Annotated in this window: 70 protein-coding genes and 1 tRNA gene (1 of these 71 cut by a window edge); 25 read left to right on the top strand and 46 right to left on the bottom strand. The window is 65.3% G+C overall.

All coding sequences use genetic code 11. The features are described 5' to 3' along the window. From AC5P6A_RS20420 to AC5P6A_RS20260, 33 genes are all read right to left on the bottom strand, one after another. Positions 1 to 2626, bottom strand: partial view of a tape measure protein gene (locus AC5P6A_RS20420; RefSeq protein WP_495222399.1) — the 5' portion only. The gene continues 1964 nt to the left of window position 1, outside the view; 2626 of the gene's 4590 nt are visible here — the first part of the coding sequence; its start codon is at positions 2624 to 2626; its stop codon lies off the left edge, out of view. A gap of 58 nt (positions 2627 to 2684) precedes the next feature. Then, positions 2685 to 3014, bottom strand: coding sequence for a hypothetical protein (locus tag AC5P6A_RS20415; protein WP_495222398.1), 330 nt, complete (start codon positions 3012 to 3014; stop codon positions 2685 to 2687). A gap of 33 nt (positions 3015 to 3047) precedes the next feature. Then, positions 3048 to 3809, bottom strand: coding sequence for a hypothetical protein (locus tag AC5P6A_RS20410; RefSeq protein ID WP_495222397.1), 762 nt, complete (start codon positions 3807 to 3809; stop codon positions 3048 to 3050). A 223-nt stretch (positions 3810 to 4032) separates the two neighbouring features. Beyond that, on the bottom strand, positions 4033 to 6000 hold the full coding sequence (locus tag AC5P6A_RS20405) for a hypothetical protein (RefSeq protein ID WP_495222396.1): 1968 nt from the start codon (positions 5998 to 6000) through the stop codon (positions 4033 to 4035). Positions 6001 to 6002: 2 nt separating this feature from the next. Next, positions 6003 to 6218 carry a hypothetical protein gene (locus AC5P6A_RS20400; RefSeq protein WP_012511474.1) on the bottom strand — a complete coding sequence of 72 codons (216 nt, stop codon included), beginning with the start codon at positions 6216 to 6218 and terminating at the stop codon, positions 6003 to 6005. Positions 6219 to 6295: 77 nt separating this feature from the next. Next, positions 6296 to 6670: a hypothetical protein gene (locus AC5P6A_RS20395; RefSeq protein ID WP_235647043.1), complete on the bottom strand. Its 375-nt coding sequence runs from the start codon at positions 6668 to 6670 to the stop codon at positions 6296 to 6298. Positions 6671 to 6791: 121 nt separating this feature from the next. Then, complete coding sequence (locus AC5P6A_RS20390; RefSeq protein ID WP_392421846.1) at positions 6792 to 7265, bottom strand: phage tail tube protein; 474 nt, start codon at positions 7263 to 7265, stop codon at positions 6792 to 6794. 78 nt (positions 7266 to 7343) lie between these two features. Then, entirely contained in the window at positions 7344 to 7706 is a 363-nt protein-coding gene (gp17, locus tag AC5P6A_RS20385) for a tail completion protein gp17 (protein ID WP_235647041.1), read from the bottom strand. Beyond that, positions 7703 to 8206 (bottom strand): HK97-gp10 family putative phage morphogenesis protein, encoded by a 504-nt coding sequence (locus AC5P6A_RS20380; protein WP_495222395.1) that lies wholly within the window; start codon positions 8204 to 8206, stop codon positions 7703 to 7705. The genes gp17 and AC5P6A_RS20380 overlap by 4 nt, the downstream gene beginning before the upstream one ends. Beyond that, a complete protein-coding gene (locus AC5P6A_RS20375; protein WP_235647040.1) occupies positions 8199 to 8534 on the bottom strand; it encodes a phage head closure protein in 336 nt (111 codons plus the stop codon). Before AC5P6A_RS20375 ends, AC5P6A_RS20380 begins: the two co-directional genes overlap by 8 nt. After that, positions 8531 to 9010: a head-tail connector protein gene (locus tag AC5P6A_RS20370; protein ID WP_235647039.1), complete on the bottom strand. Its 480-nt coding sequence runs from the start codon at positions 9008 to 9010 to the stop codon at positions 8531 to 8533. Before AC5P6A_RS20370 ends, AC5P6A_RS20375 begins: the two co-directional genes overlap by 4 nt. Position 9011: 1 nt before the next feature. Continuing rightward, positions 9012 to 9482, bottom strand: a complete 471-nt coding sequence (locus AC5P6A_RS20365) for a hypothetical protein (RefSeq protein ID WP_235647038.1) — start codon at positions 9480 to 9482, stop codon at positions 9012 to 9014. A gap of 61 nt (positions 9483 to 9543) precedes the next feature. Beyond that, positions 9544 to 10794, bottom strand: coding sequence for a phage major capsid protein (locus tag AC5P6A_RS20360; RefSeq protein WP_235647037.1), 1251 nt, complete (start codon positions 10792 to 10794; stop codon positions 9544 to 9546). Positions 10795 to 10805: 11 nt separating this feature from the next. Beyond that, a complete protein-coding gene (locus tag AC5P6A_RS20355) occupies positions 10806 to 11648 on the bottom strand; it encodes a head maturation protease, ClpP-related (protein WP_032129826.1) in 843 nt (280 codons plus the stop codon). Then, complete coding sequence (locus AC5P6A_RS20350; RefSeq protein ID WP_235647036.1) at positions 11626 to 12900, bottom strand: phage portal protein; 1275 nt, start codon at positions 12898 to 12900, stop codon at positions 11626 to 11628. The genes AC5P6A_RS20355 and AC5P6A_RS20350 overlap by 23 nt, the downstream gene beginning before the upstream one ends. Before the next feature lie 8 nt (positions 12901 to 12908). Next, positions 12909 to 14606, bottom strand: a complete 1698-nt coding sequence (locus AC5P6A_RS20345; protein WP_251103566.1) for a terminase large subunit — start codon at positions 14604 to 14606, stop codon at positions 12909 to 12911. Position 14607: 1 nt separating this feature from the next. Beyond that, positions 14608 to 15021, bottom strand: a complete 414-nt coding sequence (locus AC5P6A_RS20340) for a hypothetical protein (RefSeq protein WP_235647034.1) — start codon at positions 15019 to 15021, stop codon at positions 14608 to 14610. Positions 15022 to 15132: 111 nt separating this feature from the next. Continuing rightward, the gene (locus AC5P6A_RS20335; protein WP_409349623.1) at positions 15133 to 15462 is read right to left on the bottom strand and encodes an HNH endonuclease; all 330 of its coding nucleotides are present in this window, start codon (positions 15460 to 15462) and stop codon (positions 15133 to 15135) included. Then, positions 15462 to 15752 (bottom strand): hypothetical protein, encoded by a 291-nt coding sequence (locus tag AC5P6A_RS20330; protein WP_495222393.1) that lies wholly within the window; start codon positions 15750 to 15752, stop codon positions 15462 to 15464. The genes AC5P6A_RS20335 and AC5P6A_RS20330 overlap by 1 nt, the downstream gene beginning before the upstream one ends. After that, entirely contained in the window at positions 15733 to 15915 is a 183-nt protein-coding gene (locus AC5P6A_RS20325; protein WP_253133203.1) for a hypothetical protein, read from the bottom strand. Before AC5P6A_RS20325 ends, AC5P6A_RS20330 begins: the two co-directional genes overlap by 20 nt. Next, the gene (locus AC5P6A_RS20320) at positions 15915 to 16259 is read right to left on the bottom strand and encodes a DUF1064 domain-containing protein (protein WP_188250153.1); all 345 of its coding nucleotides are present in this window, start codon (positions 16257 to 16259) and stop codon (positions 15915 to 15917) included. Before AC5P6A_RS20320 ends, AC5P6A_RS20325 begins: the two co-directional genes overlap by 1 nt. Then, entirely contained in the window at positions 16256 to 16732 is a 477-nt protein-coding gene (locus tag AC5P6A_RS20315) for a lysis system i-spanin subunit Rz (protein ID WP_495222391.1), read from the bottom strand. The genes AC5P6A_RS20320 and AC5P6A_RS20315 overlap by 4 nt, the downstream gene beginning before the upstream one ends. Further along, entirely contained in the window at positions 16729 to 17193 is a 465-nt protein-coding gene (locus AC5P6A_RS20310) for a lysozyme (protein WP_251103536.1), read from the bottom strand. Before AC5P6A_RS20310 ends, AC5P6A_RS20315 begins: the two co-directional genes overlap by 4 nt. Further along, the gene (locus AC5P6A_RS20305) at positions 17190 to 17387 is read right to left on the bottom strand and encodes a hypothetical protein (RefSeq protein WP_049454476.1); all 198 of its coding nucleotides are present in this window, start codon (positions 17385 to 17387) and stop codon (positions 17190 to 17192) included. The genes AC5P6A_RS20310 and AC5P6A_RS20305 overlap by 4 nt, the downstream gene beginning before the upstream one ends. A gap of 156 nt (positions 17388 to 17543) precedes the next feature. Beyond that, a complete protein-coding gene (locus AC5P6A_RS20300; RefSeq protein ID WP_495222390.1) occupies positions 17544 to 18149 on the bottom strand; it encodes a hypothetical protein in 606 nt (201 codons plus the stop codon). A gap of 266 nt (positions 18150 to 18415) precedes the next feature. After that, on the bottom strand, positions 18416 to 19114 hold the full coding sequence (locus AC5P6A_RS20295; RefSeq protein ID WP_251103538.1) for a hypothetical protein: 699 nt from the start codon (positions 19112 to 19114) through the stop codon (positions 18416 to 18418). Positions 19115 to 19190: 76 nt separating this feature from the next. Continuing rightward, positions 19191 to 19394 (bottom strand): hypothetical protein, encoded by a 204-nt coding sequence (locus AC5P6A_RS20290; RefSeq protein WP_495222389.1) that lies wholly within the window; start codon positions 19392 to 19394, stop codon positions 19191 to 19193. Further along, a complete protein-coding gene (locus tag AC5P6A_RS20285) occupies positions 19391 to 19759 on the bottom strand; it encodes a Ref family recombination enhancement nuclease (protein ID WP_180877217.1) in 369 nt (122 codons plus the stop codon). Before AC5P6A_RS20285 ends, AC5P6A_RS20290 begins: the two co-directional genes overlap by 4 nt. Continuing rightward, the gene (locus tag AC5P6A_RS20280) at positions 19759 to 19953 is read right to left on the bottom strand and encodes a hypothetical protein (RefSeq protein ID WP_180877218.1); all 195 of its coding nucleotides are present in this window, start codon (positions 19951 to 19953) and stop codon (positions 19759 to 19761) included. The genes AC5P6A_RS20285 and AC5P6A_RS20280 overlap by 1 nt, the downstream gene beginning before the upstream one ends. After that, positions 19950 to 20621, bottom strand: coding sequence for a hypothetical protein (locus AC5P6A_RS20275; protein WP_495222388.1), 672 nt, complete (start codon positions 20619 to 20621; stop codon positions 19950 to 19952). Before AC5P6A_RS20275 ends, AC5P6A_RS20280 begins: the two co-directional genes overlap by 4 nt. Next, positions 20611 to 21504 (bottom strand): helix-turn-helix domain-containing protein, encoded by an 894-nt coding sequence (locus AC5P6A_RS20270; protein WP_495222387.1) that lies wholly within the window; start codon positions 21502 to 21504, stop codon positions 20611 to 20613. Before AC5P6A_RS20270 ends, AC5P6A_RS20275 begins: the two co-directional genes overlap by 11 nt. A 1-nt stretch (position 21505) precedes the next feature. Further along, positions 21506 to 21817, bottom strand: a complete 312-nt coding sequence (locus AC5P6A_RS20265) for a winged helix-turn-helix domain-containing protein (protein ID WP_495222386.1) — start codon at positions 21815 to 21817, stop codon at positions 21506 to 21508. Further along, on the bottom strand, positions 21814 to 22344 hold the full coding sequence (locus tag AC5P6A_RS20260) for a phage regulatory CII family protein (RefSeq protein ID WP_235647022.1): 531 nt from the start codon (positions 22342 to 22344) through the stop codon (positions 21814 to 21816). The genes AC5P6A_RS20265 and AC5P6A_RS20260 overlap by 4 nt, the downstream gene beginning before the upstream one ends. 67 nt (positions 22345 to 22411) lie before the next feature. Between AC5P6A_RS20260 and AC5P6A_RS20255 the strand changes: the two genes are divergently transcribed. Both AC5P6A_RS20255 and AC5P6A_RS20250 read left to right on the top strand, forming a co-directional pair. Then, on the top strand, positions 22412 to 22774 hold the full coding sequence (locus AC5P6A_RS20255; RefSeq protein ID WP_495222385.1) for a hypothetical protein: 363 nt from the start codon (positions 22412 to 22414) through the stop codon (positions 22772 to 22774). A 193-nt stretch (positions 22775 to 22967) separates the two neighbouring features. Next, on the top strand, positions 22968 to 23666 hold the full coding sequence (locus AC5P6A_RS20250; protein WP_495222384.1) for a S24 family peptidase: 699 nt from the start codon (positions 22968 to 22970) through the stop codon (positions 23664 to 23666). Between the two features lie 81 nt (positions 23667 to 23747). Here the strand turns inward: AC5P6A_RS20250 and AC5P6A_RS20245 are convergent, their stop codons facing one another. Then, positions 23748 to 23909, bottom strand: a complete 162-nt coding sequence (locus tag AC5P6A_RS20245) for a hypothetical protein (RefSeq protein WP_495222383.1) — start codon at positions 23907 to 23909, stop codon at positions 23748 to 23750. Positions 23910 to 23976: 67 nt separating this feature from the next. Next, positions 23977 to 24384, bottom strand: a complete 408-nt coding sequence (locus AC5P6A_RS20240; RefSeq protein WP_495222382.1) for a hypothetical protein — start codon at positions 24382 to 24384, stop codon at positions 23977 to 23979. 502 nt (positions 24385 to 24886) lie between these two features. Between AC5P6A_RS20240 and AC5P6A_RS20235 the strand changes: the two genes are divergently transcribed. The 9 genes from AC5P6A_RS20235 (at position 24887) to AC5P6A_RS20195 (ending at position 27809) form a co-directional block, all read left to right on the top strand. After that, the gene (locus AC5P6A_RS20235; protein ID WP_180849097.1) at positions 24887 to 25081 is read left to right on the top strand and encodes a hypothetical protein; all 195 of its coding nucleotides are present in this window, start codon (positions 24887 to 24889) and stop codon (positions 25079 to 25081) included. Next, positions 25078 to 25293 (top strand): hypothetical protein, encoded by a 216-nt coding sequence (locus tag AC5P6A_RS20230; RefSeq protein ID WP_495222381.1) that lies wholly within the window; start codon positions 25078 to 25080, stop codon positions 25291 to 25293. The genes AC5P6A_RS20235 and AC5P6A_RS20230 overlap by 4 nt, the downstream gene beginning before the upstream one ends. Beyond that, entirely contained in the window at positions 25290 to 25529 is a 240-nt protein-coding gene (locus AC5P6A_RS20225; protein ID WP_495222380.1) for a hypothetical protein, read from the top strand. The genes AC5P6A_RS20230 and AC5P6A_RS20225 overlap by 4 nt, the downstream gene beginning before the upstream one ends. Beyond that, positions 25526 to 25861: a hypothetical protein gene (locus tag AC5P6A_RS20220; RefSeq protein ID WP_478434567.1), complete on the top strand. Its 336-nt coding sequence runs from the start codon at positions 25526 to 25528 to the stop codon at positions 25859 to 25861. Before AC5P6A_RS20225 ends, AC5P6A_RS20220 begins: the two co-directional genes overlap by 4 nt. Before the next feature lie 68 nt (positions 25862 to 25929). After that, a complete protein-coding gene (locus AC5P6A_RS20215) occupies positions 25930 to 26187 on the top strand; it encodes a hypothetical protein (protein WP_495222379.1) in 258 nt (85 codons plus the stop codon). Continuing rightward, positions 26187 to 26429 carry a hypothetical protein gene (locus AC5P6A_RS20210; RefSeq protein WP_495222378.1) on the top strand — a complete coding sequence of 81 codons (243 nt, stop codon included), beginning with the start codon at positions 26187 to 26189 and terminating at the stop codon, positions 26427 to 26429. The genes AC5P6A_RS20215 and AC5P6A_RS20210 overlap by 1 nt, the downstream gene beginning before the upstream one ends. 87 nt (positions 26430 to 26516) lie before the next feature. Next, complete coding sequence (locus AC5P6A_RS20205) at positions 26517 to 26726, top strand: hypothetical protein (RefSeq protein WP_005418780.1); 210 nt, start codon at positions 26517 to 26519, stop codon at positions 26724 to 26726. After that, complete coding sequence (locus AC5P6A_RS20200; protein WP_495222377.1) at positions 26723 to 27586, top strand: hypothetical protein; 864 nt, start codon at positions 26723 to 26725, stop codon at positions 27584 to 27586. Before AC5P6A_RS20205 ends, AC5P6A_RS20200 begins: the two co-directional genes overlap by 4 nt. Further along, positions 27579 to 27809 carry a hypothetical protein gene (locus tag AC5P6A_RS20195; protein ID WP_495222376.1) on the top strand — a complete coding sequence of 77 codons (231 nt, stop codon included), beginning with the start codon at positions 27579 to 27581 and terminating at the stop codon, positions 27807 to 27809. The genes AC5P6A_RS20200 and AC5P6A_RS20195 overlap by 8 nt, the downstream gene beginning before the upstream one ends. Before the next feature lie 91 nt (positions 27810 to 27900). On the opposite strand, the gene AC5P6A_RS20190 is transcribed toward AC5P6A_RS20195, so the two are convergent. Further along, positions 27901 to 28572: a hypothetical protein gene (locus tag AC5P6A_RS20190; RefSeq protein WP_495222375.1), complete on the bottom strand. Its 672-nt coding sequence runs from the start codon at positions 28570 to 28572 to the stop codon at positions 27901 to 27903. 61 nt (positions 28573 to 28633) lie between these two features. On the opposite strand from AC5P6A_RS20190, the gene AC5P6A_RS20185 reads away from it, so the two are divergent. The 5 genes from AC5P6A_RS20185 to AC5P6A_RS20165 are packed head-to-tail and all read left to right on the top strand — an operon-like array spanning position 28634 to position 30952. Beyond that, a complete protein-coding gene (locus tag AC5P6A_RS20185) occupies positions 28634 to 28840 on the top strand; it encodes a hypothetical protein (protein ID WP_495222374.1) in 207 nt (68 codons plus the stop codon). Next, positions 28837 to 29421 (top strand): hypothetical protein, encoded by a 585-nt coding sequence (locus tag AC5P6A_RS20180; protein ID WP_188250509.1) that lies wholly within the window; start codon positions 28837 to 28839, stop codon positions 29419 to 29421. The genes AC5P6A_RS20185 and AC5P6A_RS20180 overlap by 4 nt, the downstream gene beginning before the upstream one ends. Then, positions 29418 to 29711: a hypothetical protein gene (locus tag AC5P6A_RS20175; protein ID WP_495222373.1), complete on the top strand. Its 294-nt coding sequence runs from the start codon at positions 29418 to 29420 to the stop codon at positions 29709 to 29711. Before AC5P6A_RS20180 ends, AC5P6A_RS20175 begins: the two co-directional genes overlap by 4 nt. Beyond that, positions 29701 to 29910 carry a DUF4224 domain-containing protein gene (locus tag AC5P6A_RS20170; RefSeq protein WP_251103555.1) on the top strand — a complete coding sequence of 70 codons (210 nt, stop codon included), beginning with the start codon at positions 29701 to 29703 and terminating at the stop codon, positions 29908 to 29910. Before AC5P6A_RS20175 ends, AC5P6A_RS20170 begins: the two co-directional genes overlap by 11 nt. Position 29911: 1 nt before the next feature. Further along, on the top strand, positions 29912 to 30952 hold the full coding sequence (locus AC5P6A_RS20165) for a tyrosine-type recombinase/integrase (RefSeq protein WP_495222372.1): 1041 nt from the start codon (positions 29912 to 29914) through the stop codon (positions 30950 to 30952). Positions 30953 to 31399: 447 nt separating this feature from the next. On the opposite strand, the gene AC5P6A_RS20160 is transcribed toward AC5P6A_RS20165, so the two are convergent. Both AC5P6A_RS20160 and AC5P6A_RS20155 read right to left on the bottom strand, forming a co-directional pair. Continuing rightward, positions 31400 to 31473, bottom strand: a tRNA-Gly gene (locus AC5P6A_RS20160). Positions 31474 to 31588: 115 nt separating this feature from the next. Then, a complete protein-coding gene (locus tag AC5P6A_RS20155; protein ID WP_026347045.1) occupies positions 31589 to 33409 on the bottom strand; it encodes an autotransporter domain-containing esterase in 1821 nt (606 codons plus the stop codon). 240 nt (positions 33410 to 33649) lie between these two features. Here AC5P6A_RS20155 and thiS point away from each other — a divergent pair, with 240 nt between their 5' ends. The 4 genes from thiS to AC5P6A_RS20135 all read left to right on the top strand — a co-directional run bounded on the left by thiS (position 33650) and on the right by AC5P6A_RS20135 (position 37360). Continuing rightward, positions 33650 to 33850 carry a sulfur carrier protein ThiS gene (gene thiS / locus AC5P6A_RS20150; RefSeq protein ID WP_019660184.1) on the top strand — a complete coding sequence of 67 codons (201 nt, stop codon included), beginning with the start codon at positions 33650 to 33652 and terminating at the stop codon, positions 33848 to 33850. Positions 33851 to 33956: 106 nt separating this feature from the next. Next, complete coding sequence (locus AC5P6A_RS20145) at positions 33957 to 34751, top strand: thiazole synthase (protein ID WP_019660185.1); 795 nt, start codon at positions 33957 to 33959, stop codon at positions 34749 to 34751. Then, positions 34751 to 35485 (top strand): tRNA (guanosine(46)-N7)-methyltransferase TrmB, encoded by a 735-nt coding sequence (gene trmB, locus AC5P6A_RS20140; RefSeq protein ID WP_019660186.1) that lies wholly within the window; start codon positions 34751 to 34753, stop codon positions 35483 to 35485. The genes AC5P6A_RS20145 and trmB overlap by 1 nt, the downstream gene beginning before the upstream one ends. A 27-nt stretch (positions 35486 to 35512) precedes the next feature. After that, positions 35513 to 37360 carry an SLC13 family permease gene (locus AC5P6A_RS20135; RefSeq protein ID WP_346715316.1) on the top strand — a complete coding sequence of 616 codons (1848 nt, stop codon included), beginning with the start codon at positions 35513 to 35515 and terminating at the stop codon, positions 37358 to 37360. Between the two features lie 151 nt (positions 37361 to 37511). Here AC5P6A_RS20135 and AC5P6A_RS20130 read toward each other — a convergent pair whose 3' ends face one another. Continuing rightward, on the bottom strand, positions 37512 to 37847 hold the full coding sequence (locus tag AC5P6A_RS20130) for a Rieske (2Fe-2S) protein (RefSeq protein ID WP_111098281.1): 336 nt from the start codon (positions 37845 to 37847) through the stop codon (positions 37512 to 37514). 178 nt (positions 37848 to 38025) lie between these two features. On the opposite strand from AC5P6A_RS20130, the gene AC5P6A_RS20125 reads away from it, so the two are divergent. The 4 genes from AC5P6A_RS20125 to AC5P6A_RS20110 all read left to right on the top strand — a co-directional run bounded on the left by AC5P6A_RS20125 (position 38026) and on the right by AC5P6A_RS20110 (position 41224). Beyond that, positions 38026 to 38307: a hypothetical protein gene (locus AC5P6A_RS20125; protein ID WP_019660189.1), complete on the top strand. Its 282-nt coding sequence runs from the start codon at positions 38026 to 38028 to the stop codon at positions 38305 to 38307. Positions 38308 to 38382: 75 nt separating this feature from the next. Continuing rightward, positions 38383 to 39099 carry a fumarylacetoacetate hydrolase family protein gene (locus AC5P6A_RS20120; protein ID WP_019660190.1) on the top strand — a complete coding sequence of 239 codons (717 nt, stop codon included), beginning with the start codon at positions 38383 to 38385 and terminating at the stop codon, positions 39097 to 39099. A gap of 54 nt (positions 39100 to 39153) precedes the next feature. Beyond that, positions 39154 to 39558 carry a large-conductance mechanosensitive channel protein MscL gene (gene mscL, locus AC5P6A_RS20115; protein ID WP_019660191.1) on the top strand — a complete coding sequence of 135 codons (405 nt, stop codon included), beginning with the start codon at positions 39154 to 39156 and terminating at the stop codon, positions 39556 to 39558. Between the two features lie 244 nt (positions 39559 to 39802). Beyond that, entirely contained in the window at positions 39803 to 41224 is a 1422-nt protein-coding gene (locus AC5P6A_RS20110; RefSeq protein WP_019660192.1) for a M28 family peptidase, read from the top strand. Positions 41225 to 41388: 164 nt separating this feature from the next. Here the strand turns inward: AC5P6A_RS20110 and AC5P6A_RS20105 are convergent, their stop codons facing one another. From AC5P6A_RS20105 to AC5P6A_RS20075, 7 genes are all read right to left on the bottom strand, one after another. Then, positions 41389 to 42222 (bottom strand): TrmH family RNA methyltransferase, encoded by an 834-nt coding sequence (locus AC5P6A_RS20105; RefSeq protein ID WP_019660193.1) that lies wholly within the window; start codon positions 42220 to 42222, stop codon positions 41389 to 41391. After that, entirely contained in the window at positions 42223 to 43734 is a 1512-nt protein-coding gene (locus AC5P6A_RS20100; RefSeq protein WP_019660194.1) for an alanine/glycine:cation symporter family protein, read from the bottom strand. It abuts the gene before it with no gap. 179 nt (positions 43735 to 43913) lie between these two features. Next, positions 43914 to 44453 (bottom strand): GNAT family N-acetyltransferase, encoded by a 540-nt coding sequence (locus AC5P6A_RS20095; protein ID WP_134731277.1) that lies wholly within the window; start codon positions 44451 to 44453, stop codon positions 43914 to 43916. Further along, on the bottom strand, positions 44446 to 47571 hold the full coding sequence (locus AC5P6A_RS20090; RefSeq protein ID WP_111098279.1) for an efflux RND transporter permease subunit: 3126 nt from the start codon (positions 47569 to 47571) through the stop codon (positions 44446 to 44448). The genes AC5P6A_RS20095 and AC5P6A_RS20090 overlap by 8 nt, the downstream gene beginning before the upstream one ends. Then, a complete protein-coding gene (locus AC5P6A_RS20085; protein ID WP_227845091.1) occupies positions 47568 to 48674 on the bottom strand; it encodes an efflux RND transporter periplasmic adaptor subunit in 1107 nt (368 codons plus the stop codon). Before AC5P6A_RS20085 ends, AC5P6A_RS20090 begins: the two co-directional genes overlap by 4 nt. 272 nt (positions 48675 to 48946) lie before the next feature. Continuing rightward, positions 48947 to 51010 (bottom strand): TonB-dependent copper receptor, encoded by a 2064-nt coding sequence (locus tag AC5P6A_RS20080; protein ID WP_329843462.1) that lies wholly within the window; start codon positions 51008 to 51010, stop codon positions 48947 to 48949. A gap of 72 nt (positions 51011 to 51082) precedes the next feature. Continuing rightward, positions 51083 to 51514, bottom strand: a complete 432-nt coding sequence (locus AC5P6A_RS20075; RefSeq protein WP_134731273.1) for a DUF2946 domain-containing protein — start codon at positions 51512 to 51514, stop codon at positions 51083 to 51085. Positions 51515 to 52033: 519 nt separating this feature from the next. Here AC5P6A_RS20075 and AC5P6A_RS20070 point away from each other — a divergent pair. After that, a partial coding sequence (locus tag AC5P6A_RS20070; protein WP_332328542.1) for a transposase occupies positions 52034 to 52126 on the top strand: 93 nt, incomplete at its 3' end.

Here is a 52126-nt window from a genome sequence, read left to right as displayed (position 1 = left end):
TGGCGACGAAGTCGGACATGGCGTCAGCGGCATCACCGACGCCGTCGACGACCACGCCGGCCCATGCCTCAACGTTGGCAGCGGCCTCCTCCACGCGCAGCGATAGGTCGGCCGATGCTCGGGCGGCGTCCAGCATGGCCTTCTCGTACTGCTCGTAGCTCGCCGCCCCCTTGGACAGCGCCAGGGCCTCCTTGCCGCCAGCGGCCTCTACCGCCTTCTGCAGCTCCTGCCGCATGTCCCGCTCGTTCATCATTTCGCGCCGGGACAGCTCGCGCGCTCGGCCGACCTTGCCGAGCATGGCGACCTCGGCATCCATCGTCGCAAGGAGCGCCTCGGGGCTGGCTAGGGCCTTCTTGATCTCCGCGCTGGACTGCTCCAACGCCTTCTGCGACTCCAGGATCAGCGTGTTGTACGCGGCCCGCTCGATGCGCCCTTCCTTCAGCGCCTCCTTCAGCTTGTCCTCGAGCTGCTTCTGTCGCTCGGTGGCCTCGGCCAGTGGCCCGGCCATCGTTGCCGCGGCCATTGCAGCCTGCTCGTTGTAGCGCTTGATCGCTTCCGCGTCTGCCTTGCGATCCTTGGCGCCTGCGCGCTCAGCGGCTGCCGACGCCTTGCGCGACTCCGTGAAGTTCTTCTGCGCAGCGGCCAGCTCCGTCTGGAGCCGGATGTACTGTGCGCCCTGCTCGATGTACTGCTTGACCTTGGGGTCATCGCGCTTTGAGAAGTCGACGCCGCTGGCTTGGGCCTCCTTGAACCAATCGTTCACGTCCAGCTTTGCAACTTCGGCAGCACTTTTGCCCACGCGGGCGAGCTGACCCGGCAGCGACTGCATTGCCGAAGCGATGCGCTTGCCAGCCGCGCCTGCCGAGTCTCCCAGAACGTTGAACGAACCCGACAGGGCGTCAGTTGCGCTCTTCGCCTGAGTACTGCTGCCCGTGAAGGCGTCGAGGATCGCACGCTTACGATCGACCTCCCTGCCAGCAGTCGCCGCGGCAGCGGTCTCTTCCGTGAGGCTCTTGGCCACGGTGGCAGCAGCTGGCGAGCCAGCGATCATTGCTCGCCATGCCGCCTCCAGGCCATTGGAGAACTCATCGGCGCCAATCTTGCCGGCCTTAAAGGCGGCATCCAGCCGCTGCGTCTCCTGGATGAACTCTGAAGCCTGGCTCGCGGTCGCAAAGTTCGTCGCCGCAGCGACCATCTCCGTAATCGAGCTGGTGATGGTCCGGTAGTTCTCGTCGATCTCCTTCTGCAGTCGAAGGATCTCGCCGGCCTGCATCTGGGCGTTGAGGGTCTTGAACTTCTCGATGGCAGTGTCAGCTGCACCACCGAAATCGATCAGCGCAGCCGATGCGATCGCTGTGTTGTCGCGGAAGACCAGCCAGCCGGCTGCGGCGGTGGCCAGCATCGTGACGATACCGGCCGGGCCTCCAAGCATCGCGAGCGTCGATGCACCCGCCCGCGCAACCCAACCCGCATTCGCGGCAGCTGCCTGCCCCTGTGCTTGCGCAAGCAGGAGGACCGCCTGCCGATGCTCCAGGGTCGCAGCAGCGGCTTTGGAACTGACAGATACGCTTCCGCCGATCGCAGCAGCGCGGCGCACTTCTGCCTGAGCATCAAGCATTGCCGCGCGGGTCCGCAGTTCGAGCTGCTGGGCCGCAGCGACGTTCTGCGCGGCCGCGGCCCGATCTGCTGCCATCCCTGCGTTCGCTGCAGCGACGCGCGCCAGGAGAGCTTTCAGGAGGGGACCGGACGCGACCGCCGCTCCGGCGACCGCTACCGCTTCCAGATTGCTGCCGAGGGCGCCGATACCAGTTGCAAGCAGCTTGGATGCTCCGGTCGCCTCGTCGGCACGACCGATCATGACCTGGAGGTTGTTGTTGAACAGCGTCATTGCCTGCCCAACGGTGGAATCCATTTTGCCGAAGGCGTCGTCCACCGCACCGGCTTGGCTCTGCAAGGCGTTGATCACCTGTTGTGATGACAGCTTGCCCGCAGCACCCAGTTCGCGCAGCTTCCCGATGGGGACGTTCAAACCCTTGGCGATGGCCTGGGCCAGCGCCGGCGCTTGCTCGAGTACCGAGTTCAGCTCTTCACCACGAAGGGTGCCCGAGGCAAACGCCTGACCCAGCTGGACAAGCGCAGCATCGGCGCCAGCTGCGGACGTGCCGCTGATCACCATCGTCTTGCTGATCGTCTCGACAACGCGCGCCAGGTCACGCCCAGACAGGCCTAGCGCCTCCTGGTTCATGGCGATGCGCTGGTACAGCTCCGCGGTGGCGCCGAGAGGCTGTCGAGCAGCAGCAGCGATCCGGATCACGTCAGCCTGCGCGGCGACAAACTGCGCCTGCCCTTGGGTAACCAAGCGCAACCGGTTGTTCAGGTTCGTCCATTCGTCGGCCTTGCCAACGGCGGCTTTGACGGCCACCAGGGCAGAGGTAAGGTTCACAGCCTCGAACGCAACGCGACGGAAGCCGGCCGCAACCGCATCAGCTCCGCGTCTCGCCGCATCCGACATGGACGATTGAATAGTTGCCATATCGCGCTGAACAACGCGCGACGCCTTTCCGCTGTCGCGCTCAAACGAGCCCGACTTCAGCAGCAGGTCAACGGTAAGGGTGTAAAGGCTCATCGCGCTTCCAAAAAAAAAGCCCGCACAGGGCGGGCTTTGAGGCTTATGGAGGGGAGTTTCAGCGAATCGAAATCTCCGATCCGTTAATGGTCATATCTGTCACGATCCCCGTCGCGTTGGTGATGCAAGACGCAGAAGCAGGCTTCGCGGAGCCATCGGTTGTGGGTAGGATCAGGCCCGAGCCCAACGGCCAGGCGAAGTAATGCTCGCCCGCCGATCCCATGTCTTTCACGTAGGGCACCTTCGCGCTTCTCGGGTCCAATGATGCAGCCTGAATCGCGCTCATGCAGTTAAGCAGGGCCTGTTTCGCGCCGTCGTCCTTTGCAGCCGTGCAACCCATCACCGGCGACAGCAGCATTAAAGACGCTAATCTGATTGCATGTTTCATAAAAGCTCCCGAATTTTGTCGGGATCATGCCAGCTACGCAGCGATTTCCTCAAATTCCATATACCCGGAGAAGTACTGTCGACTGATGTTCTCGGCACTGGGCAACTGGGTCGGGAAGCCGTAGAGGGCGGACCGCGCCGCCAATGCTGGATCGAATGCCTTCGTCACCATATCCCGGTACTGGGGCACGACACAGGAGCGCCGTCGACCCGCCAGTGCGGCCCCGATCATCTCCCAGTCCATCCCGCCGAGGCCGTTCCCGCGCACAACCGGCGTGGACCGGCCGGACAGCGTGCAGGTCAGCCTGCGGTACAGCGGCCCGCGCACGGTATTGACCTGGCCGCCCTTGGTCCGGGCATGGACACTGGCGTCAATCGTTGCTACGGCCCAGCCGTCCTTGATACCAACGTCCACCGCCCGGAAGATGGCAATCTCGCCCACGTCCACGTTGGTGGCGGTGGTGGCGATCTCCACGGACACCACCGAGACCAAGGCGCTGGCCTGCGGGAACAGCCAGGCGCAGACGCTGCCGTCAGGCAGACGCACGGTGGTCCCGATGGCTCCGGCGGCGCTGACCTGCACGCCGGGCGGGATGTTGAGGCCGAGAATCGCGATGATTCCCGGGACGACGGCATCGGCCAGGGTGATCGTGATCGCCAGCGAGCCGGTCCGCCTGATCCGCGATGCGCGACCCGGCTTCCCGTCGAAGAGCGCCGAGCCCTGGTCCGCACTCAACCACGTGCCACCGGTGAGGGTCACTGTCGTGACTGCCGGCATGCCATATCCGATCAACATTCAAGATCTCCCGACGGCACCCATGCAAACGGGCTGAGCTTCCCGTTATCGGGAAGCATCGTCATCGCCCACTCGCCGGCATACTCACCCTCCTCGATCAGCCAGCACGCCTTCCACCGTGCCTCTTGGCCAATGAACTCCGACACTCCCGGCACCAAGTCGTCTCGGCGCCGCGGCTGGAACTTGGCAACCACAACTTCGAACTGGCGAATGTCTCGCATACCTAGCCCCACACCGTCAGAACCACGTCCCCCGTGGCAGGGTTGCGCTCCACACGGCGCACCAGCACCGGCTTGCCGTCTTCAAGACCATATCGGCTGTAGGTGAGCCGGCCGATCTGTCCCGGCAGCGGCGCCAGATCCTGATCGCCACGCACCGCCAGCTGGTAGAAGTGGCGCTGCACTTGGTACATGCCCAGGACGCGCTCAATTTCCTGCTGCGCGTCGGCCGCGTGCCAGAACAACGAGATGACCGGGTCAGCCGCCTCTGCCCGCTGGTAGTGGGCGTGCAGCGGACCAGCACCATACACCTGCCCTCGGTAGAGGCCGGTCAGTTCATCGCGTCGGGGCTGGGGCACGTCGACAACGTCAGTGACTAGGTCCGATCCGCCCAGCGCCTGGCCGTTGGGTCGGTAGGCCATACGTCGGGTCAGGTTTGGAGCGTCATCGGGCACCATCACTAGGTCAGCCGCCAGATCATCCTCCGACAAGTCGAAGGCGAACGCGCCGGCATAGGTCTCGGGCGCGGTCACGCGGGCGAAGCGCAGCACCCCGGATGGATCCTGATAGCAGCCGGCGCCGTAGCTGGGTAGGAGGGCATTCAGCGCGGCGCGGCCGGTAATGGCGGTGCCCGCGTAGTAGCCGATACCCATGTAGCCCGTGGCTTGGTCGATCACCGCGCAGTCGCTGGCCGACCACGCCGCTCGGCCCAACCGGGCCATCACATCACCCACCGCCTGCTCCAACCGCGCCGGCATCATGCCCGCGCCGATGCTGGAGGCATCCACCACCACCGGCGTCACCGGTGGCGACTTCAGCAGCAGCTGTTGCCCGTCCGGGGCCTCGTTGTAGGTGTTGATCTCCATCAGGTCGCCGCGGTCCATAACCGCATTGACGTAGACCCGGCTGTCAGCGACGAACATCGATGTTGCGTCTGAGTTGGCGCCCATGGCCGGAATGCTGGCCACCGCGCCAATCACCACCGGCTGAGGCTTCCATGCCAATGACGCGACATTGGGCAGAAACACGCCCCGGTTGATGGTCTCGTCCAGGTAGTCGTGCGCATCGCGCAGGTGCAGCGTCTTGGTGCCGTCGTCGTTGATCTCGATCTGCTCGATCGCGCAACGGAAGGCCGGGACCGCGTCGGCCCGCATCCCGTTCTCGGGTGCAAGCAGGATCTGCACCGAACTGCCTGATACGCCAGTGCCTGCCATTCCGTCTAGCAGGCCATCCGCGTCGACCACAACGCACTCGGCGGCCGCTGCCTGGGACACCGGATCACCGCCCCACGGCCAGAACGCCAGCTCCTGGATCAGGTTGACGCCCTCGGCCACCAATCCCTCGTAGCGAACGTTCGCCGGGCTGTCGCCAGGAGCTGACAGCCAGTCAACGTCCGCCAGGCGCGTGGGACTTACGTTGGCGGTGGGGAGGCGCCACCCAGCTGCAGCCGCTTCACTTCGCGGTCCCCACTGCCCCGCATTGACCGCAAGGCACAGCCCGCCCGCCTTGGTGGCGGCCAGTGACGCGGCGAAGAACAGTGGCCCGGACAGCTGCAGCTCCCTCGTGTAAATCTGCGCACCGTTGAGGTAGAGCCGCAGCTGGCGAGGGGTCGAGAACACGACCTGTAGCCCGACAATGTCGCCGTGCGTCGCCGCCGGCAGGCCAGTGGCGATCGCACCGCCAGCCTGCAGCAGGCGCCCGGCGGCGAGGTCCCAGCCGATGCTGGCGAGGTCCGCACCCAACGCCTTGTTCAGCGCTGCGGGGCCGGTGGCGAAGCCTACGAGGGCTGCAACGGCGTCACCGCCCCACACCGCAAACTCCACGCCCACCGTCCCAGCATCAAGACCGAAGTCGGAGCGCGCGTGGCTGGCCAGCGTGGTGGCGCCGGTGGTGGCCAGGGTAAGCCCGCCATCTCGCGCAGCGAGTACCGGGCCAATGGGCGTGGCGGCGAACCGCCCGAATGTGTCGGTCATGGTCATCCCAGTCCGTCGAACCAGTCCTGCGCCTCGTCCTCATCGGACCGTGGCACGAGAGCGTCGAGGTAGTGCTGAAAGGAGCGCTTGGTCCCGCCCTGGCTGTGCGAGGCGGTGATGTACGCGGCGAAGGCAGCGGGCTTGATGTGCAGGCTTACGGGGTCGATCGGGTTCCGCTTGTGGAACTCCCACCATTCCAGGAACTCGCGGCGCGACATGGTGGCCCGCAAGTCCGACACCGTCCGGTGCAGGTGACCGGCGAGGACTTTCCAGAACCAGTCCTCGCCACGCTGCCTTAGCCGTTTCCCGCGTCGGCCTGTGCCTGGGCGGCCTCGGCGCCAAAGCCGGAGTGCTTCATGGCCACGCGCTGCAGCTCAGCGGCCACGAGTGGCTTCAGCTGGGCGGCCTGACTTGCGTTCATCACAGGCTTGCCATCTTCGTCGCAAATGGTTGCCGCGATCAGCTTGGCGCGGTCGCCCTCATCCCACAGCTTGCGGAACTCCACGTCCGGCAGCTCGCGCACGTAGAACTGTGCCTTCGCGCCGTTGGGCAGGGTGATAGTGTCAGCGTGCACGTCCTTGGAGGCGAACATGCCCAGGTTGGTGAACGACTGCAGGACGCTCACGGGCTGCTGCGGTTGGGTTTCGGGGGTGTCGCTGTTCTTGCTCATTGGCCGTTTCCTTGTATGGCGACAGGGCGCGCGGGCCGCGCACGGCTAACACGCGGAGGATCCGCGCGCCCTGTCAAAGAGATGGCCCGCCGAAGCGGGCCGAGTTTCGCCGTTGGCTTGTTCAGGGCGCCGGGCGGTGGGTGGCGACTTCGCCGGAGCCGCGAATGGTCATCGTCGCCTTCCACACATCATTGTCAGCGACCGTCACCGCGAAGTTCTGGACGAAGCCATTGAACTGCTTGCACAGCACGGTGCTGGGCGGGGTGATGACGCCGTCGACCGCCACCGGCTTGGCAACACCCGCCGTCTCGCTGGCCGGAGCGGTGACCAGGAAATTCACCACCGCGCCTGTCTTGTGCAGCTCCTCCAGCGCTTCGGAGTCGACGGAGTCATAGATCACTTCGATGCTGGTGCTGCCGGTCGCCTTTCGACCTGCGACAAACTGGTCCCAGTCGTCATCGAAGTCGGAGATATCGATCTCCGACGCCTGACCATCGGGGAATCCAACCGAGCGAACGCGGGTCACTTTGATGACCTCCGCCGCGCCGATGGCGATAAACAGCTGGGTATGCTTGGATTTCAGTACCTGTCCCATAGGGTTTTCCTTGCGTTGTGCCCGTCGCTGGGCATGAAAAAGGCCCCTTGCGGGGCCGGTGGGTTGCCGTTGTGTGGGTCAGCGCAGCTGCAGGAGCCGCACGTCGAATGAAATGCCTATCGCATCCGTGCCGTCGCTGTCGGGCGTCGGGTTGTACGACTCGATGCTGCCCACGCGCTCCACCACGTCCCGGATAGCGACGCCAACGCCGCTGGCTTGGCTGAGGACCTCGCCCCATACAGTCATGCGGACCCGCCAGCCGTCAGCCGGAGGCGGTTCGGACAGCATCGCAGTTGGCGAGCCGTTGACCACTTCCCACGTCGCGTAGGGGAGCGGCGTGTTCTGAGGCGCACTACCCAGGAACAGACGGACAGGGTCGCCGAGCACCTGCCGAACGGTCGCATCGGCTTCCAGCAGGGGTTGGATCAAAGGAACCATCATCGCCAGCCATCCTTTTTCAGCTGCTTGTCGAGCGCCGCCCAGGTTTCATTGATGATCACCTGTGCCGCCTCCGGCCCTTTCGTCTCACCGGCGGGTGTGAGGAAGGGAGAGGCCCGCATGTTCTTGGTGCCGAACTCCACGAACCGCCAGTAATAGGCCCACCCAGATTCCTCGTAGACCTTACCAACGCGACCACGGCGCCGGTTGCGCTTGGTGTTGGCGTACTTGCGGCGGCGCCCCGTCTTAACGCCTACGGTAAAGTACGCGCCGCCTTGGCCTACACCTGCGCGCTGTCGGCTCTTGGAGTTGGCCCGGCGGGTGACGATCTGAGACGCCATGAAGCCCGATGCTTTCGGCGCCCGGCGCCTGGCGTCGTCCCGGATGACATTGCCGCCCTTGCGCATGCCGGTCTGGACCGCTCTTCCCTGGATGGCCTTGGGCGCCTCACGCAGCGAGCGCAACAGGCCATCCAGCCCCTGAATTGACACTTGCTCAGCCATTGCCCAACCCCGCTACGGCGATAATCGCGATCTCGCTACGGTCGTTGCTGGGTGCGATGCTCTTGATATCGAAGGCGCGGCCACGAAACACGATCCGCCACTGTGGATCAACGTCACGTGGGCGGATGTCGAACCGAACCTGCTCCCGGTAGCGCTCGGCGCCGGCGGCGACCGCTTCCGTCGTTGCCGCAAGATTGTTGGTGGTCTTGGCCCACACGCTCACAACCTCGACCCACACCGGCTTACCTGGGCCGCCCAGTGGGTCGCGCGCGTCTGTCTTGCGCTCGAAGCGGATACGGTGCTGCAGGTCGCCATCTAGAAGCGTCATGGCATCATCACCCTTCGGTATGGACGCAGAAGACTCTTGGCGCCGTTGGGAAGCTCTACCGCCTGAGCGCCCACAATCACGTCCGTGCGGTTCGCATAGAGGTGACCGAGCGTCAGCAGGATGGCAGAGAAGATGCTGGGATTCGCAACAACGCCGTGGATGCAGGCCTCCGCCTCTGCCGTCGCCTCGCGATGGGCAACAGCTGCCAGCCGTATCGCGGCAGTGCGCTCGTCCCCATCCTCAATGAACATCGCGTCTGCCAGCGCCTGGCTTTTTGCAAGTGCAGCGGCCTTCATTGCGGCTGGATAGCTGCTCCTTGCCAAAGCCAGCGCGGCGGCGTCTTGGTAGATCCGCCGATTGAGGTATGCCTGTGCAGCATCCTGCGCGCCGGCAATAGCTTCCTTCAGCTGTTCCTCGGGGTAGTCCGCCTCAACCCGCACATGCGAGCGGGCTTGTGCGAGTGAGACGATGGGCATATCAGTCCTTCTTCCCTTCAGCCAGTGCGGCGGCCAGCTTCTCCGCGCCCCAGCGCTTGTCGAATGGGATGCCAGCGGCTTCCAGCTGCGCAATCAAGGCGGGCTTATCGCCAGCAGCGACCTGGCCCTGATCGTCATCGCCGGACAGCTTGTCGACGGTTTCGGCGATCAGCGCCTCGCGTGCGCTCTCCTCGAGCGCATTCCAGTCCTCCACCGACAGTCCCGAAGCTGCGTGTGCGCGGCCAACCACCTCACCCAACGACAGGACACTGCCGTCGGAAAGCTCGAAGCTCTCCGGCTGAACACTGGATCCCACCAGGAACGGGGACGGTGTATCGACCATCAGGCTGAGCGCACCGACAGAGAGTGCGCCGGCCTCCAGCTCGGGCGGGCAGTCATCGCCGGCAACGAACTGAACGGGATAGATCTCGCCTTCCGGCACTCCACGGAAGGGCTTGATGAACTTTGCCATTACGGCTCCTCGATCACAGGGTGGATGCCGGGCGGCGCGCGGCCACCCGACGGGTGGGTGATCAGGCCGAAGCCGCGATCTTGAGGGCGCGCATCGGCTCGGGGTTGTGCACACCGCCGCCCACGCGCTTGGTGGTGTAGAACATCACGTAGGGCTTGTTGGTGTACGGGTCGCGCAGCACGCGCACGCCCTTGCGGTCGTACACCGTGTAGGTCTGCTTGAAGTCGCCGAACAGGGCAGCGACAGCGTTGGCTGCCACATCCGGGATTGCCGCCACGTCCTGCACGGCGAAGCCCGCCAGGGTCGAAGGCTGACCGGCCACCAGCGACGGCTGCCACAGGTAGTTGCCCTGCGCATCCTTCAGCTTGCGGACCACACCCTGCGTCTTGCGGTTCAGCGCGAACTTGGCGCCCGCGGTGAACGCCGACGGCAGGTCATAGACCAGGTCCAGAATGCTGTCACCGTCGATGCCGGCCGCCACGCCGCTGTTCACGACTTTGATTGCACCGAATGGGTGCTTCGCGGCATTGGCCCCACCGTCCACGTAGGTCAGGATGCCGAACGGCTTGTTGACGCCGTTGCCGGAGAAGAACGCATCGCCCTCCTGCTTGGCGAACTCCAGCTCGACCTCGCCGGCCAGCCATGCCTCCAGGTCAATTTCGGCATCGTCCAGCAGCTGCTGGGTAGCCGCCGGATTGGCGTAGATCTCGCCCCAGCCGAAGCTGAGCGGACGCAGCTTCGCCGTTGCGGTCTCCGGGCGGGGATCTTCTTCGCCCACCCAGCCCGACGACGTGCCGCCGGTATTGTAGAGCTTGGTCAGCCCCGCCCCGGAGCACGGCTGCACGTTGGCCAGCTGGCGCATGTCCGAGACGATGACCAGGCGGTCGGTGATCGAGCGGTCCCATTCGACCGGTGCCAGGTAGCCGCCCTCATCGGCCGCGCCCTTGTTGAGGGCCGCCTGCACTTCACCCTTGCGGAAGTGTGCACGGAACGAATCGGTGTATTCGGCGTCGGCCACGCCACTGCCGGCGCTGCCGCCACCCATCTGGAACGCGGCCATCTGGGTGTTGGCCTGGTCGACCGCGGCCTGCAACCGGGTGATATCGGCGTTGATGTTGTCGACCTTCAGGGCCTGCAGTGCATCGGCGCTGCCCTTCTTGATCTCTTCGAGCTGCTTGGTGTGTTCGGCCTTGAACTCGGAGAATGCCTTGTTCAGAGACTCCACCAGCGCCTTCACGTCGGGCTGGCTGCCACCATCGGCGTGCACGGAAACGAGGCCGCGCGGGACGCGGCCGTGGGTCATCTTGGTCATGTGTTGGCCTCTTAGGCTTTGATGTTGTCGAGAAGGCCCTGCAGCAGGGCCGAGGTTTCGTTGCCGCCAGCGCTCGGCGTAGCGGACCCGGCAGCGCTCGGCTTGCCGTTGAACAGCGATTTCAGAGTGTCGCGTCGCATGGATCGGGAGTGGCCTGCCTTGGCCATCGCCGCTTCGACCAGGGCCAGAGCCTTGCGCCCACCCGATGCCTGCTTGGCATCCTTGGTGGCGGCAGCGCCGTCCAGCAGCCCATCGGCAAACCCGTCCTCCACCGCTTGGGCGGCGCCAATCCAGGTCTCTTCGTCCATCATCCGGGCAGCTTCGGCCTCGGTGACTCCCGAGCGGGCCGCGTAGACCTTGGCCATGGCTGTGTCGAAGGGCTCCAGCAGCCTTGCCGCGTCGGCCATATCGTGCCGATTGCCGATGGCCACCGCCCAAGCGTTGTGGATCATCAGGAACGATCCGTCGCCCATCAGGATCTCGTCACCGGCCATCGCGATCACCGACGCCGCCGACGCGGCCAGGCCCATGACCTGGACGGTCACTCTGCCCTGGTGCTCGCGCAGCAGGTTGTAGATAGCGACACCTTCGAAGAAGTCGCCTCCGGGCGAGTTGATGTTCACCACCACGTCTTTCTCGCCGATCGCGCGAAGGGCGGCGCTGATGCGCTTGGCGGTGACGCCGGTTCCCTCCCAGTTCTCGCCGATCGAGTCATAGATCGAGATGCTGTTCGCGTCGTTGCCGGCGGCGCGAACTTCGGGCTCCCAGCGTTCGAGCGCGTCGGGACGCATGTCGAACTGGGCGGCGCCGAGCCGTCGCTCGGCACGGATTTCAGGCAGCTGCCGGAGGCTCATTGCTCTTTCCCTTCTGTGTCATGGGGTTGATCAGGTCATTGGCCCCGGGCTGGTCCGATTCCGGATAATCCAGCAGGTCGCGGACCTCGTTCTGCGTGTGGAACGGCGCCGTACCGCCGGAACCGAGCGCGGCCTTGAAGAAGTCCGCCTGATCCTTGAGCGTGCCGCGCATCAGCGCCCGCACGTTGAACTTGGGCTGGTAGCGCTCCAGGTCCCGCTCGTCGATCAGCGATCGCGCGACCGCCTGCTCCCAGTTAGTGAAATGCTCCAGCATCGTGTACTGCAGGAAGAAGATGCCCAGCTGCTCGATGCCGGTGCCCCAGCTGGTGTCGCTCAGGAACAGGAGCGGTCGGGGCACGCCATAGAGTCTGGCCACCTCCTCCACCTGTGCGCCGCGGTTCTCGACGTGCTGGGCTTCCTGGGCGGTGCTTCCGAATTTGTTGGCCTTGGCCCCTTCTTCCAGAAGCATCCATTTCTGCGCTGCTGTTGCTCCGGCGTACTCAGTGTCCAGAGACCCACGCATCCGGCCATAAGCCATGTCACTCAACGCCTGCGGAACTTCGATGGCGCCACCAGCCATGTTGCCGGTCTCAAAGATCCGACTCGCTGCCTGTTCCGCATCCAGCGCCAGCCGGATAGCCCGATCTGCCAGCTTCATCCTGGACAGGCTGGTCACGCCGTCCACGGACAAATCGCGGATGTGCAGCACATCCTCCTGCTTGAGGATGACCTCGCCACGCTTCTTACTGTTGAACCGATAGATCATCCGCCAGTCGTCGCCAAGCTCAGCCCGCACCGCCAGGGAATCCAGCGGAATCAGGTGGATTGGCCGACCGGCAGACCACACGATCCGCGCGTAGGCATCCCCGTGCCGCTGCCGGGCTAGCTCCATCTGCCGCTTGAACTCCAGCGGGGTCTGCCATGGATTCGGCTTTATCTTCAGCAAGCGATGCGCAGGATGCTCAATCGCTATCCGTTTCTTCCCACCCGACTCAACCAGGTTCAGCGGCAGCATGCCGATGGTTCCGCAGATCAGAGACAGGCAGCGGAGCACTGCCATGTTGCGCAGCTGGTAGCCACCGCCGCCGTGCCCACCTTGCGATCGGATGAACTCCAATAGTGCCGGGTCGCCCATTCCAGTGAACTGGCCAGCTTGGGCCCGCGCAGCTTGTAGAGGAGGCGAATCGAGGACCGGCGGAGGGTTCCAGTACCGGTCCAGGGACGCCAGATCTTCGGCATTGAAACGAGACATGAGGTTCCTTATAGGAATCGGATGCCGCGACTCTCGTAAACAGAGGTGCCGCGAGCAGTGGGGTTGAGTGCCATCAACGAAACCGCGTTGAACAGCGCCATCAGCGGATCGATCTTTGCCGTTCCGCTGACCTGCTTGGTGATCGTGATGGCGTTTCCGGCTGGAACCACCTTCGCATTGCCTACCGACCACGCCATCAGCGGTTGCCCGGCATGGACCAGGTCGCCACCGGCCAATGCGCGTTCTGTCGTCTTGATAGCGCCATTGAGCTTCCAGCCCTGGGAGACGGCTACGATCTGCTTGAGATCTATGCCTCGATCCTCGGTGGTCAGCTCATCAACAATCGCCCCGATCCCCGCCGGATCCACCCCGATGCCGTTCTCTTCAGGCATCAGTCCCGCCTGCTTGATCCGGCAGATGGCATCGGCCACCTGATCCACGTCCTGCCCAGGCAGCTTGACGATGGTGAGGTCACCTGCCCGCTCGAACTCGCGAAGCTTGGTGACGATATCCTTGCGCCGCTCCAGCACGATCTCGTGCGCCCAGGCGTGAACCCAGGCCAGCCACTTGCGTGTCTCCCGTTCACGCCCTACAGCTGCTAAGCCCAGCAGATCGTCCAGCCCGCCACCATCGATCCCGGTGGTGATCACCTCGCAACGCCGCAGCAAATCGTCTAGCGTCGCCACAAGCTCCGGACGGGCTTGCTGTTCCCAGAAGTCCGCGCCGGCCCAGCGATCCGAGCGCAGATTGAGCCCGACTTCGACATTCGCATGTTTGGCCAGAAAGCCCCGTAGCGAGTGCTCGCCTGCCTGTTCAGCCTTCTCGTACTCTCGTCTCAGGAACTCCGAGTCCACCGACACCCCGAAGTTGGGATTGACCAGCGGCATGTTCTCCAGCTTCAGGTGATCGCCAGCGGCAACCATCTCAGGCGGGTGCTCATAGAGCACCGGCAACGACTGAGGGTCCACGATCTTGCCATCACGCACGTCCCGCATGCGCTGCAGGTCCTGCTTGAACACGCCAGCCGGAGGCTCATCGGATTGGGTCGTCAGCTTGATGACAATCCCTTCAGGGCGCGACGCCAGGCCGCCGACCGCTTCGCGGAACATCGCCTCGGCATTGGGGCGCTTGCCGAACAGCCACTCCTCATCAATCAGTACCCAGCTGGCCTTCTTGCCGCCGACTGTTTCGCTATCGGCCGCGACCACCTTCAAGGTGGCCCCCATCGTCCGATGGGTGATGGTGCGTACATGGTCCTGCACGTGGAACAGCTCGGACAGGTCGTCATCGACCTTGATCATGTCCCGGGCCGGCGCGAACGCGTTGTTGGCGATTTCCACGGTTGGCGCCAGGATGATCATCTCCGCTGACACACGCCAGTTCAGGATCAGGGCAGTCACCATGATCCCGGCCGCCAGCGTGGACTTGCTGTTCTTCTTCGGGATCAGCATCAGCACCTCGCGAATCAGCCTACGACCGGTCTCCGCGTCGTAAGCGCCAAAGATGGCCGCTACAAAGTCGAATACCCATGGCTCGCAGGCCTCCCCGAAGGTCGGACTACCTGGTGCATCAACGATCCGTAGTTGCTTGAAGACTTGCAGTGCCTCTTCCGCCTGACTCGGGTAGATCGGCGGCGGGATGATGCTCTTTCCCGCACGCAAGCGATCCACCCAGTCCAGGCAGGCCGTTGTGTAGGCGATTCCCATCTCAGTTCATCCGAGGGCGGGGCGGAGCGGAAGGGGCGAAGCGACCGGCCACGGCCTGGGCTTTCTGTTGCCGCTCCTCCTTCTTGCCGCCCTCGCCCTTCTTGGCATGGGTGTAGGGCAACGCCGCCGAGGCCGCTTTCACCTGCAGTGCAGTTGCGGCCACGCGGCCCAGCGCAATGTCCTGGAGAAGGGTCAGCATGTCCTTGTCCTCCTGCTCAACCGGCACCGACTTGGTGCGCTTTAGGGCGCCACCGCCGGGTTGGGCTTCCAGAGAGACCTTCACCGCCGAGACCTTGGTATTTGCTGATTTCTTCGCGGGAACCGGGACCGGTTGCTTAGGCTTTCGACCGGCGCCAGGCCTTGCGCCGCCTGCGTTCTTGCGCGGGCCGCCGCTCTTGCCTTTGACGCCTGCCATTTGCTGATTTCCTTTCCTGAGGGGAATTTTTTCCGTGCGTGGGAGGGTGCGCGTATCGAGCGGAGAGGGGATCGAAACTTTTGATCCCCCCTCCCACTTATCCACAGGCCATCAGCGCCTGACGTTCCCGAACCCGCCGTCCTCGCGCGCCGTCTTTGTGCTGTGGCACGGCACACAGAGGGTCTGCCAGTTGCTGCCGTCTGCAGGGTTGTAGCTACTGTTGCCGTCCACATGGTCAACATGAGCCTCCCCCTTGCCCGCCACCATCCGGCCGCAGCAGCGGCAGGTGTAGTGATCACGCAAGAGCACCGACTCCCGTATACGACGCCACTTGGCGCTATTGGTCGGCAGCGCACGCGCAGCCTGTCGATCAGGAGCGAGGCGCGACACTTTGGGGTTAATGGCCGCCAGACGCTGCGGGACTGTGCGAAGCCGTGCCATCAGTACGGCTTTCCGTCCAGGTCCACGCGCTCGGGTTCGGCGCCGTCTTCCAGCACCGGTGCGCCGGCCTCCTCGCCAAGCAGCTGCGCCACCGCCTGCACCAGCAGCCCGCTGTGCATCGCCAGCTCGGCGATCTGCTTGGCCTGCTGCTCGATAGCCCCCACCAAGCGGTCAATGCGCGCGTCGGTGCTGCCATCAATTCGCGCGGCCAAGGCGGCAATAGCAGCAGCGCGCGCAGCCCGCTCGGCATCCAGGTCAGCCGCCAGCGATTCAATCCGTGCAGCGTTCATCAGCAATCCTCGTTGTTTGCAGCACCAGGCCACGGCGTATCCACCGGTCGACCCGGTCCCAGTCCGGCTCCATCCCCGTTGCCCGGGCGAACCACATCACTGCGGCGAGGTAGCAGCGCAGCCACCACCGCATGCGTATCGACGCGCGCAATGTCGCAGTCATCAGAACTCCTCCACTGCCCAGCCACCGCCGTCCCGCTTGGGCCTGGCCTTCACCGCAATGAAGCGGAACGGGTACATGGCCGCTGCGATCTTGATCTTGGCCCGTGCATCGTCCTGCCAGTGCCCCTTGACCTCGTGGCACTCCATGACGCCGTCGGCAGCCATGACCGCAAAGTCCGGGGTGTAGAACGTGTTGTCTGCCAGCCGCAGCTTCATGCCCTCGAACCGGTGCCACTGGACCTCGCCCGCAGCCTGCAGCGCGCGCAGCCGCTCGGCATACGCAGCCTCGGTCTTGTTCATCTCGCCGGTCTTCAACCGGCCCAGTGCCAGCAGCCGGCGGTTCATGGCGCCACCGGTTGACGGTCAGCTGCGATCACGGCCTGGCAGGCCCGGACATGGTCGTCGGCGTCTCGTCCGATTTGAACAAGAGCGCCCGCGACCTCTGCTCGTAGTTGGGCTGCCTGGTCACGTTCGACGGCGCCGGCGACGGCTTCGGACAGGCGAGCGGTATTGCAGGTGGCGAGGTCGTCGCGCAACTGGAGACGACCAGCGCGCAGGTCAGCCACAACAGCAGCAGGGACGGCCTCGGCTGCAGCGCGGTCTTCTTCATGCTTCGCTCCGATGGTGGCCAGTGTCTCGGCCTGGGCGTGCTCGATGGCACGGGTCTGGTTGATCTGCTGCACCTGGGCGGAGCTGGTACTGGCCAGCTGCCGGGCTTCAGCACTCTCTGCGCGATCGCCACGCCAACCCCAGCCAGCCCCGAACATGGCACCGGACCAAAGGGCAAAAGCGGCGACCGCGATGGCGACGCGGTTCACGACCTGCCCTCGCACATGGCCCGCTCGGCAGCTCGACGGTTCACCAGGCCCTGCACGCGCTTGCCGCCGGCGTAGACCCAGCGGTCCAGCTCCGGGCACCAACTCGCGGCGGGCTGGCCAGCGTTGATCCGCCCGACCAGCGTCGAACGGCAGGCCGCGCCCACGCCCACGTTGTAGGTCCAGCTGAGCAGCGCCGCAGCCTGGTGGGGCTGCAGTGGCACGCGGATGCATGCCTGAATGCCGGTCAGGTACTGGGCCAGCCGGCTGTTCAACTTCTCGGCGCACTCCTGCTCGGTATAAACCGCCTTCTCCGGGCGGCTGGTGTCGCCATAGCAGTAGGTGGCAACGCCGACCATGTCGACATAAGGCGTCGGCGAGTAGCCTTCCCATGGCTTTACCAGCGCGGTCGCGGCCAAAGCGATGACGGCGACGGTGCTGCTACCGATGATCTTGGACCTCATGCTCGCGCCCTCTGCCGCCACTCGCGAACCCAGCGCCAGCCCAGATAGCTGATCTGACCCACCAGGTAGATGATCGTCAGAACCACCACCACGCGATCGAGGTTCGCTCCGGCGGCCACCGCGCCAGCAACCGTCACAGGTGGAGCAGCCTTCGCTACAGCACCAGCGGCAGTGCCAATGATTTCGTCGTGCATGCTGGCCCCATTACTTGTCCGGTTCGGCATTTGCCCCTCCCGGTTGATAGGTGCCCGCCCCTCGCGCCGGCGCGGCACGAGAGTTAGTCCTGCTGGGACCTGGGCAAAGAAAAGGCCCCTGACATTGTCAGGGGCCACGGGTTCACTCAAAAAACTTCAATTTACGGCTATAACCGGGCTCAAATACTGCCGCCGTTCCCTGTCCTGCTGGAATGTCATCACCGCTTGCCCTCTACGATTGAGCGCATTTCTAAAGGTCACGGTGATCTTCACTTCCGACGGCCAACCAAACCCATCTGGTTTCATGGCCACTATTTCCATCGAATCACCTGTACCAAGGAAGCTCTGTTTTTCCAAAGCTAGACCGCACTCACTCGATTCGATACTAACAATCCAGGCATTTGCGCCGTCATTCTTCAGCTGGACTTCGAAAAGCCCTGGCGCGCTCTGGACATACGATTCGAAGCGCTGCGCGGAAAAATGGGGAGTATGCATTTCCATCTCTTGCTCGGCACGAATTGCGCTCTCCCTAAGCGAGAATTCCAGAGCATCTCGAGATGCGGCCGCAAGCTCGGCTTGATGCTGGACTGACATTTCCAGCTCCTCCACCTGCCTCTCTAAAGCCTCCGATTGGAGCTTAAGCGCGTCGGTATTCTGACGGAGTTCCGCACCTTGCTGGAAGTAGCCGCACACAAGCCAGAACAATGCCAACGGGCCAAATGCTCCCGCCATAAAATCACCGAACTCGTTGGGCTTCATCATCAGTAGATGATTCCACTCACACCATACGTAGACCCCCATGCAGCATGCATACACAATAGTAAGAACAACCCCAACCCTAGTAGCGGTCTTGGACTGTTTGGGCACATCGCCTGGCACATCAAAGGAATTTTTGACCATATATCCCCCTAGTTGATCGAGGGAGCTTACACACAAGAGGTCCCGAACAATAAGCCCCGGCTGGGCCGGGGCTTGCGTCTGGATGCTAGGAAGATTGCACCACTTTTCGATGACCTAGGAAGTCATCGCTATTCAGCCTTGGAAAGTGCCCTGTTGAACTTCCTTGCAGCGCGCGACTCGGCGGCACGGAAGCTGCACAGCATCCACTCGTACACCGGGCGCCAGAACCGGCTGTATGCCGACCAGTCGGCGCCGATCGCGGCCGCGCGTTTACGGCCACTCAGCGGTTCATGCCCGCTACCACCGCACTCCACGCAGTTCACGACACCTGCTACGCGCGGGTCCAGCAGAACCCTCTTGCCACCGCAGTGCGAGCACTCGCGCGCGCCGGCCATTTCATCAATCACCGCCCCGGCCAGTACTCCCAACTGTTCCATTGTGTTGTTCGGCCAGGCCGCAGCGCGCGCATCGTCCAGAGCTTTTTCCGTACGGAACAGCTCCCGTCGCTGCGCGTCGGTAACGGTCCCGCCGCACCAACCCATGCTGGCCTTGGCTATGCCGTAATCCGTCCGGGCATCGGCAAGGCCGTGCATCTGGCGGGTAAATTCGGGCGCCACCAGTGAGACAACCGCCTGGCGCAGCTGCTCTCGCCTCCGCTGACCACTCTCCGGCCACCACAGCGCCTCCAGTAGTTCGCGACCAAGGCCGGCCGGGACGTACGCCAAGGCAGCCAAGATTTCCTCAGTGCTCGGTCCGCCGATGCTTCCTTCGAAGCTCAGTGCCCTCGGCCCCGTCCGGCTCGACAGCAGTTCGCGTGCCTCGTTCATTCCCATGCGCCTTCCCCTTGGTGGTTTGCTCATGCAGCGCGCGATCGCGCTTGGTTGTCTTCTATTGCGGCACCTGTCACGCCGCACGGTCCCAGCTGGCCGACAGGCGCTGCACCTGCCCGCCGCGTGCCTCGAACTGCTCCACCGTCTCGATCTGGCCCTTGGCGATCGCGCCGGTCTTTACCCGCTTCGGCCGGGACACCGTGTTCTGATCCATTCGCCGCTCGCGGGGCGCACGCCGTGGGTTGATCTTCGGCGCCATGGCCTTCGTCTTCTTCATGCTGCCGCCCTCAGTTCGTTGATGTAGGTCTGGTTTGCAATCAGCTCGTCGTCGGAGCCGTACGTCTCGTGGAACGTCCGCGAGCCATCCAGCAGGCTCGGGCCGTAGATCTGACGCATCGTCGCGAAGGTGTTCCCCTCCATCGGATGCCGCATGTGGTGCCACTTGCAGAGGGCGTAACCAAACATGTGACCGCGCCGCAGGTTCCCGCTCTTGGCGTGGTTGTAGTCGCAGCCATACACCACCAGCTCCGGCTCCAGCAGGTCCTGCATCTGCAGCGCCAGGCAGGCCATACATGGGCCGGTTTTCGCCAATTCGATACGCGCTGCCTCGGCTCTCGTCGGCGGGGGTGCGTTCGACCACATCAGCGCAGCTCCGGGATTGGACCGGCATAGCGGGTGATCGGGATCTGGCGCATGCCATCGCGCCACACCCGAGTGCCACGGGCGGCATACAGCACCAGCGGCTTGATCCCGTAGCCATAGGCCAGATACCAGCCCGCCTCGGCCACCGGCTCGGATGCCGGGCGCACTTCCAGTTCGACGTGGTCCGGCCTCATGCCGCAGCGTCCTGAGCCGAGCCGAACAGCTCGGCGATCTCGGCCAGCCGCTTCCGGGTGCGCTCGTTCGCTTCCGGGCTCGCCTCCACTCGGCCGGCCAGCAGCGCCAGCGGGTTGAATGCCGGCGTGGCCGGCGGCAACGACAGGTACTTGGCAACCTGCTCATGCGCCAGGCGGCCAGCGTTGACTGCCTGCTGCAGCGCGGCGTCGCGGGCACTAGCGTCGTGGCCCAGCGACGGCTGGTAGACGGCGCAGCACCCTGCAGCGCGCGCCTCCTTCACCAACCGGGTATAGACCTCCAGGAATGCAGCCCTGCCTGCGATCTTGTCGCCCGCCTCAACCAGGGGCAGCGCCGCAGTCCATGCGTCACGGGTCTGCTCGCTCCAAACCAGCGTCACCGCCTCGTCAGAGGCGCGGATGGCAACGGCCCATGCTTCGTTGGGTGCCGGGTGCCCGTCGTCGATGCGCTCCATGATCGCGGCCAGGCTGAGCTTGCCCTTCACCTCGCGACGGCAGGCAGTCAGCGCGTTGGCCAGCACCGGCAGCGGATAGGTCGCCAGGTCGGCAACCATGTAGGCCGCAGCGGCCGGGCGGATCTGCTCGCCCATCACCTCAGCCGTGGTCACCAGCATTTCGACCAGCCTGTCCTGATCGGCATCACTGAGCATTGGCGCTCCCCTTCATGCGGCGCAGCAGCGCCTTGGCGTCATCGACAGCCGATGCGTTGGCCTGGGTCTGGTCGTGCTGCTGGGCGATGGTGGCGGTCACCTGTCGACCGGTGGCCCACTGGGTCCGGTACGCTTCAGCGCCGGCCAGCAGCACACCCAGGTCGTGCATGCGCTTCACGGCGTACTGCTCGTTGACGCTCACGAACCACCCCGCCACCAGCGGCGCCTCTTCACGGCCAAGGCGCTTCACCAGATCCCGAACGTTGGTGTTGACCTTGGCGTTGCGGACGGGGTCCACGCCGTGGCGATTGCGGTAGGCGGCTCGGTAGGCGCCCCACGTCGCTTTGCAGGCCAGCTGCATCTGCTCCTCCAGCTCCGCCTTCGTCGGCGGCGTCGCCACAGGCGGCGCAACTGGCGGTTCATCTGACGGTTCAATGGGGGTTATATGACGGTTAGGCGGCACGGGGCGCACCTCCAGACCTGCGCCCGGTGCACCCCCTCCTGCATGGGGCGCATCCCCTCCTGCAGCGGGCGCCCCCCCTGCATGGGGCGCAGCCCCTGCGCCCGGTGCAGTACCTGCTTTTCCAGACTTACGGCCAGCCTTAGACGGCGCAGCGGCCTTGTCGAAGTTGGCCGGAGTGACCTTGTAGACCGTGCTGCTGTTGAACCGGCGGTCACGGGTCAGCAGGCCAACGGCCTCCAGATGATCCATTGCCGTGCGAACAGCGCGCGCCGACATGCAGCAGCGCGCTGCGATGGTGCCCACCGCCGGCCAGCACACGCCGTCGTCGTTCGCCTGATCAGCCAACGAGATCAGCACAGCCTTCTGCGTGACGCTCAGGCCCTGCAGCGGCCAGCACTGCGACATGATGATGGTCGACATGTCAGAGCCCCAGGTCCAGGTTCTCGCCCGGGGCAACCGGCCACCACGTACACGCGCTGCCTTCGCCGCTGGCGCAAGGTGCCTTCGGGCCTCTCCAGACGCGGCCCTCCCTCTCCAGCTCGGGCAGGCGACGGGCGATCATATGCCGATCAAGCCCGGTCAGGGTGGCGAGGTGCAGACTGCTCTGGCCTGGGTAGCGCCTTACCGCTGCCTCGGTCGTTGCTTGCTGGGCACGCTGTTTGCCACTGGACACCACACGGCTGGCTGCTTCATGGCTGGTGCTGGGATCGCTGGAGCGGGCCAGATGGTTCATCGGCGCGCCCTCCCCTTCGCTGCAGCGCGCGACACGTTGCGGATCAGCCGGTGCGCCATCGTGATCAGCGAGTTGGCCTCTTCCACCATCAGCTTGGCTTCGTCGCTGTCGATATGGCGGTCGGCCATCGCATCCACTGCGGTGCCCGAGAGGCGCCCCACCCGCGTGGTGATCTCCAGCAGCTTCGTCTGGATGGCGCCGATCTCGTCCGACCAACCACCCTCCGGCGGCGGCGGAACCGTGGCGACGGCCATGCCGAACTGGCCCGCCAGCGCCTGCATCCAGTCCAGGGCGTAGTCGTTGCCGCCCGCCTTCTCCTGCATCCATTCGGTCAGCAGTTCGGCGATCTCCAACGTCACCGATTCACCCTCCAGGCCGCGCAGCTTCGCGCGCAGCGTCTCCGGGTGCATGGACTTGCCGCGGCGGTCGGCCAAGAAGGCGGCTGCATCCACGACACCACCGGGCGTCTTGCGCACGGAGTTGTAGAGAACGTCGAGCCAGTTGAGTGCGGATGTACGGCAGGTCATGAGTCACCTTGGGGAAGGCTGTGTTTCAAGGTTTCGGGCTGGGCCCGGGCGGCGCACGATGGGCGCCATGGAGATCAACAAATCAGGGACGACGGCCAGGGACGGCCTTTCAGGCGGTATCGACGGGCCCAATGCGGTCGGCGTCGGGATCCTCGTTCGCGGGTTCGGCGACGGCCTGTGGCTCAGTACCGAGCAGCCGCTGGATCTGAGGCAAGGCTGGGAGAGTGCCCTCTTCGGGCCATGCCTCGACCTCCTCGGTCGGAAGCTGGAGCAAGGTGGCCAAGTGCCTATCGCTTGCGATGCGAAGCCGCGCACGCAGCGCGCGTTTGCTCATTCGGCTGTCGACCTCAAGCCCAATTTCTCTGGCAGAAGTCCCCAGCTCGCCGGGTTTCATTGCGGCAAGACGGAACGCGGCGTCAGCGCGTGGTGAGCGCGTCCTGCCCGCCCTGATCTCGCGAACGGCATTCGGGGTAACCCCCATTCCGGCGGCCAACTGATCAACCGTGGCGCCGGCGCTCAACAACCCTTCGATGTGGGATTTCCAGTCCATGGATAGGCAAGCTACAGGATTCTGTAGTTCCGATCAACAGCATTCTGTTACAGATTTCTGTGAGCATTCGGGGATGGAGACCATTGGCGATCGCGTAAAGAAGGCCCGAGAGGCCATCAACATGACCCGGCCGCAGCTGGCGACGGCTTCGGGCGTCGGCTACAGCACTCTTTCAGAACTCGAACGGGGCGGCATGCAGACGAGCACCAAGCTCCGCGTCATCGCCGATGCCCTGGGCGTCTCTCTGTCATGGCTCGAGACTGGGCGGGGAGAGAAAACGCCGCAGCAACCCCATGCACTCGCAGTGCGCGAAGAACCTGTCTCATATATCTCAGAGACTGAGACACCCTCGGGCTATGTTCGCTTCGACTTGTTCGAAGGGGGTGCGGGAATGGGTGCAGGGATGGTCAACCAGGACTACCCAGAGGTGGTGAAGACCATCGAGGTCGCAGAATGGGAAGTCCGCAGGAAGCTCGGTTACCTACCCAAGCCAGGCAGGATCCAGATCATCACCGGCCGCGGGCCGTCGATGAAACCCAAGCTCGAAGACGGCGACATTGTCTGGATCGACACCAGCTGCGACTACTTCGACGGTGACGACTACTACCTGATCAACATCGGGGGCGAGACGCAGATCAAGATGCTGCAGAAGCGCGGCGACGGTCTCTACGTCGTAAGCGTCAACACTGACTTCCCGGCCTATAGGCCAGATCCTGGCGATGTGAGCATCCTGGGGAAGGCGCTGATCCATGCAGGCTTGCGGAAGTTCTAACGTTCGAAAACTATGCGACTACTGTCCCGATTTGGGACAAAAAAAAAGCCCCGCCGTAGCGGGGCTTTTTCGAACCATGCATCAAGCCGCTTTAGCGACGTCGCATCCTTCCAAGATCCAACCCATATGGGCATGAATCTTCTCGAACTCAGCGCACACCTCATGAGCCAGAGCGATGAGTTCTTCTCGGCTCTTGGGCGAGCCCATACCGTTCGGATTCAGCTTCTTGGCATCAGAGATCATCAGGAGCTCCATTTTTCATCACAATGTCGTCGGGGTAGGTAATCAGTGCCCAATGGCACCAGCGAGATCAAAACACTATGACCTTGCTCTGCTGCGTCAGCTTTTCGATCACGTCGTTGTACTCATCTTGGTTGTCGTGCTTGACAGAGATGTGTACCCGGCGGATCAGGTGAACAGATTGCTGACAATTAATCAGCAGGTTTTCGCAGCTGTGGCTCAGCGTACCTGCTGCACCATCAAAGATATCGTTCAACAGCCCGTCGATCTTAGTGACCGACTTAACAATCTCTTCGATGCTCGGGTCCGCCCATTCTCCGATGTGCTCGTACCCTAGTTCGGAACCTTTCAGCACATCTTTGATGTGCCTAACGATGTGCATCCAGATGACGCCCACCGCTACTTCAAGTGCTTCGTTACGCCGGACGGAAGCCTCATGGCCACCACCTGCGCCTCCATCTCCATCTCCGGAACTCATATCCTTGAGCCCCTCCCCCTGTTGAAAGTAGTGACAGCCGAGTTGCCCGGCGCTATCAGATGTAGCGAATCGCTACAGTCTGTCGGCCATGATAGCGGGCAACTAGGCCCTACCACAACCATGTCACACAACAACGGTTGACAAAGGCTCAGATTCACGAAGGTGGGTAGTCAATTCCTTGCAAGCCAATTATCGGCCCGGAACGATGAAACCTTAGTGAACCCTTGTGTCGCCTAGGTTTCAGACTCATGGGATCTCCCAATAGACCGCGGCTAGGACCGGAAGTTTTAACGTTAAACGTTCATATTCAGGGATTGTTGCCTTCTGTCTTGTGTCCAGGACCAGGTCAAAGCATGGCTCAGCGGTATCACTTACAGGGGTGGTCACACGTCGCCCGAAAGAAATCTACAGAATCCTGTTGACGTCGCTCTACAGAATCCTGTAGTTTGATCTACGTCGCCCAACACCACCCCATCCCGGGGCCGGGCGCAGGAGATCATGCATGGCCACGCTCGCTCTTGGCGTCTTCAAGGACCTCACCCCCGCCGCCTTCGCACTGCTCCCGCTGGGCCGGGTGAAGGCCCAATTCGGAAACGTAAGCGTCCAGATGGATGCCAGCGAAGCCGAACAGCTCGCTCAACAGCTACAGGCTGCAGCCAACCAGCTGCGCGCCGCGCAGCAAGGCGCCGCCGCATGAGCGCCGCCCTCGCCCACCACTCAAACGCCCAGCGCGCCGCTGCAGCCGCCGGCATCGTCGCCCGCGCCGGGCGCCGCTGGGGCCTCCTCCCCAACCAGGTCGTCATCTCCGCCAGCATCGCCGCCAATGCCGTCCTGCGGCAGGGCAAGAGCGCAGCAGGCGCCGTCGCCGCTGCTCGCCGCGCAGCGCGCGCACAGGCAGGCGCTGCATGAGCGCCCCTGTCGATGTGCAGCGCCTGCGGCACGACCTCGCTTGGTGCCTCGTGATGGAGCGCGGCGCCAGCCGCCGGGCTCGGTACTTCGAGCGCAGGGCAAACGATCCTCGCAATCCGAACCGTGCCGCATCTGCGCGCGTCGCCGCCGGCTACCAAGGGGACGCCGCGAACGACCGTCGCCGCATCGCCGAGCTGCGTGCCGAACTGGCGAGCGCCAAAGGCGGTGCTGCATGAGCCGTCAGTATCGCGACGATCACCCGGCTCTGGATACTCATCTCTCGGTGCTGGAAGGCGCGGCCATGGACGCGTTTGACGCCGGATGGGACGCATACCCGCCGGGTGCGCGCTGCATCGTTCGCTCGCAGCGCTATGGCCACCCACCGGTCGAACGGGAGGCGCTGATCGTTAGCACCACTGTCCACCTGCACATGGGCGTCAACGGAAGGCCCTGGGCTTCGATCAATGTGCGCACGAAGAACCTGAAAACCGGGAAGTACCGCGTGTTCTACCCGTCCGTCGAAGTCGCCGGCAAGCCGAGCGTTCGCGTTGTAGGCGGCCAGCCGTGACAGACCACGACTTCTCCGCCGCCATGGCCGTCGGCATCCCGCCCATCACCCCGCCAGGAGCAATCCCCATGACCCAGCTGAAGGCCTTCTACGTCGACGACATGCCGACCATCTACGCTGCCGAATCCATCGAGCACGCCGCCGAACTGTACGAAGCCGATTGCGGCGAAGCGCCCGCAGACGGCTACCCCTATCAGGCATCGGAGCAGGATCTGGATATGCCGGTGCCGGAGACCGACGAAGACGAGCAGCCCACCGGCGTCATGACCACCATGCGCGAGTGGCTGGAAGCAGCCAGCCCGGGCTTCCTGTGCGGGGCCGAGTGATGCGCCACCTGGCCCTGCCCTTCTTCTGCACCGTCGCTGTCGGCCTGCTGCTCGCCCTGCTGGCTTGGGCCCTGCGCAACCAGGTCGACGCAGTCGCCCTCGCCTGCGCCATCGGCGCCGTGTTCTTCGCATGGCGCTGCTGGGAAGACCTCAACACCACCTGGCCAGCGTTCAAGGCCGAGATGCAGCGCCGCAGCGATGAACGACAGCGCGCGCCGCTCGCCGCCGACGACACCCACTGACCCCCTGCCCTGCGCTCTGCCCCTGTAGCGCAGGGAACCCGCGCCGGCCGGGTTCCAACAGCCGGCAACCCATTCCAGGAGTCCAGCGTGCGTAACCAGCTCGACATCTTCGATCACGACCCAGCCCGCATGGCAGCGGCCAACCGCGCAGCCGCCGAGCGCGCACTGCACGACGTGCAGTTCACCGCCACCGTCCGGCAGGAACGCCACGCGTACTACGTGGGCGAAGCGGAACGCTGGGAACACCTCGCCGCGCACAGCGCGCGCTCCACCAACAGCAAGGACATGCAGGCATGAGCAACGACAACAACACCCTGGCGGACGTGCAGCCCGGTGGGATGGTGAGGCTGGCAACTGTGCCGTACGACCGGGCACGCGACCTGATGGGTGACGCATACAACGCCGGGACTCACGGCATCGGCTACAGCCAGCAGGCCATGGAACTGCACGACGCGATCATTCCCGCCCAGCCCTCCCCGGGTGGTCAGGGGGGATTGAACTACGAGCGCATGTTCGTGGACGCCTGCGCCGCGCTGGCGGAAGTTTCGCGAGAACTGGGATGCGATCCGGAACAGGGTGGCGCTGAGCCGATCCTTGCGGCAATCGCAGAGCTGCGAGAAGCACTCGCCGCCCGCCAGCCGGTGGGGGAGCCGCCGATGGAAATGCGCATCTGCGAGCTGCGGCACGTCAGCCTGAAGCCGAACCGGCCTTACATCTTCACCGTCGACGCGAACTGCGCGAACTGCCGTGCCGATGCAGCGTACGCCATGGGGCGCACCGATACCCCGCCCGCGCATGCCGTGGACCATCAGGCGGCGTTGCTCGCAGAAGAACGCGCCCATGGCGAGACCATCGACCAACGCGACCGATGTGAGGAAGTGGCCGACGAGCTAGCCGCCCGCATCTCATCCATCACAGGCGTGGATATCGGCGAACACACTAGCGCCAACTGCCCCTGGCAAAACGCCATCGAGGCGGCCGATGAGTACAAGCCCGCACATGCCGTCGATTTGGACGAACTGCGCCGAGCCGTCTGCTTGGTCAACGTGGTCGGCCAGATCGACGGGCACGACGTGGTGCGCCGCAACTCCGTGCTGGATGTGATCGCCAACCGGAGACAGCGGCTGATCGACAGCCAGGCGGTGGGCAATGGCTGAGCGCGAACAGTGCTGCCCCAAGTGCAAGGGCACTAGCGGTTACCGCTACTTTGAGACGGCCGCCACGGGCATGAGCGCCTATGGCTGGGGCATTGATGACGTTCCGGAAGCGGACGGCACCTATGGGCGCCATTTTGGCCCGTCGCTCTACGAGTGCCTGGACTGCGGCCACAAGCTGCGCGAGGCAACCGTGCTGGCGATTCGCGGGGTGGCCAATGGCTGACCAGCTGCTCACCGCCAAACGGCGCCAAGCCAACTCTCTCGCCAGATACATCACTGACTGGACAGACCGCTGCCCAATCTACGCCCATTCATCAATCGATTTTTGCGGCTTGCAATGTGGAGGGATCCTTGCTGAGGCCCAGTCGATTTACGGCTGCGACGCCTTCAGCTTCCACGACGCGCAGATCCTCAATAATCCAAGGGATAGTTGCTCGCAGGGCTCGAATGCCTGCTCTCAACTCATCCTGAGTTTCGGTTCCATCTCGGTACTTGTCTCCGCTTTGCAAGAGCTCAAACATGCCAATTGCGCGCACAAAGCAGGCAGCTGTCCTTCTGTCGAGGTAGTGGAGTCGATCCCGCACGCGCTCCAGGGATGGGAAGGCAATTTTGTTCAATCGCCCAAAGACTCGGTTCTGGAAAGCCTTGTCCATAACGAAGACGGCTTCGCTGTTCTCTTGACTGAGCAGGCCATGGACGTGGCCGAGGAGGCCGGCGTTACTCGACACCTCGGCAATGATCTGAACGAGCACGAGCAGTCGCTCGGATTCTTCACGATATGCCTGCTTGTTTGCCTGGAATCCAGCAATTTCAACTGCGGCAGCACTAGCGCGGTTGGCGGCCCTGCTCAGCCTGTACGTGACGAAACCCAGAACCGCCGTGGTCACAACGGAAGCGACTCCTGCTGCAACCGCCCATGCCTCCCATTCCGGAACGCACGTCTTTCCCAGCCACCAACACTGGCTCAGCGCGTTAACCATGCTCATTCCAAGATCCCCCTGTGTACTCGCCGGCATTCTGCCACGCCATGGCGCGCGGAGAGCTGCCATGGCTGACCAACCGCTCACCGCTGCACAGGCCAAGCACACAGCGCGCGTTCTGCTGACCGAATGCCGGGCGCGCAGACACGGCCTCGGCTTCTGGTTCGCCTTCAACGCTGCACAGCGCGCACGCATGCGCGCCAGCACTCCCGCCCCACTGCCGGCACCGCCGCGCGTACCGGCGCTGCCGGCCCAACTGGAACTGTTCGCATGACCGCACCACTGCCCGTTTCCCCTGCCACCGTTGTCGAGGCCACCAAGGCATCGTCGCCCGTCGCCGCGGTCGTGTCTGCCATGCGGCGTGTCGATCCGGCCACCGCTGTTGACGGTCGCGAGGTGCGCGCTTGGGCTGACACCCTGCTGAAAGCGCTCTACACCGCTCAGCCAGTGCGCTGGGAGTACCGCAACAAGGACGATCACCGGCCTGGCTGCTGGATGCAGGCCGACGCGGGGCACGTCTACGCTGCGCACCAGCGTGGGCTCGTTGTCCGCGCACTGTTCGAGACACCGCGCGTAATCCAGCCCGAGAAGGTCCACGACTTCCAGCGGCGGGTGTGCACGCGCTGCGGGATGAGCGAGGACTGGGCAGGGCCGGACTGCTTCCCACCCGACAACAAGCCCGACCCGCGCAAGCTGCTGCCTGTCGACCCGAGCTGGTTCCTTGAGCCGCTGAAGTGGATCCGGGACGCCGGCCCGGCGCCGGTTAGCACGCACGAGCGCCGCCGCAGGGCCACCGAAGCCACCTTCCTGATTGAAAAGCTCGAAGCCCACATCGAGGAGTGCAACAAGCCATGACCCAGGAACATATCAGCCACCCGGGAGGGTTGCCGAACTGCACCGCCGGCCACCGCGCGCGCCACATCCACGACAAGCGCTGCGCGTCCGCCGGCGGTGGCCACCTGGTCGAGTGCGCCTGCAGGTCGACCGGCAAGCATGCCGATCCTGATGCAGCCATTGCAGCGTGGCGCCGGCTCAACCGCCCGGCGCGCAGCGCGCGGGCACCGTCGCCGGCAGCAGTTGCCGACAACGTCGTACAGATGCGCCTGGTGATGGCAGGCGGAGGGAAGGTGGCCAATGCCGTCTGACATGTACCTGTCGCGGGACGAGATCACCGGCCTGTGCCGCACGCCACAGCGCGCGCGCCAGGCGGCATTTCTCCGCAAGAACGGAATCAAGCACTACCTGGATGCGCACGACTGGCCGGTCGTGTTGCGCTCCAGCGTTGAGGGAACGGCGCATGCACCAAAGGCGCCGCCGACATGGACTTCCAGCAAGGTCGCTTGAAATGGGACGGAAACCGAGTAAGCCGGGGTCAATCCCCCGGTTCAGGCCACGCAAGCAGAAATCGGGCGTGACCCATTACTACTATGACCACGGCGGCAAGCCGAGGCGCGAAACACCCCTCGGCAGCGACTACGGCGTGGCCATCAAGCGATGGGCCGAGATCGAGCACGCGAGCACGATCCCCGGAGCGGCCGTCGTGACCTTCCGGCACGTTGCCGATCGCTACCGCGCCGAGGTGGTTCCTACCAAGGCCGTCACCACCCAGCGCCTCAACAATCGCTGCATCACCGCGCTGCTAAGCTACTTCGACGCGCCGCCAGCACCGTTTGAAGCCATCCGCCCGATAAACATCCGGCAGTATCTGGACTGGCGGAAGGCGAAAGTGATCGCGAACCGCGAGGTGTCGCTGTTCTCGCATATCTGGAACTGGGCACGGGGCAAGGGCATCACCGATCTACCTAACCCATGCGAGGGCATTCGTCGCAACAAGGAGACCGGCCGCGACGTGTACGTCGACGATGAGGCATTCCGAGCTGTCTATGCGCACGCCGACGCTGCTCTGCGCGACGCCATGGATCTGGCCTACCTGACCGGCCAGCGCGTCGGCGACGTGTGGTCTATGGACGTGCGCCAGGTTACAGCGCGCGGCCTCATCATCCAGCAGTCGAAGACCAGTAACCGCGTCACCATGGAGATCACGGGCGAGCTGGCCGCGCTGCTAGAGCGCATTGCAAAGCGTAAGGGGGAGAAATGCCCGAACGGGCGAGAAAAGGTCTACAGCACGCGGCTGATCGTGGACGATGACGGCCTGGCCCTCGGTCGGGCGGCGCTCCGCTACCGGTTCGACAAGGCCAGGGAGGCGGCGGGTATCGAAAAAGGGGAATTCCAGTTCCGTGATCTCCGCGCCAAGGCGGGTACGGATAAGGCCGATTCGGCAAAGGACATTCGCGAGGCACAGGCCCAGCTGGGGCATTCATCGGTCACCACGACCGAGATCTACGTGCGAAAAAAGAGAGGATCCAAGGCGACGCCAACGCGCTAGCACGGCAGTGCCTGTACGCAAAATAAAGCGTTACGCCTGCGTTATGGCGACTTTCTCGCAGTTTTCAGCGAAATTCTCAGCACCATCCAAACCGAGATTACCGCCATGATGATGCGCAGCTTCCCGACCGTGCGTCTCGCTTTTACATCAACCAGCATGCTCATGGTCGAAGCGGAGCAATGGCCGGAAGTCTCACAGCTTCTCAGCTCAGGAGGGGTGCAGGGAACCACGTCGGAGCAGACGTGCACGGTCTACCCGGAGTCAATCCAGCCCCCATCGGCCGGTCAGCCTGGACACTCAGAGACGCTGATTTGGTTTCAGGCATCCGACGCCGAAAACGCGCGGCGCGGGCAGCAGCTTCTAGATTCAGCCGCCTGAAATGACCCCTATTGCGGAGCGGTCCGCATATTGCGGAGCGCTGCAAAACGTAAAAACCGTTGGGAGACATGGAGCGGGCGATGGGAATCGAACCCACGTCAGTAGCTTGGGAAGCTACAGCTCTACCATTGAGCTACGCCCGCGTTGCGGTGGAAAGTCTATGCGCTGGGGCCGGTGTTGCGCAATGGTGCCCCCGCATCAGAGCGGGGCCGGATCCCCTTCGTTCCCGAAAGGGATCCGGCCCCGCCTGGTTTCTGCTTAGAAGCTGCCGCTGAAGTTGGCGAACAGCGTCGCGTCCTGGGCACGCTTCTGCCCGGCCGAAGCGCTCAGGCCGAAGTTGCTCTGCAGGCCGAACAGCTCGGTACGGGCACCCAGCACCACGGTGGCGTAGTTCTTGTCGAAGTTCAGGCCCGGCACGCGATAGCTGCCCAGTTCCGGCAGGGTCTGCAGCCATGCGCTGGCCTGCTTGGTGTCTTCGAACTCGTGGTCGTAGGTCACCTGCGCGTACGGCTTGACGGTGCCGCCATCGAAGCGGGCCTGCCAGCCGATGCGGCCGACGGTCGAATCGACGTTCTGGCGGTCGTAGCCCAGTGCGGTGGCCAGGGTGCCGGCCGCAGCGCTTTCGGTGTAGCCATCGATCTTCACCTTCTGCCAGATCACCGAAGCAATCGGGCCGTGGCGGAAGCCGCCTTCGGTGCCGAACTCGTAGCCGGCGTTCAGTGCGGCGGTCAGGTTGCTGCCGTCCGGCGAACCGCCGTGCTCACGAGTGGCCGGGCCCAGCTGGACCTTGCGGTTCACGTCATAGGACAGCCAGGTGTAGCTGACCTGGCCATTGATCCAGATGCGGTCACCATACCAGCCGGCGAACAGACCGGCAGTGGTGTCCTTCTGGGTGAAGTCGCCACGGCTGTTGCCGAAGTCTGCGTTGAGGCGGCCGAAGCCGGCGAAGCCGCCGAACACCATGCCGTCGCGTGCCCAGTCGATACCGAACAGGCCGGCGGGCGCCAGGCCGTCGTACAGGTCGGCATGGTCATAACGCTGCAGGTCACCGCGCACGCCGCCCCACCAGGACAGGCCATCGGCCGGGCGACCACCCAGGTGCATGCTGACCTGGTCGGCACGCGAACGGCCGATGGTCTGGGCCGAGTGGCTCAGCACCTGCTGCAGACGCGGGCCTTCCAGCACCGAGACAGCATACTGGCCCAGCAGCTGATGGCCGGCGGTGGTCGGATGCACGCCGTCGGCGAACAGGTAGGTGTTGGCTGCATCCGGGCTGACGTAACTGGTCGGGTTGCAGCCGATGATGCTGGCGGTGGAGTTGTTCGGATCGATCCTGCAGGCAGTGCTGGTGACGTTGGTGAAGCCGTACATGCCCGGATTGGCAGTCACTTCGCGCAGGATGCTGAAGGTATCGAGCGGAATGAACTCGATGCCTGCCTGCTTCAGGCCACCGTACAGCGCCTTGTTGTAGCCGGCCGACAGTGCGGTGGCGGCCGCGGCATTGGGGCCGCGGAACTGCGGGGTGATGCCCACATCCGGCAGGTTCGGTACCAGCACGTACTGGGCACCAGCCTGCTTCAGCGCACCTACCAGCGCGATCTGGTCGGTGACCGCTGCGCCGATGATGCCCTGCACCTGGGCCTGCGACGCGCCACCTGCCGCCGCACGGGTGGCCGCAAACAGATCATTGGCGCCTCCCCATACGGTGTACAGGGCGTTGCCGTCAGCCTTGCCACCGTTCGCGGCAAGGTAGCGGGTTGCTTGCGACTTCAGCGACGGAATCACGCCCAGGCCACCGGCCTCGTCCACCGATACCCGGGCACCGCCCACGGCGTAGTTGTCGCCACTCTGGCCGTTGCCGTTGGCACCCCCGTTGAGGCCGTAGTAGTTGGCGACCTGCTGTGCCCACACCCAACCCGGGTTGGTGGTGAACTGGCCGGTGACCGGCTGCACGCCCGGATCGAGCAGCGGCCGGAAATAGCCGGCGTCGGTGAGGCTGTCGCCGAAGAACACGGCCTTGGAATACGGACTTTCGCCTGCCATGGCCGGCAGCGCGGCGAGTGCGATCGCAGCCGCCATCAGGGAGCGGATCGGGTGTTTGCTGAGCTGCATCTAGGAACTCCTGTGGGGTAAATAGGTTGGAATCCGGCACACGTACGCCGGCGCACGGTCAATGGTTTCACCGGGCCGCCGTTTGCTCACGCTGCGCCGCCGCATGGATTGTCGCCTGAGCACGCCGAAGCCTGCTGTGCTGGAGCTGGCGCCCCGATCAAATTGCAAACGTTCCGATCACGAAGAGCTATAAGCGACAATGCAGGCATGAACATCCAGCTCAACGGCGAACCCCGCACCCTGCCCGCCTCGGCGACCCTTCACGACCTGCTCGAGGCCGAGCAGCTGCTGCAGCGCCGGGTGGCAGTGGAGGTCAACGGCGAGATCGTCAGCCGCAGCCGCCATCGCGAGCATGTCCTGGCTGAAGGCGACATTGTCGAGATCGTGCACGCGCTGGGCGGGGGCTGAGGCCTGTCCGGGTTTGCCGGCCAGCGGCCGGCACTACCCATGCCGATCCACGGCCGGCACGCCATTGCGTGATCCCATCTTCAGGCGGATAGGCGATAATCGCGCCATGAACGTTCATGTCTCCCCCGATTCGCTGGTGATCGCCGGCAAGACCTATGGCTCGCGGCTGCTCACCGGCACCGGCAAGTTCAAGGACCTGGAAGAAACCCGCCTGGCCACCGAGGCTGCTGGCGCCCAGATCGTCACCGTGGCCATCCGCCGCACCAACATCGGGCAGAACCCGGGCGAGCCGAACCTGCTGGACGTGCTGCCACCGGAGCGCTTCACCATCCTGCCCAACACCGCTGGCTGCTACACCGCCGAAGACGCGGTGCGTACCTGCCGCCTGGCCCGTGAGCTGCTGGACGGCCACAACCTGACCAAGCTGGAAGTGCTGGGCGACCAGAAGACCCTGTACCCGGACGTGGTGCAGACCCTCAAGGCCGCCGAGCAGCTGGTCAAGGACGGCTTCGAGGTGATGGTCTACACCTCCGACGACCCGATCCTGGCCAAGCGCCTGGAAGAGATCGGCTGCGCCGCAGTGATGCCGCTGGCGGCGCCGATCGGTTCGGGCCTGGGCATCCAGAACAAGTACAACCTGCTGCAGATCATCGAAGACGCCAAGGTGCCGATCATCGTTGATGCCGGCGTGGGCACCGCGTCGGATGCGGCGATCGCGATGGAACTGGGCTGCGACGGCGTGTTGATGAACACCGCCATTGCCGGTGCGCGCAACCCGGTGCTGATGGCCACTGCCATGCGCAAGGCAGTCGAGGCCGGCCGCGAGGCTTTCCTGGCCGGGCGCATCCCGCGCAAGCGCTACGCCAGCGCATCCTCTCCGGTGGACGGGCTGATCGGCTGATGACCAATCCTTTTGACAGCGCCGGCTCCAAGGCCCCACCCAAGCCCTTCACCGTAAGCGAGGGCCGCCGCGAGGTGCGCAGCTTCGTGTTGCGCCAGGGACGTTTCACCCCCGCCCAGCAGCGCGCGTTCGACGAACGCTGGCCGCGCTTCGGCCTCGACTACACCGGCCAGCCGCGTGACCTGGATGCCACCTTCGGCCGCCCGGCACACAAGGTGCTGGAAATCGGCTTCGGCAACGGTGCCGCGCTGCGCTTCGCCGCCCAGCACGATCCGTCGCGCGACTACATCGGCATCGAAGTGCACGCCCCCGGCGTGGGCCGGTTGCTGAACGCGCTGGCTGAGGACAATGCCGACCACGTGCGCCTGTACCACCATGACGCGGTGGAAGTGCTGCAGAACGAGATCGCCGATGGCGCGCTCGATGAAGTGCGCATCTACTTCCCGGACCCGTGGCACAAGAAGCGCCACAACAAGCGCCGCCTGCTGCAGCCGGCATTTGCCGAGCTGCTGGTGCGCAAGCTGCGCCCGGGTGGCCGCCTGCACTGCGCCACCGACTGGGAAGACTACGCCGAGCAGATGTGGGACGTGCTTGACGCGACTGCCGGCCTGGTCAACCGCGCCGGCCCGCGTGGCAGCGTGCCGCGTCCGGACTGGCGCCCGCAGACCCACTTCGAGACCCGCGGCCAGAAACTCGGCCACGGCGTCTGGGACCTGCTGTACGACCGCACCTGACGATCGCCTGAGGACGCCGCGCCCCACATGGATACCGCGCTGACGCTGACCAACGACATGAAGCTCGTGCTCGGGCTGGTCGGCTTCACGATGGCGATGTTCCTGTTCGAGCGCATCCGCGCCGACGTGGTCGCGCTGGTGGTGCTGGTGGTACTCGGTGTCACCGGCCTGATCGCGCCGGAGGAGATCTTCGGCGGTTTCTCCGGTAACGCGGTGATGAGCATCATCGCCACCACCATCCTCGGTGCGGGCCTGGACCGCACTGGGGCGCTGAACCGGCTGGCCGCATGGCTGCTGCGGCGCGGCCACGGCGTCGAACAGCGACTGCTGATGATGACCACCGCCATCGCCGGCCTGAACTCGTCCTTCATGCAGAACCCGTCGGTGATGGCCTTGTATCTGCCGGTCGCCTCGCGACTGGCAGCGCGCACCGGGCTGACGATGCAGCGCCTGCTGCTGCCGATCTCGGCGGCGATCGTGATGGGCGGTGCGCTGACCATGGTCGGCAATTCGCCGCTGATCCTGCTGAACGATCTGCTGGTCTCGGCCAACAACAACCTGCCTTCCGGCCTGGCCACCATCGAGCCGCTGCGCATGTTCGCGCCGCTGCCGATTGGCGTGGCACTGCTGATCGCCTCGCTGCTGTACTTCCGCTACTACGGCGACCGCAAGCTGATCGAGGAAGAAACCCTGGTCAACGACGGGGTCACCCCAGCACGCACCGAGAGCTATTTCGCCAAGACCTATGGCATCGAAGGCGATGTGTTCGAGCTGGTGGTCAGCGCGGAAAGTCCGCTGGTGGGCATGACCCTGGGCGAGGCCGAGAACCTGCACGACGCCCCGCTGCTGCTGGCCCTGAAAACCGGTAATGACACCCGCCTGGCGCCGCCGGCGGAGATGCGCATCTGGGTAGGCAGCGTGCTCGGTGCGATGGGCCCGCGCCAGCAGATCAACGATTTCGCGCAGAACCAGTTCCTGCGCATGTCTTCGCGCCTGAAGCACCTGGGTGACCTGTTCAACCCGAGCCGCGCCGGTATTTCCGAGGCGGTGGTACCGCCGACCTCGAACGTGATCGGCAAGAGCGCGGCCGACCTGCGCCTGCGCAAGGAGCGTGGCATCAGCCTGCTGGCGATCAACCGCGACAAGCAGGTGATCCGCGAGGACGTGCGCGACGTGCAGTTGCGTGCAGGCGACATGCTGGTCTTCCACAGCATCTGGACCGACCTGGCACAGGCGGCCAAGAGCCGCGACTTCGTGGTGGTGACCGACTATCCGACCGGCGAGCAGCGCCCGCACAAGTTCAAGATTGCGATGGCGATCTTCGCGCTGACCATCCTGATCGCGCTGACCAGCAAGCTGCCGGTCGCGCTGACGCTGATGACCGGCGTGGCCGGCATGCTGCTGACCGGCGTGCTGCGCATGGACGAGGCCTATGCCTCGATCAACTGGAAGACGGTGTTCATGATGGCCGGGCTGATTCCGCTCGGCTGGGCGATGGATTCCAGCGGCGCGGCGGCATGGGTGGCCGGCCACACCATCGACAAGCTGCCGACCGGCATCCCGGTGTGGGTGCTGGAAGTGGCACTGGCGCTGTTGACCACGGCGTTCTCGCTGGTGATCAGCCATGTGGGCGCGACCATCGTGATGGTGCCCATTGCGGTGAACCTGGCGCTGGCAGCGGGCGGCAACCCGACCGCGTTCGCGCTGATCGTGGCGCTGTCGGCGTCCAACAACCTGATGACGGCCTCCAACCCGGTGATTTCGATGATCACTGGCCCGGCCAATTACACCCCGCGCGAGATGTGGCGGGTCGGCGGACCGTTGTCGCTGATCTACACCTGCGTGGTGGTGTTGATGATCAACCTGATGTTCTGAGGGTTGGGTTTGTTGGCAGGGCTGCGCCCTGCACCCGCAGAAGCCGAAGCAACAGCAACAGCAACAGCGTGCATTCCGTGGGATGGCGGGGTGGGTCCACGCCATGCGTGGAGCCTTTGTAGAATCGAGCCGTGCTCGACTGCTTCCGGCCTCAGGCCAGATAGACCTGCCCATCGCGGATATCGACCGGCACCGCACGCAGGCGGTCGCCCTTGCACGGGCCGGCAATGCAGTCGCCGCTGTCCAGCGTGAACGAGGCGCCATGCGCGGCGCACACCAGGTGGCCCTCGCGGCTCTTCAGGAACTGGCCCGGGGCCCAGTCCAGGCGGCGGCCGGCGTGCGGGCAGATGTTCAGGAATGCGCGCACCTGCGCGCCGTCGCGGTACAGCACCAGCGATTCGGCATCGCCATCGATCACCGCTTCGACCTCGGCAAACGCGCCATCGGCAATGGCATCAAGGGCGATCAGGGCAGCAGCGATAGTCATGGCGAAAGCTCGGACGGTAAACCGGAATTGTCGCATGCCTGCTCAGGTGACTGGCTGTGACATGAACACAAGTCATTGATCCGTAATAAGCACAGGCTATATTTAACGAGTTTTTCACTCAATGACAGTGGCGCGTCCCGATACTCTGTTTTCGCTGATCCCAGCCTATCGAGCCGCCATGTTCAACCGCGCATCCGCCTTCAACCAGTTCCGCACCCTGTTCGCGCCGCGCAAGCCGCGCCATCCGCTGGTGCGCGTTGCCGTGGGCCTGCTCGGCCTGGCGATCCTGGCCGCGATGGTGTTCATCGGTGTGTTCGTCGGTGCCGCGATGATCCTGGTTGGCCTGGCATGGAAGCTGCTGGCCTCGCGCAAGCCGGGCGCCGCGCGTCCGGTGGACCCGACCGTGGTCGAGGGCGAGTACCGCGTGGTGCGCAAGCCGGTGTTGCCGGCCTCGCGCTGATCCAGGCCTTCCGCGCCCGCTGACGGCGGGCGCCATGCGTTCTAGACTGCGGGCACGCCCTTCCTGGATGCCCGCATGTCCGATGTCTCCGATGTGATCCCTGCCGTAGCCCTGCCGCGTGTACCGGTAGCCGGTGGCGGCAGCTTCCCCGTGCACCGTATCTACTGCGTCGGCCGCAACTTCGCCGACCACGCCCGCGAAATGGGCGCGGCGGTGCCGGCGGCCGATGACCGCGGCCGCCCGATGTTCTTCAGCAAGCCGGCCGACGCCATCGTGGTCGGCCACGACGATGCCATCCCCTATCCGCCAGCAACCGCCAACCTGCACCACGAAGTGGAACTGGTGGTGGCGATCGGTCGCGATGCGCCCGCCGGCGAGCTGGCCGTCGCCGACGCCGATGCGCTGGTCTACGGCTACGCCGTTGGCCTGGATCTGACCCGCCGCGATCTGCAGGCCGCAGCCAAGGACAAGGGCCATCCTTGGGATGCCGCGAAGGGGTTCGATGCCTCCGCGCCGATCAGCGAAATCGTGCACGCCGAAGAAGTCGGCGACCTGGCTGCGCTGAACCTGTCGCTGGAGGTCAACGGCGAGGTGCGCCAGCAGGCACTGCTCGACCAGATGATCTGGAACGTGCCGGAGATCCTGCATGAGCTGTCCAAGCTGTGGCAGCTGCGTGCCGGTGACCTGGTGTTCATGGGCACCCCGTCCGGGGTGGCTGCGCTGAAGCCCGGCGACCGCTTCAGTGCCCGCCTGGAAAACGTGGCCGAGCGCCACGGCGTGATCGCCGGCTGACGTCACCTGCGCTACCCTGCGCGCTGTCCACTTCCCCACCGGAGAAAAACAACAATGGGAATGCTCACCGAGTTCAAGGAATTCGCCATGCGCGGCAACGTCATCGACCTCGCCGTCGGCGTGGTGATCGGCGCGGCCTTCGGCAAGATCGTGACGGCGCTGGTCGAGAAGATCATCATGCCGCCGCTGGGCCTGCTGATCGGCAAGGTGGACTTCTCGCAGCTGGCGTGGACGCTGTCGCCGGCACGGATCGGCCCGGACGGCAAGGAGATTCCGGCGGTGGTGATCGGCTACGGTGATTTCATCAACACCCTGATCCAGTTCGTGATCGTGGCCTTCGCGATCTTCATCGTGGTCAAGGCGATCAACCGCCTGTCTCGCAAGAAGGAAGCTGCACCGGCCGCACCGGCCGAGGAAGTGGTGCTGCTGCGCGAGATCCGCGACAGCCTGAAGAAATAAGGTATCGGGCGCCTACGGGCGCCCCTCCCACCTGTAGAGCCGAGCCCACGCTCGGCTGATCTGCAAAAGGCAGCCGAGCATTGGCTCGGCTCTACAGAAGCAGGCGAAAGCCCCGCCCCGGCGGGGCTTTCGCTTTGCTGCATCTGGCGGGAAACAGCGTCCGCGCCAGCCATGACCTCCCGCCCATGCGCCGGGCTGAACGACTGTTAAGCTCCAAGGCTTAGGTCCCTTCCCGGAGTTGTCCATGCGTCGCCGCGTTCTTGCCATCGCATCCTCCCTCGCCCTGCTGGCCGCCCCGGCCTTCGCGGCGCCGCACACCACTACCCTGCCCCCGGCGTCGCTGGCCACCGCCGCACAGCTGCGCGACCAGGCCTTGGCCGATGACACCGGCTGGAAGGTGGTCGAATCGCTCACCACCGAGATCGGCCCGCGCATCGCCGGCAGCGAGGCTGACGCCCGCGCCGTGGCCTGGGCCGAAGCCAAGTTCAAGGCACTGGGCTTCGACAAGGTGTGGAAGGAACCGGTGACCTTCCCGAAGTGGGAGCGCCGCAGTGAACACGCTGCCGTGACCGGCAAAAATCCGCAGCCGCTGCAGATCACCGCACTGGGCGGCAGCCCGGGCGGCACCGTTGAAGCCGAGGTGGTGCGCTTCGCCGACCTGGCCGCACTGCAGGCGGCGCCGGCCGGTTCGCTCAAGGGCAAGATCGCCTTCGTCGATTACCAGATGCTGCCGTTCCGCGACGGCCGCGACTACGGGCGCGGCGGCGCGATCCGCAGCAAGGGTCCGTCCGAGGCGATCCGCAAGGGCGCGGTCGGTTTCCTGATGCGTTCGGCCGGCACCGACTCGCACCGCGTGCCGCACACCGGCATCACCCGTTTCGATGACGGCCTGACCCCGGTGCCGTCTGCGGCACTGTCGGTGCCCGATGCCGACCAGCTGGCCCGCCTGCTGGCCCGTGGCAGCACCACGGTGAAGGTGGCGCTGGACTGCGGCTGGGATGGTACGGCGACCTCGTACAACGTGATCGGCGAGATCACCGGCCGCAGCCTGCCGAAGGAAGTAGTGGTGATCGGCGGGCATCTGGATTCGTGGGACCTGGGCACCGGCGCGGTGGATGACGGCGCGGGCGTGGGCATCACCATGGCCGCAGGCCACCTGATCGGCCAGCTGAAGCAGGCACCGAAGCGCACCATCCGCGTGATCGCCTTCGCCAACGAGGAACAGGGCCTGTATGGCGGCAAGGCCTATGCCGAAGCGCACGCGAAGGACGTGGCCCTGCACCAGCTGGCCGCCGAGAGCGACTTCGGCGCGGGCCGCATCTACGCCTTCAATACCGGTTCGCCGAATCCGGAAGGCTCGCGCGAAGCGACGAAGCAGATTGCCGAAGTAATGAAGCCGCTGGGCATCGAGTACCAGGCCGACAAGGGTGGCCCGGGCCCGGACGTCGGCCCGCTGGCCGCCAAGGGCGGTGCGTGGGCGTGGCTGGCGCAGGACGGCTCGGACTACTTCCACCTGCACCACACCGCCGACGACACGCTGGACAAGATCGACCCGAAGGCGCTGGCACAGAACGTGGCCGCCTACACTGTGTTCGCCTACCTGGCGGCGGAAGCCGATGGCAGCTTCGGCAGCGAGGCCAAGGCGACCACGCCGCCGAACGAATGATGCGGTAGCGCCGGGCCATGCCCGGCGTTTGCGGCGGGAAGAGCGGTGCGAACCAAGGTTCGCACCCACCAAGTCAGATCCCGCATCGGTAGCGTCGGGCCAATGCCCGGCAAGCGCAGCGGCACGAGCGGTGCGAACCAGGGTTCGCACCCACCGGGCGTCACTCAGCCGCGGCGGCTCGCCCACTGCGCCAGCAGCACGGCCGTGGCGGAAGCGACATTCAGGCTTTCCACCGCGCCGCTGCCCGGAATCGACAGCTGCTGGTCACACTGACTGGCCAAACCGCGATCCATGCCTTCACCTTCCGCGCCCATCACGTAGACCAGGCGGGCCGGCAACGACGCGCGGAACACGTCATCACCGCCCTCGACCAGGGTCGCGGCCAGGCCGAAACCGGCTGCGCGCAGTTGTGCCATTGCCTGAGCGGTCTCCGGCAGCTGCACCAGCGGCACCGCTTCGGCGCCGCCTTCGGCCACGCGCGCGGCGGCGCCGGACAGGGCCAGCGTGCTGCCGGCCGGCAACAGCAGCGCCTTGGCACCGAAGTGCGCGGCCGAGCGCAGGATCGCGCCGAGGTTGTGCGGGTTGCCCACGCCATCCAGCCACAGCGCCAGCGCCGGGCCGTCACCGACCTGCTGCAGCCACTGCGCCAGCGGCAGTGCCGGTGCGCGCAGCATGTCGGCCACCACGCCTTCGTGATGGGTGGTGCCGGCCAGCTTGTTCAGATCGCCATCCTCGACCACGCGGTAGCCCACGCGGTTGGCCACGCACCACTTCAACAACGGCTGCAGGCGCGGAATGCGTGCTTCCAGCAGGTACAGCTTGCGCAGCGCCTGCGGCCGCGCTTCGAACGCAGCCAGCACGGCATTCAGGCCGTACAGACGCAGCTCATCGCTGCCACCGCGCCCACCACCGCCCGTGGCCGGCACCTCCGGGCGCGGCAACGGCGTTGCGCGCGGCGGACGGGCGGACGGGCGGCGGTTGTTCCAAGGGTTGTTCACTTACACACTCTCCTGCTTGCGCTGGCGCCAGAAATCGGCGTTCTTGATGCCCAGGGCATCAGGGTCGAACACCGGATCCAGGCCCAGCTTCTTCTGTCGTTCGTAGTCACGCAGGGCCAGCATCGCCGGCTTCTGGATGATGAGGATGGCAATGATGTTCAGCCAGGCCATCAGGCCCACGCCGATGTCGCCAAGCGCCCAGGCCAGGGTGGCATTGTGGAACGCGCCGAACACCACCATGCCGATGATGCCCAGGCGCAGCACCAGCACCGTCAGCGGGCGCTTCCTGTTGTGGTTTACATAGCTGAGGTTGGTCTCGGCCATGTAGTAGTACGCCATGATGGTAGTGAAGGCGAAGAAGAAGATGGCGATGGACACGAATGCCGAACCCCAGCCCGGCAGCACCGCTTCCACGCCGGCCTGGGCGTAACCGGCGCCTTCGGGAATACCGGCCAGGCCCTGGAAGATCGGCGGTGCGCTGGCACCTGCCGGCGAGTACACGTTGTAGGTGCCGCTGGCCAGGATCAGGAACGCGGTGGCGGTGCACACCATCATGGTGTCGAAGTAGATGGCGAAGGCCTGCACATAGCCCTGCTTGGCCGGGTGCGAGACTTCCGAGGCGGCCGCTGCATGCGGGCCCGAACCCTGGCCGGCTTCGTTGGCGTAGATGCCGCGCTTGATGCCCCACTCCACGGCCAGGCCCATCATGGCGCCGAATGCGGCATGCGTGCCGAAGGCACTCTTGAAGATGATGCCGAACATTTCCGGCACGCGGTCGTAGTTGATGACCATGATGATGATGGCCATCAGGATGAAACCGGCAGCCATGAACGGCACCACCACTTCGGCGAAGTTGGCGATGCGTTTGACGCCACCGAAGATCACCACGCCCAGCAGCAGCGCGACCACGATGCCGATGCCCAGCTTCAGCGCCTGCACCGATTCCATGCCGAAGGCCTGGCCGTCGAGCGGCCCGCACAGCGCGGTGCCACGGCAGGCGTTGATGATGCTGTCGGCGATGGCATTGGCCTGCACGCCCGGCATCAGGAAACCTGCGGCGATGATCGTGGCGATGGCGAAGGCCAGCGCATACCACTTCAGGCCCATCGCCTTCTCGATGTAGTACGCCGGGCCACCGCGGTAGCGGCCTTCGGCGTCCTTGGTCTTGTAGATCTGCGCCAAGGTGCATTCCACGTACGAGGTGGACGCGCCGAGGAAGCCCATCACCCACATCCAGAAGATCGCCCCGGGGCCGCCGAAGGCGATGGCCGTGGCCACGCCGGCGATATTGCCGATGCCCATGCGGCCGGCCATCGACATGGCCAGGGCCTGGAACGAGGACACGCCGGCGTCGGATTTCTCACCCCTGACGGTGAGGCGGCACATTTCGAAGAAGCCACGGATCTGCATGAAGCGCGTGCGCAGGCTGAAGAACAGGCCGGCGCCCAGGCACACGAAGATCAGTGCCTTGCTCCAGATGATGCTGTTGATGAAGTGTACGGTTGCTTCCACGCGCGCTCTCTCCAGTCGGCGGGTTGTAAGGACGTCCCGTCGGCTGGAGGGGACCGGTCGATTCTCCCTGATCGAAGGCCGCTGCGGTAGCGCTGTCTTGTAGCGCCGAGTCCATGCCCGGCTTGGGCCCCGGAATCAGCCGAGCATGGGCTCGGCGCTACAGCGGCCAGCCCGCGCGTTCAGGGCAGCTGCGTGCGTACCCGGGCGAAGCGGCGCAGGTCGTGCAGCGCGCCGCGCTTGTAGACCGCGCAGCGCTCCACGCCCTCTTCCTGGAAGCCGTTCTTCTCCAGCACCCGGGCCGAGCCGAGATTGAAGTCGACCACCGTGGCCTGCAGCCTGAACAGGCGCAGCTCGTCCATCACCCAAGGCGCAAACACACCGACCACCCGGGTCATCAGGCCCTGGCCCCAGTAGGCCCGGCCCAGCCAGTAACCCAGTTCGGCGGTATGCCCACGCTCGGCCACGCCCTGCTGGGCACCGACGCTGCCGCAGGCCTGGCCGTCTATCTCGATGGCCAGGTTCAGGGTGCCGGGAGCCAGCACGCGGCCGGCGAGGAAGGCCTCGCCATCCCCGCGCGTGTACGGGTACGGAAAGCGATCACGCAGGCCCCGCGACACCTCGGCGTCGTTGGCGTGGTGCAGCAGCGATTCCAGATCATCCGGGCGCCAGGGGCGCAATTGGAAGCCTTCACCTCGCAGCACGGTGGTCGGGTCAGGCATGGCCACCCACCGACGGTGATTCCGCTTCCTGCTTCTCCAGCTCGCGCTTCACCGCTTCCGGCGAGCGGGTGTACGGGGCCAGCCGTGCGTAGAACGCCGGCACCACGAACAGCGACAGGAAGGTCGAAAGGGTTACGCCGAAGATGATCACGATGCCGATCGTGCCACGGCTGGCCGAGCCGGGGCCACCGGCCACCACCAGCGGGATCGCGCCGACCACGGTGGCGATCGAGGTCATCAGGATCGGGCGCAGGCGCACCATCGCCGATTCGATGATCGCCTCGCGCACCGTGCGCCCGTCATCGCGCAGCTGGTTGGCGAATTCGACGATGAGGATGCCGTTCTTCGCGGCCAGGCCAACCAGCATCACGATGCCGATCTGGCTGAACAGGTTCACCGTGCCGCCACTCACCCACAGGCCGACCAGCGCACCGAGCACACCCAGCGGCACGGTCAGCATGATGGTGAGCGGGTGGATGAAGCTTTCGAACTGCGCGGCCAGCACCAGGTACACCACCAGCAGGGCCATCGCGAAGGTCAGCAGCACCGCGCCGCCGGCACTCTGGTACTCACGCGACTCACCCTTCCAGTTCACCTGTGCGTACTGCGGCAGTTCTTCCCGGGCCACGTTCTGTGCCCAGGCAATGGCCTCGCCCAACGGATAGCCTGGCGCCAGGCCGGCACTGATGGTGATCGAGCGCAGTCGGTTGAAGCGGTTCAGGGTTCCGGCCTCGGCCACTTCGCTCAGCGTGACCAGGTTGGACAGCGGCACCAGCTCGCCGGAGGTGGCACGCACGCGGATCGCGGCCAGGTCGGCCGGGCTGGCACGGCCATCGCGCCCGGCCTGCACCAGCACGTCGTACTCCTCGCCGTTGTCGACGAAGGTGGTGACGCGGCGCGAACCCATCATGGTTTCCAGCGCCGATCCGATCGCGGTGACCGGCACGCCGAGGTCGGCCGCGCGCTGGCGGTCGATGTTCACCCGCATCTGCGGCCGGGTTTCCTTGTAGTCCGAGTCGGGGCCGACCAGGCCGGGATTGTCGGCCATGCGCAGCAGGATGCGGTCGCGCCACTGCGCGATCTCGGCATATTCGGGACCGCCCAGCACGATCTGGAACGGCTGCCCGCCACTGCGCACCAGGCCACCGCCCACCTGCGTGCGCACGCGCACGCCGCGGATGGTGTCCAGTTCTTTCTGCAGCGCGTCGGCCACTTCAGGCGTCCCCTCGCTGCGCTGGCGCCACGGCTGCAGGAAGATGCTGACGCGGCCGGTGTGCATCTCCTCGCTGGCGCCCCAGCCGCCCGGCACGCGCGGGTTGGCGCGCACGATCGGCTTGTCCGGGCCGACATGCGGCGCCAGCAGCGCTTCTACCTGCTGCACCTGCTGCACGGTGTAGTCGTAGCCGGCGCCTTCCGGGCCGTCGATCATGATCTGGAACGAACCGCGGTCTTCGGCCGGCGCCAGTTCCGACGGCAGCAGCTTGAGCAGGCCCCAGCTGGCAGCCAGTGCGGCCACCATCACCAGCAGGTAGATCCAGGTGCGGTCGACATGGTGGTCGAGCACGCGGCCATAGCCCGAGGCCAGGCGCTCCAGATTGCGGTTGATGAAGCCATGCAGGCCACGTGGTGCCTGCCCTGTGTGCGGCTTGAGCAGCTTGGACGCCATCATCGGCGTCAGCGTCAGCGCTACGAATGCGGACAGCGCCACCGCTGCCGCCAGCGCCACCGCCAGCTCGCGGAACAGGCGCCCGGTATTGCCTTCCAGGAAACCGACCGGCAGGAACACCGCCACCAGCACGGCGGTGGTGGCGATCACCGCGAAGGCAACCTGCGTGGTACCGCGCTTGGAGGCCACCAGTGGGGGCTCGCCCAGGTCGATGCGGCGCTGCACGTTTTCCACCACCACGATCGCATCGTCCACCACCAGGCCGATGCACAGCACCAGTGCCAACAGGGTCAGCAGGTTGATCGAGAAGTCGAACGCGTACAGTGCGATGAACGCGGCCACCAGGCAGACCGGCACGGTCACCGCCGGAATCAGTGCGGCACGGAAGCTGCCGAGGAACAGCCAGATCACCGCCAGCACCAGGATCATTGCCTCCACCAGCGTGGCGTAGACGCGGTCAACGGCGGCTTCAATGAAGGTGGTGTTGTCGAACGCAACAAAGATCTGCGTTCCCTTGGGCAGGGTCAGTGCCACCCGCTCGGCTTCAGCGCGCGCGGTGCGCGCCACGTCCAGCGAGTTGGCGGTGGAGGTCTTGACGATACCCAGGCCGATGCCCGGCTCGCCGTTACTGCGGTAGTAGGCGCGGCGCTCGGCCGAGGCCAGTTCGATCTTCGCCACGTCGCCCATGCGCACCACGTAGCCGTCGCGGCCCTTGCCCAGCGGGATGGTGGCGAAATCCTCGGGCTTGATGTAGTTGCGCTCCACGCGCAGGGTGAAATCGCGGTCGGTCGACTCGATGCGGCCGGCCGGCAGTTCCACGTTCTCGTTGCGCAGCGCGGTTTCCACGTCGCCGGTGGTCAGCCCGCGTGCGGCCAGCTGGTCGCGGTCCAGCCAGATGCGCATTGCATAGCGCTGGCGGCCGCCGATGCGGACCTGGGCCACGCCGTCGAGGCTGGAGAAGCGGTCGACCACATAGCGGTCGGCGTAATCGCTCAGTTCCAGCGTGTCCATGGTCGAAGAGACCATGTTGAACCAGATGATCGGGTCGGCATCGCTTTCGACCTTGGCGATTTCCGGCGGACGCGCTTCTTCCGGCATGCGGTCGGCGACGCGGCTGACCGCATCGCGCACGTCGTTGGCCGCCGCTTCGATATCGCGGTTGGAGGTGAACTCGATGCTGACCTGCGAGCGGCCGTTGGTGCTGCGCGCGTTGATCGTATCGATGCCTTCGATGCCGGCCAGCGCATCTTCCAGCACCTGGGTGATGCGGCTTTCGATGACCGCCGCCGAGGCACCGGTGTAATCCACCGACACCGAAACAATGGGCGGGTCGATGGCAGGCAGCTCGCGCAGGGTCAGGCGGGTGAAGGACATCACGCCCAGCACCAGCAGCAGCAGGCTCATCACCACGGCGAACACCGGCCGCTGGATGGAGATGTCGGACAGTTTCATCCGCCGTGCCCCTCGGCCGCGACCGGTGCCGGCGCGGCATCCGGTTTCGCGCCGCTGGCCGGTGCCGCATCCCTGGCCGCGACCTTCAGGCCCGGGCGCAGTTTGCCGGTGCCATCAACCACGATGCGCTGGCCCGCTTCCAGCCCCTGCTTGATCTCGACCACGCCGGCGCGGCGCGCACCGGTGACCACGTCCACGCGCTCGACGCTGTCGTCGGCCTTGATGCGGTACACGAAGGTATCGCGGCCGACCTGCACCACGGCGATTTCCGGGACCACCAGCGCCGGGCGCTCGGGGCGGAACAGCCGCACGTCCAGCAGCATGCCCGGGCGCAGCGCATGATCGCCGTTGGCGAAGTCGGCGCGCACGGTCACCGCACGGGTGACCGGATCGATGCGCGCATCGATGGTGCTGACCTCACCCTCGAAGGTGCGGCCCGGCCACGCCACGCTGGTGGCGCTGACCTTGTCACCGACGCCCAGCGCAGCCAGTTCCACTTCCGGCACCTGGAAATCGACGTGCATGTGCTCGATGTCATCGAGCGTGGCGATGACCGTGGTCGGGGTCACCAGCGAGCCGGGGCTGACCTGGCGGATGCCGAGCACGCCAGCGAACGGCGCGCGCACGCGGCGGTCACCGATGTCGGCCTGCATCTGCATCACGCGCGCCTCGGCCGCATCGCGGATCGACTTCTGCGTATCCAGGGTGGCGCTGGACACCAGGCGCTGGGAGGCCAGCTCGCGCTGGCGCCTGTACAGCTGGTCGGCTTCGTGGAAGGTGGCCTGCGCCTGCACCAGCGCGGCCTCCTGGGCCTGCCCGCGCAGGGTCACGATCGGCGCACCGGCGGCCACATGCTGGCCACTTTCAAAGTGCACCTTCTCGACGATTTCGCTGACCTTGGCCGTCACGCTGATGGACTCGCGCGCCTTGGCCGTGCCCAGCGCCTGCAGCGTGTCATTCCACTGCGAGGACTGCACGACCTGCGCGGTCACCGGCACCGCTTCGCCCTGCCGACGGGCGGCGGCCTCCTGTTTGCCCCCGCACCCGGCCAGAAGGGCCAGGCTGAGGCCAAGGGCCAGGGTCGAAGCAATGCGAGCCAACATGAACGGTCCTGATAGATCCACGGCCGCCGAGTGTAGGCAAGCACCCGTGGAAGCGATATGTGCCAAGCGTTTACTGGCGTGGCACCGGCGGCGCGATAGCGCCGTGAACCTGTTCCGTGCAAGGCTCGCAGCAGCGGTGTCGGCATGTGTCGAGGTGTATCCCGCCGTGCGCCGCAGGCGTTGTCATCGTAGAGTCGAAGCTGCCCGACAGAGGGCGTCGGGCGGGGACGGATCCTGGCGGGGATCCGGCCCCGTTTTTTTTACCCGGCCGATCAGTACCGGTAGTTCACCTTCATCCACAGGCTGCGCCCGGGTTCATTGATGCGCACCGGGTCGGCCGGGAAGCCGAAGTCGGCGCTGCCGGCCAGGTTCAGGTGCTCGCTGTAGGCGCGGTCGAACAGGTTGTCGACGCCCGCACTGAGCTGCAGCTGCGAACTGAAGCGGTAAGCGGCATTGAGCGCGAAGGTAGCGAAGCCGGCACTCGGCCCCAGGTCCTGCGCGACCACAGTGCCCTGTCCATCTGCGACACGATGCTGATGGGTCACCGCACGCAGCAGCGCACCGGCACTCCAGCGCTGGCCTTCCCAGTTCGCGCTCAGGCGCGCTTCCAGCGGCGGCATCTGCGGCAGCGGACGCTGCTGGTCGCGGTTCTCGCCCCAGGCATAGGCCAGCGTGCCACCCAGCTTCCACTGCGCAGCCAGGCTCACTTCCAGCCCGGCTTCGGCACCGGCGATGCGCGCATCGACGTTGTTGGCCTGGCTCATGCCCATCATGCCGCTGCCGTGATAGGTGAACAGGATGTAGTCCTGGATCTGCCCGGCATATGCCGATACCCATGCCTGCACACGCGGTCCCTTGAACTGCAGGCCCATGTCGAGCTGGGTGGTGCGCTCGGGCTGCACGCCGGTGAACGCGTTCACTGCGCCCGACGGGCCATGATCAGGCGAGAACAGTTCCCAGTAGTCGGGCATGCGTTCACTGTGGCCGAGGCCGGCGTACCAGGTCAGGCCGTCGGCAAGGTCCTGCTCGTAGCGCAGGAACCCGCTGCCGAGCCATTCCTTGCGCGTCTGCCCGGCGCTGGGATTGGGCCGGTTGCCCATCATGCCGCCGATCGATTGCCGCTCATCGCGGGCGCTGGCACGGTCGATGCGCAGGCCACTGATCCAGCGCTGGTCGGTGCCGGCGCCCAGGGTCAACTCGGTGAACACGCCATAGCGGCGGAAGTTCGCATCGGTCTGCCACGCGGCCTGGCGGTAAGTACCGCGGCCCATGCCGTTGCGGCCACGGTGGCGGCTGTCCTCACCGTCCACACCGGCCACCAGCTGCACCTCCTGCCAGCGCCACTCGGAACTGGCCCGGCCGCCCTGGGTTCGGCGGTCCACATTCGAAGCCATCGGCATGGGCATCATGCTGTTGGGATTCGGCGTGCGCAGCGTGTAGTTGTCCATCACATGGTCGGCTTCGTTGTAGTACACGTTGGCCTGCAACGTTTCCCACGCGCCCAGCAGGTTGCGCTTCTCGAAGCGTGCCGCGTAGCTGGTGCGCTCGAACGCGGCGCCGTCCATGCCACGCCCGGCATAGCGCGCGATCGCATCGCCGGCACCGGCGGAGATTTCCAGCAGCGTATCGGCGTCCGGCGTCCAGCCGATGGCCACGTCGCCGTTCCACTTGCGCCACTTCGACGGCACCACGTCACCGTGACCATCCTTGTAGCCGTCCGCTTCCGAGCGATTGCCGCTGGCACGCACGTAACCGGCCGGATTGCCCAGCGTCAGGTCCAGCACCTGGTCGTTGCGGTTGCGCGAGCCGACCAGTCCACTGGCATCGGCACGCAGACCGGGTTCCTCGAAGCGCGGCGTATCGCGCTCGAAACGGATGGTGCCGGCCGAGGCACCTGCGCCCCAACGCACGCTCTGCGGGCCCTTGATGATGGTCAGCCGGTCGAAGCTCTCCGGCGCGATATAGGAAAGCGGATTGTCCATGCGCGACGGGCAGGCACCGATCAGGTTGCCATCGTTGCTGAGGATGTTCAGCCGCGAACCGAACATGCCGCGCAGCACCGGGTCACCGTTGGTGCCGCCGTTGCGGATGGCGGAGAAGCCAGGCACGGTCTTCAGGTAATCGGCGCCATCACTGGCGGGGACCGGCTGCCGCGGCAGGCGCGGATCGGTCACCCAGTGCAGTGGCGACGAAGGCGCGGCGGCAGTGACCACCATCGTGTCGAGGGTGCGCGCTTCTTCAGCAGGCGCAGCGTGGGCCAGTGACGCGGCCACGACCAGGCCAAGGGCAACCGGCAGGCGCGCGCAGGCGCCCGCGGGGCGGGAAGTCATTTTCATCGGAACAGCTCCAAGGTACGCACGCGCGCACGGCGCCCGGTCAGGCGTCGTGCGGCAGATTCGATAGGGACATCAGCGGACGATGGAGGAGCGTGGTGGTCCACGTGCGGCATGCGCCGGCCAGCGCAGTGCCGGCAGCACCTGTTGCGACCACGGGAACACCAGGCGCGGCCGCCACAGCAGCGGCAACTGCAGCACCAGCACCGCCAGCCACGGCAGCAGGCGCATGGCCAGCACGCAGTATTCGCAGACTTCGCCATGCATGGCGTGGGGGTCGGCTGGGCGGTTGGGTGCTGCCTGCGAAGCGCCATGCGGGTCGTGCCCGGCCATGGTCATGTCGTGCATGCCATGGCCCATGGCGGCGTGGTCCATGCCCGCCATTGCGGTGTGGTCCATCGGCGGCGCCTGCAGCGCGCGGCTGACCAGCGGCGCAAGCACCATCAGCAGCGTCGCCAGGACGGCGAGCTGGAGCAGAAGGCGCTGCGGGCGGGACAGGCGGGTCACCGCGCTAGTGTAGAGGCGGGTCCAGGGTTGCCCTGTGCGACGAACCGTCGCAGGAGGGAGTTTATCGGCAGGGCTTGCAGCCCTGCACCCGCTGCGGACCACGGCAAGAGCCGAAGCAACAGCAAAAGCGGTTTCCTGAGGGTAGGCGGGGTGGGTCCGGTTGCGGGAGACGCCGTAAACCCATCCATGGGGGCTCGGCCGCGGCATCCATGCCGCGGACACTCCCGCAACCGGACCCATCCCGCCTTCGACAGATCTCCGCGATCTGCAGTAGATCCACGCCATGCGTGGATGCTTTTCGATTTCAATTCGAAATATTCGATTTCGATGGAGATTCATCCACGCATGGCGTGGATCTACCGTGTCGACCAAAGTCGACATCTACCAACAGCCGCCCGAATCTGTCAGAGGTGGGGCGGTGTCGGAGTGCGGGGTGTCAGCCGCATGGATGCGGCTGCCAAGCCCCCAGGGTGAAGTGACCCCCGGGAGTTGGACGCCAGATCCAACCCCGAGGGATACATGAACAGATATGACGCTCGTTTCAAACTGCAGGTTGCCAAAGAGGCCTGCAAGACCTCCACATCAGTCAAAGCCGTTGCTCGTCGCCACAGC

The organism is Stenotrophomonas sp. YJH_SMC_20, from assembly GCF_059367845.1.
The sequence above is the reverse complement of the archived record's forward strand: the minus strand, read 5'-3'. Positions and strand labels throughout refer to the sequence as shown.

Bases quoted from the DNA above. Each gene is read 5' to 3' on its own strand.
- AC5P6A_RS20415 (WP_495222398.1), bottom strand. From the start codon at position 3,014: ATGAAACATGCAATCAGATTAGCGTCTTTAATGCTGCTGTCGCCGGTG.
- AC5P6A_RS20410 (WP_495222397.1), bottom strand. From the start codon at position 3,809: ATGTTGATCGGATATGGCATGCCGGCAGTCACGACAGTGACCCTCACC.
- AC5P6A_RS20405 (WP_495222396.1), bottom strand. From the start codon at position 6,000: ATGACCGACACATTCGGGCGGTTCGCCGCCACGCCCATTGGCCCGGTA.
- AC5P6A_RS20400 (WP_012511474.1), bottom strand. From the start codon at position 6,218: ATGTCGCGCCGCGAGTTCCTGGAATGGTGGGAGTTCCACAAGCGGAAC.
- AC5P6A_RS20395 (WP_235647043.1), bottom strand. From the start codon at position 6,670: ATGAGCAAGAACAGCGACACCCCCGAAACCCAACCGCAGCAGCCCGTG.
- AC5P6A_RS20390 (WP_392421846.1), bottom strand. From the start codon at position 7,265: ATGGGACAGGTACTGAAATCCAAGCATACCCAGCTGTTTATCGCCATC.
- gp17 (WP_235647041.1), bottom strand. From the start codon at position 7,706: ATGATGGTTCCTTTGATCCAACCCCTGCTGGAAGCCGATGCGACCGTT.
- AC5P6A_RS20380 (WP_495222395.1), bottom strand. From the start codon at position 8,206: ATGGCTGAGCAAGTGTCAATTCAGGGGCTGGATGGCCTGTTGCGCTCG.
- AC5P6A_RS20375 (WP_235647040.1), bottom strand. From the start codon at position 8,534: ATGACGCTTCTAGATGGCGACCTGCAGCACCGTATCCGCTTCGAGCGC.
- AC5P6A_RS20370 (WP_235647039.1), bottom strand. From the start codon at position 9,010: ATGCCCATCGTCTCACTCGCACAAGCCCGCTCGCATGTGCGGGTTGAG.
- AC5P6A_RS20365 (WP_235647038.1), bottom strand. From the start codon at position 9,482: ATGGCAAAGTTCATCAAGCCCTTCCGTGGAGTGCCGGAAGGCGAGATC.
- AC5P6A_RS20360 (WP_235647037.1), bottom strand. From the start codon at position 10,794: ATGACCAAGATGACCCACGGCCGCGTCCCGCGCGGCCTCGTTTCCGTG.
- AC5P6A_RS20355 (WP_032129826.1), bottom strand. From the start codon at position 11,648: ATGAGCCTCCGGCAGCTGCCTGAAATCCGTGCCGAGCGACGGCTCGGC.
- AC5P6A_RS20350 (WP_235647036.1), bottom strand. From the start codon at position 12,900: ATGTCTCGTTTCAATGCCGAAGATCTGGCGTCCCTGGACCGGTACTGG.
- AC5P6A_RS20345 (WP_251103566.1), bottom strand. From the start codon at position 14,606: ATGGGAATCGCCTACACAACGGCCTGCCTGGACTGGGTGGATCGCTTG.
- AC5P6A_RS20340 (WP_235647034.1), bottom strand. From the start codon at position 15,021: ATGGCAGGCGTCAAAGGCAAGAGCGGCGGCCCGCGCAAGAACGCAGGC.
- AC5P6A_RS20335 (WP_409349623.1), bottom strand. From the start codon at position 15,462: ATGGCACGGCTTCGCACAGTCCCGCAGCGTCTGGCGGCCATTAACCCC.
- AC5P6A_RS20330 (WP_495222393.1), bottom strand. From the start codon at position 15,752: ATGAACGCTGCACGGATTGAATCGCTGGCGGCTGACCTGGATGCCGAG.
- AC5P6A_RS20325 (WP_253133203.1), bottom strand. From the start codon at position 15,915: ATGACTGCGACATTGCGCGCGTCGATACGCATGCGGTGGTGGCTGCGC.
- AC5P6A_RS20320 (WP_188250153.1), bottom strand. From the start codon at position 16,259: ATGAACCGCCGGCTGCTGGCACTGGGCCGGTTGAAGACCGGCGAGATG.
- AC5P6A_RS20310 (WP_251103536.1), bottom strand. From the start codon at position 17,193: ATGAGGTCCAAGATCATCGGTAGCAGCACCGTCGCCGTCATCGCTTTG.
- AC5P6A_RS20305 (WP_049454476.1), bottom strand. From the start codon at position 17,387: ATGCACGACGAAATCATTGGCACTGCCGCTGGTGCTGTAGCGAAGGCT.
- AC5P6A_RS20300 (WP_495222390.1), bottom strand. From the start codon at position 18,149: ATGATGAAGCCCAACGAGTTCGGTGATTTTATGGCGGGAGCATTTGGC.
- AC5P6A_RS20295 (WP_251103538.1), bottom strand. From the start codon at position 19,114: ATGAACGAGGCACGCGAACTGCTGTCGAGCCGGACGGGGCCGAGGGCA.
- AC5P6A_RS20290 (WP_495222389.1), bottom strand. From the start codon at position 19,394: ATGAAGAAGACGAAGGCCATGGCGCCGAAGATCAACCCACGGCGTGCG.
- AC5P6A_RS20285 (WP_180877217.1), bottom strand. From the start codon at position 19,759: ATGTGGTCGAACGCACCCCCGCCGACGAGAGCCGAGGCAGCGCGTATC.
- AC5P6A_RS20280 (WP_180877218.1), bottom strand. From the start codon at position 19,953: ATGAGGCCGGACCACGTCGAACTGGAAGTGCGCCCGGCATCCGAGCCG.
- AC5P6A_RS20275 (WP_495222388.1), bottom strand. From the start codon at position 20,621: ATGCTCAGTGATGCCGATCAGGACAGGCTGGTCGAAATGCTGGTGACC.
- AC5P6A_RS20270 (WP_495222387.1), bottom strand. From the start codon at position 21,504: ATGTCGACCATCATCATGTCGCAGTGCTGGCCGCTGCAGGGCCTGAGC.
- AC5P6A_RS20265 (WP_495222386.1), bottom strand. From the start codon at position 21,817: ATGAACCATCTGGCCCGCTCCAGCGATCCCAGCACCAGCCATGAAGCA.
- AC5P6A_RS20260 (WP_235647022.1), bottom strand. From the start codon at position 22,344: ATGACCTGCCGTACATCCGCACTCAACTGGCTCGACGTTCTCTACAAC.
- AC5P6A_RS20255 (WP_495222385.1), top strand. From the start codon at position 22,412: ATGGAGATCAACAAATCAGGGACGACGGCCAGGGACGGCCTTTCAGGC.
- AC5P6A_RS20250 (WP_495222384.1), top strand. From the start codon at position 22,968: ATGGAGACCATTGGCGATCGCGTAAAGAAGGCCCGAGAGGCCATCAAC.
- AC5P6A_RS20245 (WP_495222383.1), bottom strand. From the start codon at position 23,909: ATGATCTCTGATGCCAAGAAGCTGAATCCGAACGGTATGGGCTCGCCC.
- AC5P6A_RS20240 (WP_495222382.1), bottom strand. From the start codon at position 24,384: ATGAGTTCCGGAGATGGAGATGGAGGCGCAGGTGGTGGCCATGAGGCT.
- AC5P6A_RS20235 (WP_180849097.1), top strand. From the start codon at position 24,887: ATGGCCACGCTCGCTCTTGGCGTCTTCAAGGACCTCACCCCCGCCGCC.
- AC5P6A_RS20230 (WP_495222381.1), top strand. From the start codon at position 25,078: ATGAGCGCCGCCCTCGCCCACCACTCAAACGCCCAGCGCGCCGCTGCA.
- AC5P6A_RS20225 (WP_495222380.1), top strand. From the start codon at position 25,290: ATGAGCGCCCCTGTCGATGTGCAGCGCCTGCGGCACGACCTCGCTTGG.
- AC5P6A_RS20220 (WP_478434567.1), top strand. From the start codon at position 25,526: ATGAGCCGTCAGTATCGCGACGATCACCCGGCTCTGGATACTCATCTC.
- AC5P6A_RS20215 (WP_495222379.1), top strand. From the start codon at position 25,930: ATGACCCAGCTGAAGGCCTTCTACGTCGACGACATGCCGACCATCTAC.
- AC5P6A_RS20210 (WP_495222378.1), top strand. From the start codon at position 26,187: ATGCGCCACCTGGCCCTGCCCTTCTTCTGCACCGTCGCTGTCGGCCTG.
- AC5P6A_RS20200 (WP_495222377.1), top strand. From the start codon at position 26,723: ATGAGCAACGACAACAACACCCTGGCGGACGTGCAGCCCGGTGGGATG.
- AC5P6A_RS20195 (WP_495222376.1), top strand. From the start codon at position 27,579: ATGGCTGAGCGCGAACAGTGCTGCCCCAAGTGCAAGGGCACTAGCGGT.
- AC5P6A_RS20190 (WP_495222375.1), bottom strand. From the start codon at position 28,572: ATGAGCATGGTTAACGCGCTGAGCCAGTGTTGGTGGCTGGGAAAGACG.
- AC5P6A_RS20185 (WP_495222374.1), top strand. From the start codon at position 28,634: ATGGCTGACCAACCGCTCACCGCTGCACAGGCCAAGCACACAGCGCGC.
- AC5P6A_RS20180 (WP_188250509.1), top strand. From the start codon at position 28,837: ATGACCGCACCACTGCCCGTTTCCCCTGCCACCGTTGTCGAGGCCACC.
- AC5P6A_RS20175 (WP_495222373.1), top strand. From the start codon at position 29,418: ATGACCCAGGAACATATCAGCCACCCGGGAGGGTTGCCGAACTGCACC.
- AC5P6A_RS20170 (WP_251103555.1), top strand. From the start codon at position 29,701: ATGCCGTCTGACATGTACCTGTCGCGGGACGAGATCACCGGCCTGTGC.
- AC5P6A_RS20165 (WP_495222372.1), top strand. From the start codon at position 29,912: ATGGGACGGAAACCGAGTAAGCCGGGGTCAATCCCCCGGTTCAGGCCA.
- AC5P6A_RS20155 (WP_026347045.1), bottom strand. From the start codon at position 33,409: ATGGCGGCTGCGATCGCACTCGCCGCGCTGCCGGCCATGGCAGGCGAA.
- thiS (WP_019660184.1), top strand. From the start codon at position 33,650: ATGAACATCCAGCTCAACGGCGAACCCCGCACCCTGCCCGCCTCGGCG.
- AC5P6A_RS20145 (WP_019660185.1), top strand. From the start codon at position 33,957: ATGAACGTTCATGTCTCCCCCGATTCGCTGGTGATCGCCGGCAAGACC.
- trmB (WP_019660186.1), top strand. From the start codon at position 34,751: ATGACCAATCCTTTTGACAGCGCCGGCTCCAAGGCCCCACCCAAGCCC.
- AC5P6A_RS20135 (WP_346715316.1), top strand. From the start codon at position 35,513: ATGGATACCGCGCTGACGCTGACCAACGACATGAAGCTCGTGCTCGGG.
- AC5P6A_RS20130 (WP_111098281.1), bottom strand. From the start codon at position 37,847: ATGACTATCGCTGCTGCCCTGATCGCCCTTGATGCCATTGCCGATGGC.
- AC5P6A_RS20125 (WP_019660189.1), top strand. From the start codon at position 38,026: ATGTTCAACCGCGCATCCGCCTTCAACCAGTTCCGCACCCTGTTCGCG.
- AC5P6A_RS20120 (WP_019660190.1), top strand. From the start codon at position 38,383: ATGTCCGATGTCTCCGATGTGATCCCTGCCGTAGCCCTGCCGCGTGTA.
- mscL (WP_019660191.1), top strand. From the start codon at position 39,154: ATGGGAATGCTCACCGAGTTCAAGGAATTCGCCATGCGCGGCAACGTC.
- AC5P6A_RS20110 (WP_019660192.1), top strand. From the start codon at position 39,803: ATGCGTCGCCGCGTTCTTGCCATCGCATCCTCCCTCGCCCTGCTGGCC.
- AC5P6A_RS20095 (WP_134731277.1), bottom strand. From the start codon at position 44,453: ATGCCTGACCCGACCACCGTGCTGCGAGGTGAAGGCTTCCAATTGCGC.
- AC5P6A_RS20090 (WP_111098279.1), bottom strand. From the start codon at position 47,571: ATGAAACTGTCCGACATCTCCATCCAGCGGCCGGTGTTCGCCGTGGTG.
- AC5P6A_RS20085 (WP_227845091.1), bottom strand. From the start codon at position 48,674: ATGTTGGCTCGCATTGCTTCGACCCTGGCCCTTGGCCTCAGCCTGGCC.
- AC5P6A_RS20080 (WP_329843462.1), bottom strand. From the start codon at position 51,010: ATGAAAATGACTTCCCGCCCCGCGGGCGCCTGCGCGCGCCTGCCGGTT.